General features: G+C 72.3%; 32 protein-coding genes and 2 pseudogenes (1 of these 34 cut by a window edge). 31 read left to right on the forward strand and 3 right to left on the reverse strand.

The genetic code is table 11. The annotated features are described in order from the left end of the window. The 19 genes from ABCR83_RS10750 to ABCR83_RS10840 all read left to right on the forward strand — a co-directional run. On the forward strand, positions 1–250 hold the final stretch of the coding sequence (locus tag ABCR83_RS10750) for a (2,3-dihydroxybenzoyl)adenylate synthase (protein WP_462694664.1). 1,391 nt of this gene lie to the left of the window's left edge; only the last 250 of its 1,641 coding nucleotides appear in the window; its start codon lies beyond the left edge, outside the window; the stop codon is at positions 248–250. Beyond that, on the forward strand, positions 231–1,736 hold the full coding sequence (locus ABCR83_RS10755) for a tryptophan 7-halogenase (protein ID WP_462694665.1): 1,506 nt from the start codon (positions 231–233) through the stop codon (positions 1,734–1,736). Before ABCR83_RS10750 ends, ABCR83_RS10755 begins: the two co-directional genes overlap by 20 nt. A 3-nt stretch (positions 1,737–1,739) precedes the next feature. After that, a complete protein-coding gene (locus tag ABCR83_RS10760) occupies positions 1,740–2,015 on the forward strand; it encodes a phosphopantetheine-binding protein (RefSeq protein ID WP_462694666.1) in 276 nt (91 codons plus the stop codon). A 24-nt stretch (positions 2,016–2,039) separates the two neighbouring features. After that, entirely contained in the window at positions 2,040–3,260 is a 1,221-nt protein-coding gene (locus ABCR83_RS10765) for an isochorismate synthase (RefSeq protein ID WP_462694667.1), read from the forward strand. A 23-nt stretch (positions 3,261–3,283) separates the two neighbouring features. Continuing rightward, positions 3,284–3,979 carry an isochorismatase family protein gene (locus ABCR83_RS10770; protein WP_462694668.1) on the forward strand — a complete coding sequence of 232 codons (696 nt, stop codon included), beginning with the start codon at positions 3,284–3,286 and terminating at the stop codon, positions 3,977–3,979. Next, a complete protein-coding gene (locus ABCR83_RS10775) occupies positions 3,957–5,084 on the forward strand; it encodes a methyltransferase (RefSeq protein ID WP_462694669.1) in 1,128 nt (375 codons plus the stop codon). Before ABCR83_RS10770 ends, ABCR83_RS10775 begins: the two co-directional genes overlap by 23 nt. Positions 5,085–5,097: 13 nt before the next feature. Continuing rightward, on the forward strand, positions 5,098–6,588 hold the full coding sequence (locus tag ABCR83_RS10780) for an MFS transporter (RefSeq protein WP_462694670.1): 1,491 nt from the start codon (positions 5,098–5,100) through the stop codon (positions 6,586–6,588). A 48-nt stretch (positions 6,589–6,636) separates the two neighbouring features. Next, positions 6,637–8,421, forward strand: coding sequence for an ABC transporter ATP-binding protein (locus tag ABCR83_RS10785; protein ID WP_462694671.1), 1,785 nt, complete (start codon positions 6,637–6,639; stop codon positions 8,419–8,421). Between the two features lie 3 nt (positions 8,422–8,424). Then, positions 8,425–10,152: an ABC transporter ATP-binding protein gene (locus ABCR83_RS10790; protein ID WP_462694672.1), complete on the forward strand. Its 1,728-nt coding sequence runs from the start codon at positions 8,425–8,427 to the stop codon at positions 10,150–10,152. 232 nt (positions 10,153–10,384) lie between these two features. Further along, positions 10,385–14,929 carry a non-ribosomal peptide synthetase gene (locus tag ABCR83_RS10795; RefSeq protein ID WP_462694673.1) on the forward strand — a complete coding sequence of 1,515 codons (4,545 nt, stop codon included), beginning with the start codon at positions 10,385–10,387 and terminating at the stop codon, positions 14,927–14,929. Then, a complete protein-coding gene (locus tag ABCR83_RS10800; protein ID WP_462694674.1) occupies positions 14,926–20,580 on the forward strand; it encodes a non-ribosomal peptide synthetase in 5,655 nt (1,884 codons plus the stop codon). The genes ABCR83_RS10795 and ABCR83_RS10800 overlap by 4 nt, the downstream gene beginning before the upstream one ends. Beyond that, complete coding sequence (locus ABCR83_RS10805; protein ID WP_462694675.1) at positions 20,577–21,731, forward strand: Gfo/Idh/MocA family oxidoreductase; 1,155 nt, start codon at positions 20,577–20,579, stop codon at positions 21,729–21,731. The genes ABCR83_RS10800 and ABCR83_RS10805 overlap by 4 nt, the downstream gene beginning before the upstream one ends. Next, the gene (locus tag ABCR83_RS10810; protein ID WP_462694676.1) at positions 21,728–22,525 is read left to right on the forward strand and encodes a thioesterase II family protein; all 798 of its coding nucleotides are present in this window, start codon (positions 21,728–21,730) and stop codon (positions 22,523–22,525) included. The genes ABCR83_RS10805 and ABCR83_RS10810 overlap by 4 nt, the downstream gene beginning before the upstream one ends. Positions 22,526–22,557: 32 nt before the next feature. After that, entirely contained in the window at positions 22,558–25,335 is a 2,778-nt protein-coding gene (locus ABCR83_RS10815) for an AAA family ATPase (protein ID WP_462694677.1), read from the forward strand. Between the two features lie 240 nt (positions 25,336–25,575). Beyond that, positions 25,576–26,661: a 3,5-dihydroxyphenylacetyl-CoA synthase DpgA gene (dpgA, locus tag ABCR83_RS10820; RefSeq protein WP_462694678.1), complete on the forward strand. Its 1,086-nt coding sequence runs from the start codon at positions 25,576–25,578 to the stop codon at positions 26,659–26,661. Positions 26,662–26,702: 41 nt separating this feature from the next. After that, positions 26,703–27,413: an enoyl-CoA-hydratase DpgB gene (dpgB, locus tag ABCR83_RS10825; protein ID WP_462694679.1), complete on the forward strand. Its 711-nt coding sequence runs from the start codon at positions 26,703–26,705 to the stop codon at positions 27,411–27,413. Positions 27,414–27,440: 27 nt separating this feature from the next. Next, complete coding sequence (gene dpgC, locus ABCR83_RS10830; RefSeq protein ID WP_462694680.1) at positions 27,441–28,805, forward strand: (3,5-dihydroxyphenyl)acetyl-CoA 1,2-dioxygenase DpgC; 1,365 nt, start codon at positions 27,441–27,443, stop codon at positions 28,803–28,805. Further along, positions 28,802–30,481, forward strand: coding sequence for a thiamine pyrophosphate-binding protein (locus ABCR83_RS10835; protein ID WP_462694681.1), 1,680 nt, complete (start codon positions 28,802–28,804; stop codon positions 30,479–30,481). The genes dpgC and ABCR83_RS10835 overlap by 4 nt, the downstream gene beginning before the upstream one ends. A gap of 61 nt (positions 30,482–30,542) precedes the next feature. Then, positions 30,543–31,217 carry a TetR/AcrR family transcriptional regulator gene (locus ABCR83_RS10840; RefSeq protein ID WP_462694682.1) on the forward strand — a complete coding sequence of 225 codons (675 nt, stop codon included), beginning with the start codon at positions 30,543–30,545 and terminating at the stop codon, positions 31,215–31,217. On the opposite strand, the gene ABCR83_RS10845 is transcribed toward ABCR83_RS10840, so the two are convergent. Next, positions 31,183–33,051 carry an AfsR/SARP family transcriptional regulator gene (locus ABCR83_RS10845; protein WP_462694683.1) on the reverse strand — a complete coding sequence of 623 codons (1,869 nt, stop codon included), beginning with the start codon at positions 33,049–33,051 and terminating at the stop codon, positions 31,183–31,185. The two genes, ABCR83_RS10840 and ABCR83_RS10845, sit on opposite strands and share 35 nt — an antisense overlap. A 658-nt stretch (positions 33,052–33,709) precedes the next feature. Between ABCR83_RS10845 and ABCR83_RS10850 the strand changes: the two genes are divergently transcribed. Both ABCR83_RS10850 and ABCR83_RS10855 read left to right on the forward strand, forming a co-directional pair. Then, positions 33,710–35,395 carry a (2,3-dihydroxybenzoyl)adenylate synthase gene (locus ABCR83_RS10850; RefSeq protein ID WP_462694684.1) on the forward strand — a complete coding sequence of 562 codons (1,686 nt, stop codon included), beginning with the start codon at positions 33,710–33,712 and terminating at the stop codon, positions 35,393–35,395. A gap of 161 nt (positions 35,396–35,556) precedes the next feature. Next, positions 35,557–36,861: a cation:proton antiporter gene (locus tag ABCR83_RS10855; RefSeq protein ID WP_462694685.1), complete on the forward strand. Its 1,305-nt coding sequence runs from the start codon at positions 35,557–35,559 to the stop codon at positions 36,859–36,861. Here ABCR83_RS10855 and ABCR83_RS10860 read toward each other — a convergent pair. Next, a complete protein-coding gene (locus tag ABCR83_RS10860) occupies positions 36,806–37,735 on the reverse strand; it encodes a LysR family transcriptional regulator (RefSeq protein ID WP_462694686.1) in 930 nt (309 codons plus the stop codon). The genes ABCR83_RS10855 and ABCR83_RS10860 overlap by 56 nt on opposite strands. Positions 37,736–37,958: 223 nt before the next feature. On the opposite strand from ABCR83_RS10860, the gene ABCR83_RS10865 reads away from it, so the two are divergent. The 10 genes and pseudogenes from ABCR83_RS10865 (at position 37,959) to ABCR83_RS10910 (ending at position 48,550) form a co-directional block, all read left to right on the forward strand. Continuing rightward, entirely contained in the window at positions 37,959–39,251 is a 1,293-nt protein-coding gene (locus ABCR83_RS10865; protein WP_462694687.1) for a cytochrome ubiquinol oxidase subunit I, read from the forward strand. 44 nt (positions 39,252–39,295) lie between these two features. Next, a complete protein-coding gene (locus tag ABCR83_RS10870) occupies positions 39,296–40,357 on the forward strand; it encodes a cytochrome d ubiquinol oxidase subunit II (protein WP_462694688.1) in 1,062 nt (353 codons plus the stop codon). Positions 40,358–40,395: 38 nt separating this feature from the next. Next, positions 40,396–42,078, forward strand: coding sequence for a thiol reductant ABC exporter subunit CydD (cydD, locus tag ABCR83_RS10875; RefSeq protein WP_462694689.1), 1,683 nt, complete (start codon positions 40,396–40,398; stop codon positions 42,076–42,078). Continuing rightward, the gene (gene cydC / locus ABCR83_RS10880) at positions 42,075–43,829 is read left to right on the forward strand and encodes a thiol reductant ABC exporter subunit CydC (protein WP_462694690.1); all 1,755 of its coding nucleotides are present in this window, start codon (positions 42,075–42,077) and stop codon (positions 43,827–43,829) included. Before cydD ends, cydC begins: the two co-directional genes overlap by 4 nt. Beyond that, positions 43,830–44,157: pseudogene (locus ABCR83_RS10885) on the forward strand (SWIM zinc finger family protein); the annotation flags it as partial. A 188-nt stretch (positions 44,158–44,345) separates the two neighbouring features. Beyond that, complete coding sequence (locus tag ABCR83_RS10890) at positions 44,346–44,582, forward strand: CopG family transcriptional regulator (RefSeq protein ID WP_462694699.1); 237 nt, start codon at positions 44,346–44,348, stop codon at positions 44,580–44,582. Continuing rightward, the gene (locus tag ABCR83_RS10895; RefSeq protein ID WP_462694691.1) at positions 44,579–44,809 is read left to right on the forward strand and encodes a PIN domain-containing protein; all 231 of its coding nucleotides are present in this window, start codon (positions 44,579–44,581) and stop codon (positions 44,807–44,809) included. Before ABCR83_RS10890 ends, ABCR83_RS10895 begins: the two co-directional genes overlap by 4 nt. Positions 44,810–44,908: 99 nt before the next feature. Next, positions 44,909–45,784, forward strand: a complete 876-nt coding sequence (locus tag ABCR83_RS10900) for a hypothetical protein (RefSeq protein WP_462694692.1) — start codon at positions 44,909–44,911, stop codon at positions 45,782–45,784. After that, the gene (locus ABCR83_RS10905; protein WP_462694693.1) at positions 45,670–46,086 is read left to right on the forward strand and encodes a tyrosine-type recombinase/integrase; all 417 of its coding nucleotides are present in this window, start codon (positions 45,670–45,672) and stop codon (positions 46,084–46,086) included. The genes ABCR83_RS10900 and ABCR83_RS10905 overlap by 115 nt, the downstream gene beginning before the upstream one ends. 46 nt (positions 46,087–46,132) lie before the next feature. Next, positions 46,133–48,550 (forward strand): tyrosine-type recombinase/integrase, encoded by a 2,418-nt coding sequence (locus tag ABCR83_RS10910; protein ID WP_462694694.1) that lies wholly within the window; start codon positions 46,133–46,135, stop codon positions 48,548–48,550. A 240-nt stretch (positions 48,551–48,790) separates the two neighbouring features. Here the strand turns inward: ABCR83_RS10910 and ABCR83_RS10915 are convergent. Then, positions 48,791–49,239: pseudogene (locus ABCR83_RS10915) on the reverse strand (recombinase family protein); the annotation flags it as partial.

Consider the following 49,239-nt stretch of genomic DNA (forward strand, 5'->3'; position numbering starts at 1 on the left):
TGTCGTCGCGCAGCCCGACGCCTATCTCGGGGAGCGGATCCGCGCCTTCGTGGTGCCGGACGGAGAGCCGCCGGGCACCCGTGACCTGCTCGCGTTCTTCCGGACGCGCGGGCTGGCCGCCTACAAGACCCCCGACCGGATCGAGTTCGTCTCCGAGCTGCCGCGCACGAGCACCGGGGAGATCGACAAGAACGAGCTGCGCGCCGATGCGATGGCACAGGAGGGCAAACGTGACACCGTCAAGCTCTGAACAGTACGACGTCGTCGTCGTGGGCGGTGGCCCCGGCGGCAGCACGGCGGCGACGCTCGTGGCGAAGGCAGGGCACCGGGCGCTGCTGCTGGAGAAGGAGGTGTTCCCCAGGTTCCAGATCGGTGAGTCGCTGCTGCCCGCGACCATCCACGGGGTGTGCCGCCTGCTGGGTGTCCTTCCGGAGATCGAGAAGGCGGGGTTCATGCCCAAGCGGGGCGGCACGTTCCGCTGGGGCGCCAGCCCGGAGCCGTGGAACTTCCTGTTCGCCTACTCGCCCCTGCTGCGCGGCGAGACCTCGGAGGCGTACCAGGTGGAGCGGATGAAGTTCGACGAGATCCTGCTGCGCAACGCCGCCCGGCAGGGTGCCGAGGTGCGGGAGGGCGTGACCGTCTCCGAAGTCGTCGAGGAGGGCGGCCGGGTCGTCGGCGTCCGCTGCACCGGATCCGACGGGCGGCCTCGCGAGGTCAGGGCGCGCCATGTGGTGGACGCCTCCGGCAGCCACGGGAGCCTTTACCGCACGGTGGGTGAGCGGCACTACTCGCGGTTCTTCCGGAACCTGGCGCTCTTCGGCTACTTCGAGGGCGGCCGGCGGCTCCCCGGGCCCGACCGCGGCAACATCCTGTGCTGCGACTTCGACGAGGGATGGTTCTGGTACATCCCGCTGTCGGACACGCTCACCAGTGTCGGCGCCGTGGTGCGCCGGGAGTTCGCCAAGACCATCCAGGCGGACCCGGAGGCGGCATACCGGCGGTTCATCGACCGATGTCCGATGATCCGTGACCATCTCACGGACGCGGCGCGGGTCACCGAGGGGACCTACGGCCAACTGCGGGTGCGCAAGGACTACTCGTACACCATGGACTCCTTCTGGACCCCGGGCCTGGCGCTGGTGGGGGACGCGGCCTGCTTTGTGGACCCGGTCTTCTCCACCGGAGTGCACCTGGCCACCTACTCCGGGCTGCTGGCGGCCCGGTCGGTCAACAGCGTGCTGGCGGGCATGGACGAGGAGCGCGCCTTCACCGAGTTCGACAACCGCTACCGGCGCGAATACCGCGTCTTCTACGAATTCCTGGTCGCCTTCTACGACATGCAGGCTCACGAGGACTCCTACTACTGGCAGGCGAAGCGGATCGCCGACATCGACGGCACCGAGCTGGAGGCCTTCGCGTCTCTGGTCGGCGGCACCACGGCCGAGGCCGATCTGCTGCTCAACGGCGCCTCCCGGCAGCTCAGCGAGGCAGTGGCCCGCACCGGCCCCGCCCGGACCGAGAGCGGTGAACGGATGGGGGAACTGTTCGGCACCCCGGTCGTCACCGAGGTCATGCGCGAGATGAACCAGATGCAGGCGGGCATGCTCGGCAACCCGCAGAAGCAGCCGCCGCTCACCCCCGGTGGCCTGGTGCCCTCGCCCGACCACCTGCACTGGATCGATTCCCCCGCCGCCTCCGCGCGCAGGATCGCCTTCGTCGGCCGAGGGGAGGGCTGAACCATGACCGCCGAACCCGGCGGGCTGCCCGCCGACCGTCTGCGCGCGGACATCGCACAGCTGCTGGACGTGGCGCCGCAGGAGATCGCGGACGACGACGACCTCACCGACCACGGCCTGGACTCGGTGCGGATGATGAGCCTCGCCAACGAGTGGAACCTCGGCGAACGCGGGCTCTCCTTCGCGCAGTTGGTGGCCGAGCCGACGATCGCGGCCTGGGCGGCCGCGCTGGCGGTGCACCCGGGCGGTGGCTCCGCGGGAACCACCGCGAAACGCTAGGTCCGAAGAGCGAAGGGGATTGCCGTGGGTCTGCTGAACCTCGGCGCGCAGCAGCCGGTCACCACCGACATGCTGATCGATGCCTACACACCGGGAGCGGCGTTCTTCGCCTCTCAGCGGGGCACGGTGTTCGCGGAGTCGGTGACACCGGTGCGCGCCGGCGGCGGCCTGTCACCGACGGCCGGCGCCCGGTCGGCCCTGCTCGCCGCGGGAGCCGCCGGGTACGAGCGGCCGGTCGTCATCGGGGTGCTGCCGTACCAGGGTGCGGCCGGGCCGCGGTTGTCCCTCGCCCCCTCCCCGCTGCGCGTCGTCTACACCCACGAGCAGCCGCGTTCGGGGCGGCCGCCGGTGGGGGCACCCCTGCGGGTCACCCCCTGGCCGGGACGCGCCGCATACGCCCGCGCGGTCGCCTGCGCCGTCGGCAGGATCGGCGCGGGGGAACTGGAGAAGGTGGTTCTGGCGCGGACCCTGTGCCTCGACTACGCCGACCCCGTCCCGGTCGGTCCGCTGCTGCGCAGACTGGCGCACGGCAACACCCACGGCTACACCTTCGCCGTCGGGAGCCCGGCCCGCGACGCCGACGGCGCCGTGCCTGCCGGGCCCGTCACGCTCATCGGCGCCAGCCCCGAACTGCTGGTCGCCAAGTCCGGGGAGACGGTGACCTCATGGCCGCTGGCCGGTTCCGCGCCCCGCAGCCGGGACCCCGAGGAGGACCGGGTGCGCGCGGTCTCCCTGCTGGCCTCCGACAAGGACCTGCGGGAGCACGCCTTCGTCGTCCGGGCCGTGGCCGACGGGCTGCGCCCGTACTGCAAGGTGCTCACCGTGCCCGACCGGCCGGTGCTCACTGCGACCCCGGCCCTGTGGCACCTCGGCTCGCACATCGTCGGCGAACTGCGGGACAGCCGCGTCTCCTCGCTGGAACTCGCCACGGCACTGCATCCCACGCCGGCCGTGTGCGGCACCCCGACGGGGCGGGCCAGGGACGCCATAGCCGAACTGGAGCAGTTCGACCGCGGTGCCTACGCCGGCGCCGTGGGCTGGTGCGACGCGAACGGCGACGGCGAGTGGGCCGTTGCCATCCGGTGCGCCGAGGTCGGCGCACGCTCGGTCCGGCTGTTCGCCGGCGCGGGCATCGTGGCGGGTTCCTCGCCCCGCGCCGAAGTACGGGAAACAGCAGCCAAGTTCCGCACCATGCTGGCCGCACTGGGGGACGAGACGGCTGCCTCGGCCCGGCCGTGGGTGTGAGACAGCAGAGAGGAAAGCACCGCATGGCCATCGCCGCCATCGCCCCCTATCCCATGCCCGGCGAGCGGGACATCCCGGCGAGCCGGGTCGACTGGAGACTCGATGCCTCCCGTTCGGCACTGCTGGTGCACGACATGCAGCGGTACTTCCTCCGCGCCTACCGCGCGGGCGCGGCGCCGCTGACCGACCTGCTCGCCAACGGGGCCGCCCTCCTCACCGCGTGCCGGTCCGCCGGTGTACCGGTCATCCACACGGCGCAGCCCGGCGCCCAGGCGCCCGGCGACCGCGGACTGCTGACGGACTTCTGGGGCAAGGGCCTCGGCCACGTCCCGGATGACACCGCCATCCCCGCGGAAGTCGCCCCCGACGCCGGGGGTTTCGTGCTGCGCAAGTGGCGCTACAGCGCCTTCCACCGCTCCGATCTGGAGCAGCGGCTGCGCGCCGCGGGCCGTGACCAGCTCGTCATCTGCGGCGTCTACGCGCACATCGGTTGCGCGGCGACCGCCGTCGACGCCTTCAGCCGTGACTTCGAGGTGTTCCTCGCCGCCGACGCCGTCGCCGACTTCAGCGCCCGCGAGCACAGCGGCGCCCTGGAGTGGGCGGCGGGCTGCTGCGCGGTCGTCGACAGCACGCGCCGGCTCATCGGCCGGCTCACCACCATCCCCGCGCCACCGAACCCACCAGAAGGTGAGGGTCATGACCACCGCATCCACTCCTGAGGCGGCCGAGTCCGCTCCGTCGAGGCCCGTGATCGGCGCGCCCTCCCAGGACGTTCTGCGGCTGATGCGGATGGCCGACCTGGTGACGCCGATGGCGATCCGGGTCGCGGCGACGCTGCGCCTGGTCGACCTGGTCCAGGAGGGCGTCACGGAGGTGAGCGCGCTCGCCGCCAGGACGCAGACGAACCCGGACGCGCTGAGCAGGCTGGTGCGGCATCTGGCAGCCGTCGGGCTGCTGGAGACCACGCCCGGGGGCGGGCTCCGGCCGACGGAGCTGGGGCTGCTCCTCACCGACGAACACCCGGCGCGGCAACGGGCGTTCCACGATCTGGGGCTGGCCGTGGGCAGGGCCGACCTGGGCATACCGTTCCTGCTCGAAGCGGTGCGCACCGGCCGGAGCGTCCACGAACTGGCGCACGGCAGCGGCTTCTGGGACGACCTGCTGGTCAGCGAGGAACTCTCCGACTCCGTGTTCAACCTGCTGTTCGCCGGCCGGGAGCCGTTCTGGAACGCGGCGGCCGACGCATACGACTGGTCGTCCATGCGGCATCTGCTCGACCTCGGCTGTGGCAACGGCGGGCAGCTCGCCGCGCTGCTGCGGGTGGCTCCGGACGCCCGGGCCACCCTGCTCGACCTGGCGAGGCCGCTGGCGGGCGCCCGGCGGACGATGCAGGCAGCGGGTCTCGCCGACCGCTGCACCTTTGTCGAGGGCAGCTTCTTCGACGAGCTTCCGGTGCGGGCCGACGGCATTGTGCTGGGCATGGTGCTGCACGCCTGGCCCGACGGCGACGCGGTGGCGATCCTGCGCCGCTGCCGGGCCGCGCTGGAACCGGGCGGGCGGATCGTGCTGGTCGAGAAGGCGGTCGACGCCGCGGCGACCGAACCGCGCTTCACCAGCATGGACCTGCGGATGCTCGTCTATGTCGGCGGCCGGGAGCGGACGGCCGATGAGTGGGGGGCACTGGCGGCCCGCGCCGGACTCCGGGTGGAGTCGGTGTCCCCGCCCTTCGGATTCGACACCTCGGTGCTCTCGCTCGTGCCCGCGGACGACGCTTCGGACAACGGTTCAGGGCCCTTTGGGCTCGACAAGTCCGGCTCGGCGTGACTACATTTCTTATATGTACAAAAACTCGTTACGGGAGAACCGCTCCGCAGCCAAGGGCGGCGTGCTCGCGACGGTCGCCGTCGCGCAGCTCATGGTCTCGCTCGACGTTTCCGTGGTGAACGTCGCGCTGCCGACCATGCGGACCTCGCTCGGCTTCGACGAGTCGGGGCTGTCCTGGGTCGTCAACGCCTACGCCCTCACCTTCGGCGGGCTGCTGCTGTTCGGCGGCCGGGCGGCCGACAGGTTCGGGCGGCGGGTCGTCCTGGTGTCGGGTCTCGTCCTCTTCGGGCTCATGTCCCTGGCCGGCGGCCTGGCCCAGGCGCCCGGCCAGCTGATCGCGGCGAGGGCGGCGCAGGGCGTGGGCGCCGCGCTCGTGGCCCCCGCCGCGCTGGCCGTGCTCACCACCACTTTTCCGGCGGGCAAGGAGCGCGCCAAGGCGTTCGCCGTCTACAGCGCCGTCACGGCCGGCGGCGCCGCCGTCGGCGTCGTCGCCGGCGGCCTGCTCACCGAGTACATCAACTGGCGTTGGGTCATGCTCGTCAACGTGCCCCTGGTCGCCGTCGGGCTCACCCTCGCGGCGCGCTACGTGACCAGGGCAAACGCCGCGGACACCGCGCACCGGCTCGATGTCGTGGGCGCGTTCCTGGCGACCGCCGGCACGGTGCTGCTGGTCCTCGGGCTGGTGCGGACGACCGACGTGGCATGGGGCTCCGCGCAGACGGTGGGCGTGCTCGCCCTCGCCGTCGTTCTGCTGACCGCGTTCGTCGTCTACGAGGCCAGGTACGCGAAGGCGCCGTTGCTGCGGCTGGGAGTGCTGGTCAACAGGGCGGTCGGCGGGGCCAATCTGTTCATGCTGATCGTCTCGATCACCATGTTCACCGGCTTCTTCTTCGTCTCCCTGTACCTCCAGCAGGTGCTGGGGCTCAACGCGATGCAGGCCGGGCTCGGCTTCCTGCCGTTCTGTGTCGGCCTGATCGGCGGCTCGTTCGCCGCGATTCCCCTGCTGCGGCGGTTCGACGCCCGTGCACTGCTGATCGCGGGCGCCCTCGTCGCCACCCTCGGCCTGCTCTGGTTCACCCGGATCCGGGCCGACGGCACCTTCTGGGCCGATGTCTTCGGGCCCTCGCTGCTGTGCAGCCTCGGCCTCGGTCCCCTCCTCGTCCCGATCGCCAACACGGCGACCGCCGGGGCCCCGCCCCAGGAGGCGGGCATGGTGTCGGGCCTGCTGAACAGCGCGCGGCAGGTCGGCGGCAGCATCGGCCTGGCCACGATGAGCACCATCGCCGTGAACGTCACCACCCACGCCTCCGGTTCGGACTCGATGGCGCAACGGCTCACCACCGGCTACTCCGTCGTGTTCGGCGTCAACGCGGGGCTGCTGCTCGTGGCCGTACTGGTGGCGCTGTTCATCATCCCCCGTGGTGTGGCGGCTCCCGCCCCGGCTCCCGGGGACGAGGGCGGACGCGGGGAGCAGCCGGCGCCCATGACGGCCCGGGAGGGCTGACCGCGCACCGCCGCGGGACATCCGGAACGGACAAGGGAGGTACGGCTGATGTCCGCAGGGAGCACGGAGCGGGCCGAAACCGACCGCACCGCGTGGGCGATGCTCGGTGAACTGCTCCGTCCCGCACGCGGCAGGCTGTGGCTCGCCGTGGGCTGTCAGGTGGTCGCGGCCCTCGCCGGGGTCGTGCCGTTCGTGGCCGTGGTGTCGCTCGGCAGGCATCTGCTGGCCGAGGACAGCCCCGACCACGGGTGGGTGTGGACGCTCGTCCTGATCGCGGCGGGCGCGCTGCTCGTCCGCGCGCTCTTCGGCCTGGCCGCCGGAGCGCTGGCCCACGCGGTCGACGCCGACCTTCAGCTCCGGGTGCGCCGCAGGCTGGTCGGCCGGCTGCGCCGGGTGCCGCCCGCGTGGATGTCGGGCAGGGGCTCGGGGGCGGTCAACCGCGCCCTCCAGGAGGACGTGGAGGCACTGCACCACGTGGTCGCCCACACTCCGAGTGAGCTGGCCTCGGCGGTGGTCGTCCCGGTTGCCTGCATGGTCTATCTCGGGCTGGTCGACTGGCGGTTGATGCTGCTCACGCTCGTCTGCCCGATGGCCGGGGTACTGATCTACCGTCAGCTCATGAGCCCCGGCCGACGGCGGGACCGGCAGGACATGGAGCGGGCGATGGTCCGGATCGCCGGGGCTTCCGTCGAGTTCGTCCAGGGCATCTCCGTGGTCAAGCTGTTCGGCGCCGGCGGCCGTGCGCACCGGCGGTTCGCCCGCGCGGCCGACGACTTCTCGGACTACTTCACCGGCTGGGTGCGCACGGTGGTCAATCTGGGGGCCGCGGCGGACATCGTGCTGTCCCCGCCGGTCGTGCTGCTCGTCATCCTGGCCGGTGGGACCGGCTTCGTCGCCGGCGGCGACCTGCCTCCGGCGGACCTGCTCGCCTTCCTGCTGCTGGGCCTCGCGCTCACCGCCCCCGTCAGCGCTCTCGGCCACGGCCTGGACAATGTGATCGCCGCGCGGGAAGCCGCCGGCCGCATCGGCGAACTGCTCACCGTACGCGCCCTGCCCGCACCCGCGCACCCCCGCGCGCCCGAAGGGCACCGCGTCGTCTTCGACGGCGTCGGCTTCACCTACGACGGCGGGGTCGAGGCGCTCCGGGACATCGGTCTGACGCTGGAGCCCGGAACCCGCACGGCGCTCGTCGGCCCCTCGGGCTCGGGCAAGTCGACGGTCGCGCGCCTGTTGGCCAGGTTCGACGACCCGACCCGGGGCCGGGTGACGGTCGGCGGGGCCGACCTGCGGGACATCCCCGACGACGAGCTGTGCAGGTCGGTCTCGTTCGTCTTCCAGGACGTGATCCTCCTGCACGCCTCCCTGCACGACAACATCGCGGTGGCCCTCCCCGGCGCTTCCCGGGAGCAGGTGGAGCGCGCCGCCGGGCTCGCCGGCATCCATGAGCGGATCGCCACCCTGCCGCACGGCTACGACGCCGTCGTCGGCGAGGAGGCGCAGCTGTCCGGGGGCGAGGCGCAACGCCTGTCCGTCGCACGGGCCTTCCTCCGCGACGCCCCGGTCCTGGTCCTCGACGAGGCCACGGCCTTCGCCGACCCGGAGTCGGAGGCGGCGCTGCAGCGGGCGCTGAGGGAGCTGACGGCCGGGCGGACCCTGCTCGTCATCGCGCACCGGCCGGCCTCCGTGGCCGCCGCCGACCGGATCGTGGTGCTCGACCGGGGCCGGATCGCCGACTCGGGCACCCACCGGGAACTGCTCGCCCGGTCCCCGTACTACGCCCGCATGTGGCAGACCGGCGGTGCGCCGAACGCCGTGCTGGACGTGAGGAGTTGAACCGTGCTGCGTGAACTGCTCGCCGTGCTGGGAACGGCGGCCGGACGGCCGCTCCGCCGGGCGCTGGCCTGGATGGCCGTCGACGCCGTGCTCCAGGGGGTCGCCTTCCTCCTCCTGGTGCCCGTGCTGCGGGAGGCGCTCGGGCCCGAACCGGCCGACGCCTGGCCGTGGATCGGCGCCTTCGCCGCCGTCGTCGCCGTCTTCGCCGGGTGCCACCGGGTGAGCCAGGTGGCCGGGTACCGCACCGGCGCCCAGCTGTCGCGTTCCCTCCACCACCGGCTCGGCGACCACCTCTCGCGGTTGCCGGTCGGCTGGTTCAGCCCCGACCGGGTCGGCGAGGTCGGCGAGTTGACCAGCCGGGGTGTGCTCGGCGTGATGAACGTTCCCGCGCACCTGGCCAAGCCGCTGGTCGACGCGGCCGTGCTGCCCGCCACGGTGGCCGTGGGACTGTTCTTCGTCGACTGGCGGCTCGCCCTCGTCGCGCTCGGCGCGGGCGCCGCGCTGGTGTGGGTGCAGCGGGCCGGCGCCGTGGTCGTACGCCGCCGCGACGAGGGGCGGGCGCGGGGCAACGCGCTGGCCGTGGAGCGCGTCGTCGAGTTTGTCCGTGCGCAGCCGGTGCTGCGGGCCTCGGGCAGCGAGCGCGAGACCGTCAAGCGCGTCGACGAGGCGCTCACCGCACAACAACAGGCCCTGCGGCACCTGGCGTTCGGCGCGCTGCCCGGCGCTTTCGGGCTGGCGCTGACCGTGCAGGCGGCCTTCACCGCGCTGCTCGTCCTCGGCGTGTGGCTCACCCTGGACGGCGGACTGGACGCACCCGCGCTGCTGGCCGTGCTGGCGCTGGTGGCACGCTCCGTCGAGCCGCTGCTCGCGGTGACCGACAAGGACGGCAGCATCCAGGTCGCGCGCGGGGCCCTGCGCCGGATGAGCGCGGTCCTCGCGGCACAACCGCTGCCGGAGCCGGACCGGCCCGAGGAGCCCGACGGCCGCGCGGTCACGCTGGAGGCCGTGGAGTTCGGGCGCGACGGCCAGGGCGTGCTGCACGATGTGACCCTCGAGGCCCCCGAGGGCTCGGTGACCGCGCTGGTCGGCCCGTCGGGCGCGGGCAAGTCCACGGTGCTGCGGCTGATCATGCGGTTCCACGACGTCGACGGGGGTTCGGTACGGGTCGGCGGAACCGATGTGCGGCGGATCGGCACCGAGCGGCTCGTCTCCATGATCTCCGCGGTGTTCCAGGACACCTATCTCTTCCAGGGAACGATCGAGGAGAACGTCAGGATCGGCCGCCCCGGCGCCGATGACCGGGCGCTCCGCCGGGCCGCGAGCGCCGCGCGGCTGGACGAGATGCTCGGCCGGCTGCCCGACGGCTGGGAAACCCAGGTGGGCGAGGGCGGTTTCGCGCTGTCCGGCGGGGAGCGCCAGCGCGTCTCGATCGCCAGGGCGTTGCTGAAGGACGCGCCGATCGTGCTGCTGGACGAGGCGACTTCCGCTCTGGACGCGGAGAACGAGGCCGCCGTCCGCGCCGGAATGGAGGCGCTGATGGCGGGCCGCACGGTGATCGTGGTCGCCCACCGTATGGAGACGGTGGCCGCTGCCGACCGGATCGTCTTCATGGAGGGCGGCCGGGCGGTCGAGTGCGGCACCCACACCGGACTGCTCGCGCGCGGTGGTCGGTACGCCGACTTCCGGTCCGCTGCGTCCGCCCACGAGAACGGAGGTCTCATCACCCGGTGAGGCCCCGCAGGCGCCACACCCCCGGGCGCCTGACCGCCCCGCCGCATCCCGGCTGTGTCCGGACGAGGCAGGGCACCGCCCCCCCTGGGCCACAACGCGGCTCAAGGGGGGTTCCGCCCCGGCTGGAGAGAACATCCAGGACTCGTTCAGATCGCCCCCTACAGACTGAGGCGGTCGAGGCGGTGCGGGTGCTGCGGCCCCGTCCCGGAGGGCGAGCGTGGAGGGTTGCGCAGTGGCCGTACAGGACGTGATGCCCGAAGCAGAGTTCCTCCTCCGTACCGAACTGGCCGGACTCCTGGGCGCATCGGCGCCCGACGACGCCGACAACCTGTTCGAGCAGGGGATGGACTCCATCCGGCTGATGCAACTCGCCGACCGGCTCCAGCAGGGGGGCTGGCAGGTCGGCTTCCGGGAACTGGCGCGGGAGCCCCGGATCGGCGCGTGGCTGGAACTGCTGCGCACCTGCCCGGTGACGCGGACGCGCGCGGAGCAGCCGGGCACCCCGGCGATCACGGTCGATCCACGGGAACCCTTCCCGCTGACGCCCATTCAGCAGTCGTACTGGATCGGGCGCGGCGAGGACCAGCCGCTCGGCGGCGTCGGCTGCCACGCCTACCTCGAACTCGACGGCCCGCAGGCCGACCCCGGGCGGCTGGAAGCGGCCGCACGCGCGCTCATCCGGCGGCATGGCATGCTGCGCGCCCGGTTCCTGCCGCATGGCGCCCAGCGGATCGCCGACGACTCGCCCTGGCCCGGTCCGGCCGTGCACGACCTGCGGGAGAGGGGCCGGGCAGCCGCCGAACGGGCCGCCGAGGAGCTGCGCGAGCGGCTGTCGCACCGCCGTCTCGACGTGGACCGGGGCGAGGTCTTCGACCTCCGGCTCACCCTGCTCCCGGAGGGCCGGGGCCGCCTCCACATCAACGTGGACCTGCTGGTCTGCGACGTGCTGAGCATGCGGCTGCTGCTCGCCGACCTGGCCGAGCTGTACGAGAGTCCCGAGCACGCCGACGCGCTCGACTACTCCTTTCCGCAGTACCTGGCCGATCGTGCGCCCCGCGTCGAGCAGGACGCCCGGGCCGCGCGGGACTACTGGCTCGCCCGCCTCCCCGGGCTGCCGGGAGGTCCCGCGCTCCCGCTCGACCGCAGCCCCTCCCAGGTCACCCGGCCCCGCTTCGTACGCCGGAGCCGGGTGCTGCCCGCCCCGCTGTGGAAATGTCTCACCCGGCGGGCGGCACAGCACGGTCTGACCCCCGCCTCCGTTCTGGCGGCCGCCTTCTCCGAGGTGCTGGCGCGGTGGAGCGGCCAGGACCGGTTCCTGCTCAATGTGCCGCTGTTCGACCGCCGTGCCGCCCACCCCGACACATCCCGGCTGATCGCCGACTTCACCAGCCTCGTGCTGCTGGACGTCGACCTGAGCGCCGGCGGCAGCTTCGCCGAGCGCGCGGCGCGACTCCAGGGCAGGCTGCACGAGGACCTGGACCACACCGCGTTCTCCGGCGTCGAGCTGCTGCGCGAGATGGCCCGGGCCGACGCCGCGGCGGGGGGCGAACCGCGCACCGCACCCGTGGTGTTCGCCGGCAACCTCGACGGCCCGCTCGTCCCGGAGAACTGCCGCGCGCGCTTCGGTGACGTCGGCTGGATGGTCTCGCAGACGCCGCAGGTCTGGCTCGACTACCAGGTTCATCTGACCGCCGACGGCATCCTGGTGGCCTGGGACGCCGTGGAGAGCCTCTTCCCCGCGGGCGTGCTGGACGCCATGTTCGCCGCCAACGGCGAGCTGCTGGAGCGGCTGACCGTGGAAAGCTGGACGGACGCCGCCCCCGAGCTGCCGCTGCCCGGGCCCCAACAGGCCGTACGGGAACGGGTGAACGCCACCCGGTGGCCGCACGCGCCCCGCACCCTGCACTCCCCGTTCCATGAGCGGGCCGCCGCCGACCCCGCGGCGCCGGCCCTGTGCTGGGGCACGGACGGCGTCCTCAGCTACGGCGAACTCGCCGAGCGGGCGCGGCGGGTGGCCGGGGCGCTGCGGGCCCGGGGAATCCGGCGCGGCCAGGCCGTCGCCGTCGCGCTGCCCAAGGGACCCGCCCAGATCACCGCTGTGCTCGGGGTGCTCGGCGCGGGCGCCTGCTATGTGCCGGTCGGCGTCGACCAGCCGCCGGTGCGGCGGACCCGCATGCTGACGGCGGCCGGTGCGGTGCTGCTGCTGGGAGACGGGAACGCCGAGGACACCGGCGGCTGCCCCGTGCTGGAGTTCGAGGACGCGGTAGCGGTGCGGCCGGGGGAGCCGCCGGAGCCGGAGCCAGGGGACCCGGGGGACCCGGAGGACACTGCCTATGTCATCTTCACGTCCGGTTCGACGGGCGTGCCCAAAGGGGTCGAGATCAGCCACGCCTCGGCCGCCAACACCGTGGACGACATCAACGAGCGCATCGGTGTGGGCCCGGCCGACCGGGTGCTCGCGCTGTCGGCGCTGGACTTCGACCTGTCGGTGTGGGACATCTTCGGCCCGCTCGCCGCGGGCGCCGCCCTGGTGCTGGTGGACGAGGGCGACCGCAGGGACCCCCGCGCCTGGCTGGAGCTGCTGCGCGAGCACCGGGTGACGCTGTGGAACTCCGTCCCCGTGCTGATGGACATGCTGCTCATCGCGGCGGGGGACGAGCCGCTGCCCGGGGCGTTGCGGTGGGCGCTGCTGTCGGGCGACTGGATCGGCCTCGACCTGCCCGGGCGACTGGCCCGCGCCACCTCGGGAAAGTGCTCCCTGCTCGCCCTCGGGGGTGCGACGGAGGGATCGATCTGGTCCAACGCCTTCGACGCCGGGGCGGACTTGATCGGCCCCCGCTGGCGCTCGGTCCCGTACGGCCTGCCGCTGCGCAACCAGCGCTACCGCGTCGTGGACGGTCCGGGGCGTGACTGTCCCGACTGGGTGCCGGGCGAACTATGGATCGGCGGCGCCGGGGTGGCCCGCGGCTACCGGGGCGACCCGGAACAGACGGCGCGGCGCTTTGTGACCCACCGCGGCGAGCGCTGGTACCGCACGGGGGACCTCGGCCGCTACCGGCCCGGCGGTCTGCTGGAATTCCTCGGCCGGCTGGACAACCAGGTCAAGATCAACGGGCACCGGGTGGAACTCGGCGAGATCGAGACCGCGTTGCGCGGCCACCCCGGCGTCGAGTCCGCCGTCGTCGTCCGCACCCCCGCGGGACGCCTCGCCGCACTGCTCACCGAGCTCCGCTCGGCCGCTGCCCGCCCCATGCGGCCGGAGCCGGCGCCGGGCCGCGCCGGCGAAGCGGGCCGGGACGAAGCGGGCCGGGACTCCGCGCGGCAGCTGGTCACGGCCGCACTCGCCCGGCTCTTCGACCGCCACCTCCTGCCCGCCTCCGGCGATGCGGGGACGGGCGCCGGCGTGCGCCCCGAGCACCTTCCGGTGCGGCCCGAGTACCGTCCGGTGGTCGAGAGCTGGATCCGCCTGCTGTGCGAGGAGGGCGTCCTCGTCCGCTCCGGTCCGCTCCTCGCCCCCGGCGCCCGCAGACATCCGGTGTCCTCCGAGGACCACTGGGCGCGACAGCGCGCCCGGGCCGGCGAAACCGGCTTCGGCGGCCTGCCCGAGGCGCTGGAACAGGCGCTCCCGCGGCTCGCCTCCGTGCTGCGCGGAGACACCGACCCCGCCGTGTTCCTCGACGATCCGGTGCTCGCCCCGGAGGCGGCCGCCCAGCACCTGCGGGGAACCCTCGCCTGCCAGGCGGAGGCCGCCCGGCGGCTGGCCGGACTCGTCGCGCCGGCGGGCCGCGCGCTGCGGCTGGCCGGGCTCGGCGTACGCGGCGGCCTGGCCCTGGCCGCGATCCTGCGCGACGTCCCCCCGGGCGCGGTCGACTGCGTGCTGCTGGACGAGTCGGCCGCCCTGCTGGAGTCCGCCCGCGACCGGCTGGCCGGGGCCGGTCACCGGGCCACGGCCGTCGTGCCGGACCGGGGCGCGGTCCGCGGCGAGCTGGCGCACGTCTTCGACGTGGTCGTCGCCGCCAACTCCCTGCACCGGTACGCCGATCCGGCCGACGGCGTGATGGCGGCCCGCGCCCTGCTCGCGCCCGGCGGCACCCTGCTGCTGACCGAGACGACCGTCGCCTCGCCCCTCGCGCTCGTGGTGCCCGCGCTGCTCGACCACCGGGCGGGCCGGGACACCCGGCATGCGGGGGCGGCGGGCACCCTGCCCGGCGCGGCGGACTGGACGGCGGCCCTGTCGGTGGCCGGCCTGTCCTGCCCCGTGGGGCCGCACCGGGAAGCGGACGGCGCCCTGCTGCTCCAGGCCCGGCTCCCCGAGGGCGCCGGCCGGATCGTCCCGGCCGAACTGCGCCGCTGGCTCACCGGGCGGCTCCCCGAGCACATGGTCCCCGGATTGTTCGCCGTGACGCCGGTGCTGCCGCTGAGCGCCAACGGCAAGGTCGACCGCGGTGCCGTCGTCGCGCTGTTCGGCGACGACGGCACCGCGGACCGTGCCCCGGAGCCCGTGCGGCCGGGGCTGGAACAGCTGGTGGCCGACGTCTGGGCCCTGGTCCTGGGGCGCCGGCCCGACGGCCGCGACGAGGGGTTCTTCACCGCGGGAGGCGACAGCCTGCTGGCGACCCGCGTCGTGGCGTCGCTGCGCGAGCGCACCGGCGTCGAACTGCCGATGCGGGAGTTCTTCCGCGAGCCCAGCGCCCGTGGTCTGGCGGCCGCCCTCGCGGAGTGCCTCGGCATCGGGCCGACCGAATCCGCCCACGAGATCGACGAAGGAGCGGTGTGAACGTCACCACCCTGCTGAAGCAGTTCGGCGAGAAGGACATCAGGCTGTGGGAGGAGTCCGGAACGGTCCGGTACCGTGCTCCCCGCGGCGCGATGACCCCCGGCCTGCTGGCAGCACTCAAGGCGCACAAGGAAGAGGTGCTGGAGCAGCTGCGCGCCGCCGGCCGGGCGGGTGGCGCGGACCTCTGGCGCGACGAGCCCGAGGCCCGCTACGAACCCTTCCCGCTGACCGACGTCCAGTCGGCCTATCTGCTGGGCCGCGGTGACCTGTTCGACCACGGCGGCGTGCCCTGCCACATCTACCTGGAGTTCCCGCTCCCCGCGGACACCGACGCCGAGCGGCTCGCGCGGGCCTGGGACGGACTGCTGGCGCGGCACGACATGCTGCGAGCCGTCTTCTCCGACGACGGCTTCCAGCGCGTCCTGCCGCAGGCTCCGCCCTCCTGCGCACTGCGCCATCGGGACCTGCGCGGTACGCCCGCGCGGGAGTCGGCGCACGCGGTCGAGCGGGTACGCGAGGAACTGTCCCACCACATGCACCCCCTCGGCGAGCGGCCGCTGTACGAGCTGCGGCTCACCCGCACCGAAGAACGCGCCGTGCTCCATCTGTCGGTGGACTTCACCGCGTTCGACTACGCCTCCATCCAGCTGCTGCTGGCCGAGCTCGACCGGCGTTACCGGGACCCCCGGGCCGAACTGCCCCGGCTGCGGGCCGGCTACCGCGACTACCTGGCCGCGTACGGCCGGCTGCGCACCGGCGAGGCGTACGACCGGGACCGCGCCTACTGGCTCGACCGCCTGGCAGACATCCCGGCGGCGCCCGGCCTCCCCGTGCGCGAGAGCGCGGAGCACCCGACCCGGCACGGCGCCACCGCCACCGGCGGCGTCCGCTTCACGCGGCACGGCGGCGTCCTGGAGGCCGCGCTCTGGGAGCGGCTGAAGGAGCACGCGACCCGGCACGGCATCACCGCCTCGGGCGCGGTGCTCGCCGCCTACGCCGAAGTCATCGGCCGCTGGGCCGGCAACGACCGGTTCAGCCTCAACCTCACCCTGCTGGGCCGCAAACCCCTGCATCCCCAGGTCGATCTGCTCGTCGGCGACTTCACCTCCGTCAGCCTGCTGGCCGTCGACGCGCGAGGCGCCACCTTCGCCGCCCGGGCGCGCGCCGTGGGCGGGCAGCTCTTCGACGACCTCGGCCACGACCTGTTCACCGGCGTGGAACTGCTGCGTGAACTGGCGCGGGCCAAGGGGCGCGAGGCGGCACTGATGCCGGTCGTCTTCACCAGCGGAATCGGCGTCGCCCGGCGGGCCATGGCGACGACAGGCGGACAGGCCCCGCGCCCCTCGTACGGAATCAGCCAGACCCCGCAGGTGTGGATCGACTGCCAGGCGGGCGACCAGTTCGGCGATCTGGAGGTCAACTGGGACGTGCGGGACGGGGTCTTCCCCGACGGGCTCATGGAGACGATGTTTGCCTCCTTCACCGGGCTGTTGCGCCGTCTCGCCACCGACGCGGAGTGCTGGGACAGCCGGGACCCGGCCGGGCTCCCCGCGGCGCAGCGGGCCCGGCGCGCCGCGATGAACGCCACCGACGCCGAACTCCCCGACACGCTGCTGCACGAGCCTCTGGTGGAGAGGGCACTGGCGGAGCCCGGCCGGGTCGCCCTGATCGACGCCGACGGCGAGGTGACATACGGGGAATGGCTCGGCCGGGCGAGCGCGGTCGCCGAGGCGCTGCGCACCGCCGGGTGCCGGCCCGGCGACCTGGTCACCGTCCTGATGCCGAAGGGCCGGGACCAACTCGTCGGCGTGCTCGGCGCCTTGCTGGCCGGCGGCGTCTATGTGCCCGTCGAGGCCGGTCAGCCGCGCCGCCGCCGCAACGCGATCATCACCGGTTCCGGCTCACGTTTTGTGCTGGTCTCCCACCGGCACGGCCACGGCCCGGACGACACGCTGCCCGACGGCGTCACTCCCCTCCCCGTCGACGGCCTCGCCCTGGCCGGGCCGCCGCCCGCACGGCCCGAGCGGCTCGTCGGTCCGGACACGGCGGCGTATGTCATCCACACCTCGGGCTCGACGGGCGTGCCCAAGGGCGTGGTGATCAGCCACCGCGCCGCGGCCAACACCGTGCACGACATCAACACCCGCCACACCGTTGGCGAGGACGACAGGGCGTTCGGCCTGGCAGCACTCGGCTTCGATCTGTCCGTCTACGACATCTTCGGCCCGCCGGCCGCGGGCGCCGCGCTGGTACTGCCCGACCCGGGGCGGCGGGGAGACCCGTCGCACTGGGCTCAGCTCGTCGTACGGCACGGCGTCACCGTCTGGAACTCGGTTCCCGCGCAGTTCCAGATGATCGCCGACTACCTCGACCATGAACCGGCACTCGCCGGGGCCACCCGGCTGCGCATCGCCCTGCTGTCGGGCGACTGGATACCCCTGGGGCTGCCCGCGCACGCCGGACGGCTGTTGCCGGACACGGCCCTGGAGAGCATGGGCGGCGCGACCGAGGCGGCCATCTGGTCCATCGCCCACCCGATCCGGGAGGTCCGCCCGGAGTGGCGGAGCATCCCCTACGGGCGACCGCTCGCCAACCAGCGCTGCCACGTGCTCGACCCCCTGCTGCGCGACTGCCCCGAGCTGGTCACCGGGGAGCTGTACATCTCCGGCGCCGGGCTCGCCGACGGCTACCTCGGCGACCGGGAGCGCACCGCCGCGGCCTTTCCCACCCACCCCGTCACCGGCGAACGCCTGTACCGCACGGGCGACCTGGGCCGCTGTACACCGGACGGCGAGATCGAGTTCCTCGGCCGGCGGGACCAGCAGGTCAAGGTGCGCGGCCACCGCATCGAGCTGGGCGAGGTGGAGGCCGTGCTGTCCCTGCACCCCGCCGTCTCCGCCACCGCGGCCGTGGTGGACGGCGAGACCATGATGGACCGGCGGATCGTGGCGTTCGCCGAACCGGCCACCCTGGACGAGGACGCACGCCGGGCCGCCGACAAGAGCGCCGCCGCCGTCGAGGCGGCGGCACAGGAGGCCGCCGACGGTCCCGCGCTCCCCGCCCTGCCGGACCGGGCCCGCCTGGCGGAGTACGTCCGCACCCTCGACGACCTGATGCTGCTCGGCTATGTACGGGCCCTGGCGGAGAGCGGGCTGTTCGCGACCGACGACGCGGCGCACGGCTTCGAGGAGATCGCCGCCCGCACCGCCACGGCGCCCGAACACCTCGGACTGCTGCGCCGCGCGCTGCGCGCCCTGCAGCGGCACGGCCGACTGCGCCAGGACCCCGCCACGGGGGAGTGGAGCGGACTGCGCGGCACGGACCCGGAGGCCCCGGCGGACGCCTGGCGGGCGTTCGAACGGGCGAGGCCCGCGGAGTTGTGCTCGGACCGGCTCGCCGGGTACTTCCGGCAGAGCGCGGAGGCCGTGCCGCGGCTGCTGCGGGGCGAGGTGAACGCCACCCACCTGTTCTTCCCCGCGGGTGACGACGGCATCGCCCGTGACTGGTACGCCGACAACATCGCCTCCCGGCGGCTGAACGCCATCCTCGCCGGGGCCGTGCGAGGCATCGCGGAGGCGCACCCGGACGCCCGGCCACTGCGCGTGCTCGAAGTCGGCGGCGGCATCGGGGCCGCCACCGCGGCCGTCCTCCAGGCGCTCGGCGACACCCCCAAGGAGTACCTGTTCACCGACGTCTCCCGGCTCTTCCTCGACGACGCGCGCAAGCGCTTCGGCGGCGACCCGACCGTCCGCCTCGGCCTCTTCGACATGAACGCCGACCCCCGCGAACAGGGCCTGAAGCCCAATGCGTTCGACCTCGTGGTCAGCGCCGGAGCGCTGAACAACGCGCGCGACACGCCCCGCGTGCTGGAGCGGCTCGGCGAGCTGGTGGCTCCCGGCGGCTGGCTCGCCTTTGTCGAACTCAGCCGCGAACACGCCGAGGTCACCGCCTCGCAGGGCTTCATGATGGAGGAACCGGCCGACCTGCGGAGCGAGCAGGACCGGGTCTTCGTGGACCGCGAACAGTGGCTCGGCCTGCTCTCCGCGGCGGGCGCCGGACCGGTCCTGTGCCTGCCGCGTCCCGACGAGCCCCTCTCGGTGCTCGGCCAGCACGTCTTCGCCGCCCGTTTCAAGGCGGGCCGCGCCACGGTCACCCCCGCCGAGCTGACCGAGTGGGCGCGCGCCCGGCTGCCGGAGTACATGGTGCCGGGCGACGTCCAGGTGGTCGACGGGCTGCCGCTCACCCCGAACGGCAAGGTGGACCGCAAACAGCTCGCCGCACTCGCCGGGCGCGCCGTGGGCGGCCCCGGCCCGAAGCCCGCCGCGGACGGCTCCGGCGCCCCGAAGGGCGAGCTGGAGCGGCGGCTGGCCCGCTACTGGTCGGACGCGCTCGGCGGCGTCGACATCGGCCGCGACCAGGACTTCTTCGAATCGGGTGGCGACTCGCTGATCGCCGCCAGGCTGGTCGGCACCCTCCGGGCCGACCTGCCCGAGGCCGGGCACGTCAGCTTCGACGTGCTGCTGCGCGGGCTGCTGCGCGCGCCCCGGCTCTCCGCCGTCGCGGACCTGCTGCGCCGCGCGGAGGAGGCGAGCCGGCCGGGCGGCCCGGACGAAGGGCACGATGCCACGGCGGTCGTCACCCCGGGCGGGCGCGGCCGGGCGGCGTCCGTCGCCGGCGCGGCCCTGGTGCCCCTCGGCGGGTCCGGCGCCGGGCCGCTGCGCATCCTCGTCCATGAGGGCCTCGGCACCCTGGCCCCGCTGCGGCAGCTGGCGCGCGAGCTGTCCGCGTACGGCCCGGTGGCCGGGCTCGCCGTGCCGGACACCGAAGCCCATCTGACGCTGTCGGCCGACACCTTCGTCGAGCGGCTGGCGGCCGATTACGCGCGGGAGGTCATCGAGGCCGGGCACCGGCGGGCCGACATCGTCGGCTACTGCTCGGGCGGGCTCATCGCCACCGAACTCGCCCGCACCCTGGACGGCACGGGCGTCGACGTCGGCCGGCTGACGGTGATTTCCAGCTACCGCATCCCGTACCGCATCGACGAGGAGCTGATGACCCAGTACGCGTTCGTACGTGCCATGGGCGGCGACCCCGGAGCGCTGGGCTGGCCCGCCGACGAGCGGGCGGTGAGCGCCGTGCTGAGCGCCGCGCTGGCCAGGACACCCGGGCGCATCCCGCGGGGCGCGCTCCGCCGGGACGACGGCGATCCCGCCCTGGCCGGACCCGCCGCCGGATTCGCGCGGCTCGCGGCGCAGGACGAGGCACGGCGGCTCGGGGAACTCTGGCGGGCCCTGGCCGGTCTCGACGCCGGCCTCGGCTCACCGGAGTACACGGCCCGCCTGTACGAGGTGTTCCGGCTGACCGTGGACGCCGTCACCCGCTACGATCCGCCGCCCTATGCCGGGGACATCACCTTTCTGCGGCCGCGCCGTCCGACGCACTTCATTCCGGGGCTGCACGACGACATGACGGCGTTCTGGGCGCGGCTGTGCCTGGGCGAGTTGACCGTCGTGGACGTGGGGGGCGACCACTTCGGCTGTGTCCGTCCGCCACACGTACGGGAGTTGGCGCGCAACATCGTCGAGGGTGCCGAGGGTGCCGAGGGTGCCGAGGGTGCCGAGGGTGCCGAGGGCGCAGGGGAGGGCCGGTGACGGCGGCCGTGCGGTCGGACGACACCGGCCGGCCGAGCCTGCCGACCGTGGTGTGCGGCTCCCGGTGGGGCCAGTTCTACGCGGCGGCTCTCGCCTCCGGCGACCCCCGCTTCACGCTCGCCGGCATCCTGGGGCAGGGCAGCCCCCGGTCCCAGGCGCTCGCCGCCCGCCATGGAGTACCGCTCTACACGGCCGTCGACGAGGTGCCGGAGACCGTACGGGTCGCGTGCGTGGTGGTGCCGTCGGCGGTCGCCGGAGGCACCGGAGCAGAGCTGGCCCGGGCGTTCCTGGGGCGAGGCGTCCATGTGCTCCAGGAACATCCCGTCCATGAGCGGGAGTTGGCGGACTGCCTGCGCCTGGCCCGCGTCCGGCGGACGCAGTACCGGCTCAACACCTTCTACCCGCAGGTGGCGCCCGTCGCCCGGTTCATCGGGGTGGCACGGGAACTGGCCGCCCGGCACCGGCCCGTGTTCGTCGACGCGGTCTGCGCCGTGCAGGTCTCCTTCGACCTGCTCGACATCCTGGCCCTCGCGCTCGGCGGCATCCGGCCGTGGAGCATCGCGCAGGTGTCGCCGCCCGGCGCCGCGACGGGTCCCTACCGCTCCCTCACGGGCACCGTCGCGGGGACACCGCTCACGCTCCGCGTGCAGAACCAACTGGTGCCCGGGGACGACGCCCATGCGCACTTCCTGCACCGGATCACCGTGGGCACCGAGGCGGGCTGCCTCACCCTCGCGAACACCCATGGGCCGCTGCTGTGGGACCCGCCCCTGCGCCCCGCCACGGACCAGGAGGGGCTGTTCGTCCTGGACGCCGGGCGCGATCCGCACCTGGGCAACGCCGTGACCCAGCCCCTCGGCCCCGCCACGGCGCCGAGCTGGGCCAGGGTGACCGGCGAGCTGTGGCCCGCCGCGGTGCGCCGCGCCCTCGCCGGGCTGCACGACGGGGTGCTCGCCGGATCCGACCCGCTGCGCGGCGCCCAGCGCCACCTGCTGGTCGCCCGTGCGTGGAGTGAGCTGACCGGCGTCCTCGGCTACCCGGAGCCGGTCGGGACGCCCGGGACGCCAGGGACACCGCCGCTGTCGGCGGCCGAACTGCTGTCCGCGGCGCCCGGCGTCGTGGAGTCCGCCGGGGGAGAGGAGCCCGAGTGACGCGCCTGACGGGGACGACGGGGACGACGGGGACATGGCTGCGGTGCTACGCACCGCGCCCGGGGGCCTCGGTCCGGGTGTTCTGCTTTCCGCACGCGGGCGGTTCGGCCAGCACCTATCGCGGCTGGGCCGGCCGGACGCCGGGCGACTTGGAGCTCGTCAGCGTGCAGTACCCGGGCCATGAGGACCTGTACGAAGCCGAGCCCGCCGCATCGATACAGGAGCTGGCGGACGGTGCCGCCGACGAACTGTGGCGCCGGCTCGACCTGCCGTTCCTGCTGTTCGGACACAGCATGGGCGCCGTCGTCGCCTACGAGGTGGCGCGGCGGCTGGAGGCCGGCGGCGCACAGGACCCCGGCCGGCTGATCGTCTCCGGCCGGCCGGCCCCGCACCGCTCGCGCCCCGGTGCGGTGCACCTCGGCACGGACGACGAACTGGCCGCCGCCGTCGTGCGGTTGGGCGGCACCAGCGACGAGGTGTTCGCCCACCCCGGGCTGCGCGAGTTCGTCCTGCCGATCGTGCGCCACGATTACCGGCTGATCGAGACCTACCACCCATCGGCCGGACCGCCGCTGCGCTCCCCGACGACCGTGCTCTATGCGACGGACGACACGGAGGTGACCGGCGAGGAGGCCGAGGCGTGGCGGGAGGCGACGACGGGGCCGTGCGAGGTGCTGAGGTTCCCCGGCGGCCACTTCTACTTCTCCCCTTCCGGCGAGCCCGTGGCCGGGACCGTCGTGGACCGGGCGCGGGCGGCGCGCTCCGCGGTCCGGCGCTGGCCGTCCACCCCCTGACCCCCACAGAACGAGCGAGAAGGTGCGGATACATGGCACTGGTCGAGCGTGACCGACAACTGACCTACCTCACCGACCTACTGACGAGATGCTGGTCGCGCGGAATCGGCAGCGTCGCCGTCGTCGACAGCCCCGTGGGCGTCGGCAAGACGGCGCTGCTGCACGCGCTCTCCGAGCGCGCCGCCAGCACGTCCACGCGGTTCATCTGCGCCGCGGGGTCGCCGGGCGAGAGCCGGCTGCCGTTCGGGCTGATCAGCCAACTGCTGCACGGCCTCGGCCCGGTGGATCCGCACGGACTGCGCGCCACCGCCGTCATCGAGGCAATGGGGCGGGTCCCCGGCGAGGTGGAACCGCGCGTCCTCGAAGGCGTCTCGCGCGCGTTCCACCAGATGGCGGCCGGCCAGCCGCTGCTGATCGGCATCGACGACGTGCACCACGCGGACGCCGAGTCGCTGCAGTGCCTGCTCTTCCTGGCCCGCCGGGTCCGGCAGGCGCCGATCATGCTGGTCTTCACCGACCAGGACCGGTCGGCGTCGGCACATTCGCCGCTGCGCACCGAGCTGCTCCGCCAGCCCTACTGCCGCTCGGTCAGGCTCGATCCGCTCTCCGGCGACGGTGTCGCCGCCCTCCTCGCCCACGGTCTGGACGCCCATGTGGCCCACAGCCTCGCCACCGCCGCCCTCGCGGCGACCGGCGGCAACCCGCTGCTGCTCCGGGCGCTCGCCGAAGACTGGCAGGCGTCCGCGCGGGCCGGCGGCCTCCCGGCGACGACCGGCCTCGTGGTGGGGGACTGCTTCGCCGAACGGTTCGTCAACTCCCTCTGCCGCTGCGAGCCGAACGCGCGCACCCTGGCCCGCACCCTGGCCGTCCTCGGCGACACGGCCGAGTCGGCCCGGACGATCGCCGACCTGTCCGGGATCGACGCCGTCGAAGTCAGAACGCTCGTCGGTCTGCTCGGCGACGCCGGTCTCCTCCGCGGGAGGCGCTTTCGCCACCCGGCCGCGCAGGCGGCCGTACTGCGCGACCTGCCCGCCGCCGAGCGGGCCGAGCTGCACCGGGCGGCGGCCCGCATCATCCACGCCGAGGGCGGCCCGCCGACCCACGTCGCCCACCACCTGCTGGCCGCCGGGCGGACCGACGAGCCCTGGGCGTCGGCCGTGCTCCGCGAGTCCGCGGACAACGCCGCCACCAGCGGGCAGGTCGACTTCGCGCTCGACTGCCTCAAGCTGGCCCACCACATGGCCGACGACGAACAACAGCGCGCCGTCGGCCGGGCGACGCTCGCCGAGGCCGAATGGAAGCTGGATCCGGCGCGGATCGTACGCCACCTCGGCCAGCTCACCGAAGCGCTGCACGAGGGCCGGCTCGCCGGCAACCACGCGCTGGCCACCCTGGCCTACCTGCTGTGGCACGGAAAAGGGGACCAGGTGGCCCTCGCCCTCGACCGGCTCTCCGACTCCGCGTTCCGCCCGGCGGTCGTCTCCCCGGCGGAGCTGCGCGAGGTGCGGGCCTGTCTCGAACTGTGCTACCCGGCCCTGCGGCGAGATGCCGACCGGGACCTCCGGACAGCGGGCAGCGGTTCCTCCTCGCTCGTCGGCGCCCTGCTGCAAGCGGCGCGCGAACGCTTCAACGGCGAGGACACGAGCGAGTACCCGTGGCAGAGCTTCCGGCTGGGAGACCCCCCGCTCGCCCCGCTCTCCGTAATGCTGCTGGCCATGGTCAGGCCCGAGCGCCTCGCCACCCTCGCCCCGTGGTGCCTGCCGCTGCTCGACGACGCCGCGGCGCACGGCGGCAAGATCTGGCAAGCCCTGCTGGCGGCCGTACGGGCCGACGCGGCGCTGCTCCAAGGCGATCTGGCCACCGCCGCCGAGCTGGCCGCCGCCGCACTGGAGGAGATCACCCGGCCCGGCTGGGGAGTGGTGGTCGGCGCGCCGATAGCCTGCCTGCTCACCGCCTCCGTGGCGCGGGGGCGCTACCAGGAGGCCGCCGCGTGTCTGGCGGCCCCGATGCCGGGCGCACTGCTGGAGACGCCATTCGGACTGCGTTATCTGCGGGCTCGGGGCCAGTACCAGCTGGCCGTGGGCCGGCCGTACGCGGCGCTCAGCGATTTCCAGACCTGCGGCCAGCTCCTGCGGGGCTGGGAGGCGGACGGGCCCGAGGCGATGCCCTGGCGGATCGACACCGCCCAGGCGCTGCGCCGGCTCAACCGCCATGCCGAGGCACGGACCCTCCTCGGTGAGCAGCTGACCCGGCTGGGCGAGCATGGCGATGCCCGAACCGTGGGCCGGGCGCTGCGCCACCTGGCCGCCACCGAGCCCGATGAGCGGACCCGCCGGCTCACGACGGCGGTCGAGTGTCTGCAGGAGGCGGGCGACGGGCTGGAGCTCGCCCACGCCCTCGCCGACCTGGGAGCCGCGTACGCCGAGGAAGGCGATTCGCGGCGGGCCCGCACGACGCTGCGCCGGGCGTGGCGGGTGGCGCGGGAATGCCACGCGGAAGAGCTGTGCAAGAGGCTGCTGCCCGGTCTCGCGGGTGCGCCGGCGCTGCGTCCCGGCAGCGGTTCGCCGCCCGGGGGCGGCAGCTCCGCCGAACTCAGCGCCGCGGAATACCGCGTCGGTGTCCTCGCCGCGCAGGGCCTGGCCAACCGGCAGATCGCCGACCGGCTCTCCATCACGGTCAGCACGGTCGAGCAGCACTTGACGCAGGTCTACCGCAAGCTCAAGGTCCGCAGCCGCACCGACCTCCCGGTGTATCTCCAGACCGACAGCAGCACATTGACGGACGCACACTGCGCGCAGCCGTCCTTCTGACCGCGCCGCGAAAAGCACCACCGGCAATAGGGAGAACGGGAACGGGGAAAGCAGGAACGGGGAAAGCGGAGAGAAAGGAGGCAGGGCGGCCGGAGCAGCTAGGGGTGGCGGGCCCCTACCACCCTTAAAGGGGGCGGTGACTTCCTTCACAAGGGAGAGAGATATCCGCGGGGCAAACAGTGAACTAGCCTGAAGGAGATCCCGAAATCTCGCAGTCACATGTGCTGACGGGTGGTCAGAATGATATTGACTCGGCAAACGCACTCCTGGGCGTCCACGAAGACCGGCCCCGCCGTCCTCGGCGTCGGCACCGCGACGCCGGAGTCCTCCTACACCCAGCAGGACCTGCTCGACCTGTATGGCATCGAAGACGGCCGCATACGCTCGGTCTTCCTCAACAGCGCCATCGACACACGATTTCTGAGCATCCCGCCGATGGGCGAGGATGGCCGGCCGGGCAGGGAGGAGCAGGGCGATCTCCTCGCCAAGCACAAGGAACGCGGAACGGAGATGGGAGCGCGTGCGCTCCAGTCCTGCCTGAAACGCATCGACGCGGCGGTCGATGACATCGACCACCTGGTGTGCGTTACCTCAACCGGGCTGCTGACACCCGGATTTAGCGCCCATCTGATCCGGGAACTCGGCATTCCCGTCGACTGCGGCCGGCTCGACATCGTCGGCATGGGGTGCAACGCCGGCCTCAACGCGCTGAACGCCACCACCGGTTGGGCGTCCGCGAATCCCGGGAAAATCGCGATGATGGTGTGCATAGAGGTCTGCTCCGCCGCCTATGTCTTCGACGGCACCATGCGCACCTCGGTGGTCAACAGCCTGTTCGGCGACGGCGCCGCCGCCATCGCCGTCTGCCGCGACGGGGAGCGCCCGGGACCGCAGGTCCTCAAGTACGCCAGCCGCATCGTCCCCGACGCGATCGACGCGATGCGCTACGACTGGGACGACAGCCAGGGCCGGTTCAGCTTCTACCTGGACCGCGACGTGCCCTATGTGGTGGGCGCGCACGCCGGGCTCGTCATCGACGATCTGCTGCGCGGCACGGGCCTGCGGCGCAGCGAGATCGCGCACTGGCTGATCCACTCCGGCGGCAAGAAGGTCATCGACTCGGTCTCCGTCAACCTCGGCCTCACCCGGTACGACGTCCGGCACACGACAGGCGTGCTGCGCTCCCATGGCAACCTCTCCAGCGGCTCCTTCCTGTTCTCGTACGAACAACTGGTCAAGGAGGGCGTCACCCGGCCCGGGGAGTACGGCGTCCTGATGACCATGGGCCCCGGCTCGACGCTGGAGACGGCCCTCGTCCGGTACTGAACCCGCCCCTTCCCACCACGGCTTCGAGTAGGACACCTCAGATGGCTTCTCTGACTGCCTCGTATCCCTCCCTCGGCATCGACAGCGCGCGGCCGCTCACGGACGAACTGGTCGCCGAGGTCACCGAGTTCTGCGACCGCGTCGAGGACCGTGCCGAGAGCATGGCCGACGGCGACGGGACTCCCGTCGCCGTGATCCGGCTCCGCGGCGCCGGGCCGGCCGGCGGCTGGCCCGGCGACGTCGGCGTCCATCAGGTGAGCCGCTGGGAGAAGACGCTCCGGCGGCTGGAGCGGACCCGCGCCGCGAAGCTCGCCACCGTCGAGGGCGTCTGCGGCGGCGCGGGCCTGGAACTGCTGCTCGTCACCGACTATCGCGTCGCCGCGCCCGGAGCCCGCTTCGAGATCTCCGCGGCCGGCGGCGGAGTCTGGGCGGGCATGGCGGTGCACCGGCTCGTCAACCAGCTCGGTGGCGCCCGCGCCCGGCAGCTCGTCCTGTTCGGCGCCGGTCTCCGGGCCGAAACGGCCCGGCAGATCGGCCTGGCCGACGAGGTGGCGGACGACCCGGCCGGCACCGCCTCCCGGTGTGCCGAGCGCGCCCGCCGGCTCGCCCCGGCCGGGCTCGCCGTACGGCGGCAGCTTGTCCTCGACGCCGGCGTCACCAGCTACGACGAGGCACTGGGCGCCCATCTGGCCGCCTGTGACCAGGCGTTGCGCCGGGCCAGGGCGGCGACACCGGAGCACGCTCCCCGCTAGCCCGCGAGAGCCCAAGGAGCAACGGCCATGACAAGCAGCGCCATTGACCTCGCGAAGCGGTGGTCCACCCCCGCGCCGGACTTCAGCGGATCCCTGCTGGCGGACGCCGACGCCCTGATGACCTACACGGCGCAGGCCGAGAAGACGCTCGGGGCGCTGCCCGGCAAGCCGCAGCGCGACCCGGGCCGGCAGCGGCTCGCCGTCGAGGTGATGAACGACCGGCGGCGGGTGCAGAGCGCCTTCCTGCGGCTGCACGCCGAGCGCGTCTATCACGAACTGACCGGCGGGATGCGCGAGCAACGGAACCTGTCGGAGCTGGTGTTCGCGGCGGCCGACGCCTTCCCGGGGCTCGTCCCGACCCGGGAGCGGATGGCCGCGGAGCGCCGGCTCTGCCAGGCCGACAAGGAAGGATGGGAGATCGACCAGGGAGTGTTCTTCCACCAGGTGCTGCGCTCACCCCGGGCCGGCGGTCACCTCCTCCAGGCCATGCTCCGGCCGACCCGGCGCGCCAGGTCGCTCCTCGCCGAGTTCACCCGCACGGACAGCGTCCGGCTCGACACCGTCACCCTGGAGCGCACCGGCACCACGGCGTATCTGACGATGACCAACGGGCGCTTCCTCAACGCCGAGGACGACCAGCTCATCGACGACATGGAGGCGGCCGTCGACCTCGCGCTGCTCGACGACCGGGTCAGGGTCGGTGTGCTGCGCGGCGGCGAGATGACCCACCAGCGCTATCTGGGCCGCCGCGTCTTCAGCGCCGGCATCAACCTGGTCGACCTGCACGAGGGCCGCATCAGCTACGTCGACTTCCTGCTGCGCCGTGAACTCGGGTACGTCCACAAGCTGATACGCGGTATCCGGGTGGCCGACGCCTGGCCCCGGGAGCTGGTGGAGAAGCCATGGGTGGCGGCCGTCGACACGTTCGCCATCGGCGGCGGCATGCAATTGCTGTTCGCCGCCGACCACGTCATCGCCGCCGCCGACGCCTACTTCAGCCTCCCGGCCGCACAGGAGGGCATTGTGCCCGGAATGGCCAACCTCCGGCTGACCAGCCGCGCGGGCGGACGCCTCGCCCGCCAGGTCATCCTCTCCGGCCGCAAGCTGTGGGCGCACGAGCCGGCGGCCGCGGCCGTCTGCGACGAGGTGGTCGACCCCAAACTCCTGGACGCCGCCGTCGACGCGGCGGCGGCCAGGCTCACCAGCCCGGCCGTGGTCGCCAACCGGCACATGATCAACATCGCCGAGGAACCCCTCGATCACTTCCGTGCGTACGCGGCGGAGTTCGCCCTGGAACAGGCGCTGCGCCTCTACAGCGCCGACGTGATCGACAAGGTGGGCCGCTTCGGCGCCCGCACCGCGCGGGGCGGCGAGGAGGCGTCGGATTCATGAGGCCGGTCGACGCGATGCTCGCCGTCCTGCGTGACGAGGGCGTCACCACGGTCTTCGGCAACCCGGGGACCACCGAACTGCCCTTGGTCGAGGCGCTGGCCGGGGCCCCGGACTTCAGCTATGTCCTCGGGACGCAGGAGGGCTCCGTGGTCGCGATGGCCGACGGCTATGCGCGGGCCACCGGACGGACCGCCTTCGTCAGCCTGCATGCCGCGGCCGGGCTCGCCAACGGACTGGTCGGCCTGCTCAACGCCGGCCGCTCGCGCACCCCGCTGGTGGTCACCGCGGGACAGCAGGACCGCCGCCATCTCGCGCAGGACCCGATGCTCTCCGGCGACCTGGTGGGCCTCGCCCGGGCCGCCGTCAAGCAGACCTTCGACGTCCAGCACGCGCACGACCTCCCCGTCATGTTGCGGCGTGCCTTCGCGCTCGCCGAACAGCCGCCCGCCGGACCCGTGTTCCTCTCCCTCCCGATGGACCTGCTGGAGGAGGACACCCGGCTCGACCCGCCGTTCCCCAGAACGCGGATCGCGGGGCCGGGACCCGCCCCCGGCCGGCACGAAGCCGCCGAACTCCTCGCGCAGGCGCGCAACCCGGCGATCGTCGCGGGGGACGGCGTGGGGCGCGAGGGTGCCGTGGCCGAACTGGTCGCCGTCGCAGAGGCCCTGGGCGCCGTCACCTACCACCAACCCCTGTACGACGGGGTCGACTTCCCCACCACGCACCCCCTGTACGGAGGCATGCTGGAGCCGCGCCACTCGGCGATCCGCAGCAGCCTGACGGGCCACGACGTGGTGTTCATCGTGGGCACCCATGCCTTCATGGCCCACCACTACGAGCCCGGCTCACCGCTCCCCGACGGCACCGCCGTCGTTCAGCTCGACAGCGACCCGGCCGAGCCGGGCCGTAACTTTCCCGTCGCGCACGGCCTGGTGGGCGGCGTTCGGGCGACCCTCGCCGAACTGGCCACCGGGCTCGCGGGCCGGGTCCCCGGGGCGGCGGAGCGAATGCGGCGCACGGGCAGGGCAGCGGCCGCCGCCCGGGCCAGGGTGCGGGAGCGGGCGGTAGCCGCCTACGGCGACGCGCCGTTGGACCCCCTCGCCGCCGTGCACGCCGTGGCCGCGGGGCTGCCGGACGACGCCGTCGTGGTCGAGGAGGCGATCACCTGCGGGGTCCTGCTGCGCCAGGTGTTGCGGCTGGAGCGGCCCGGCTCCTATGTCCACACGGTCGGCGGTGGACTCGGCGCCGGTATCGGCGCGGCCGTCGGCACCCGGCTCGGCTCACCGGACCGCCCCGTGGTGGCGGTGCTGGGCGACGGATGTGCGCTGTTCGGGCTGCAGGGCCTGTGGAGCGCGGCGCACTACGGAGTGCCCGTCACCTTCGTCGTGATGAACAACGGGGAGTACCGCACGCTCAAGGACACCGTGGACCGGCGCGCCCGCACCCGGGCCGCCGTCCCCGCGCGCTATGTCGGCCTCGATCTCGTGCCGCCCGAACTGGACTTCACCCGTGCTGCGGCGTTCTTCGGGATCGAGGCGTTCCGGGTCGGGTCGGCGGAGAAGCTGGCCGCCTGCGTGGCGGCGGCGGCGAAGAGCCCGGGCCCGGTACTGATCGACGTTCCGCTCGCCCCGCGCACCGACTTACCAGAATTCCCGCCCGGTGGACAAGACTGTTAGCCTGACGATCAGCGTCGTCGCACGGCGTTTGCTCGTCCCGTATTCCATGGTGAGGCACCTCATGACCCAGCCGACGGAGCGGCGGCGCCGGAGTGGTCGGCCCCCCAAGATCACCCGTCGGCAGATCCTCGACGCGGCCCGCGAGATCATTGCCAAGGACGGCGTACAGGGTCTCACGATGCGCCGACTGGCCCAGACCGTCGGCACCACCGCGATGGCGATCTACTACCACGTGAAGAACAGGGAGGAGCTGATCCTCCTGCTGTTCGAGGAGTTCGCGAACTCGGTGGAGCGCCGCCCGCTGCCGGAGGAGCCGCGCGAACGGCTGCTGGCCTCGGCGCAGTTGATGCATGACGTGCTGGCCTCCTGCGCGTGGACCGTGGAGGTCCTCGCAGCGGGCGACCTCATCGGAGCCTCCGGCATGTGGATCGTGGAGGGCATTATCGACTCCGCCGTCCGCTGCGGTCTCGACCCCCACCAGGCCGTCCATGCCTACCGTGCCATCTGGTACTACACGGCGGGCGAGATCCTCATCCGGTCCGCCTCGGAGCGCCGCCGCACCGAGTCCGACCGGCCCCTCTACCGCGACCAGGTCTTCGCGAGCCTCGACGAGGAGGCGTCGCCCTGGCTCGCCGCGCTCTCCGGCCGCTGGGAGGAGCTGACTGCCCAGGACACCTTCCGGTACGGTCTCGAAGCCCTGGTCACTGGGCTGCTGTCCACCGGGTCCGGGGACTGATCGTGGCCGCCTGTTCTCGCGCGTAGCTGCGCAGGAGGCTGCTGAGGCGATAGCAGCCCAGGCCCGGCTGTTCCAGAAGGTGCGCGTGCGCCAGCGTCTTGAGCACCCGGGACGCCTTGTCCTGGCACAGCCCGCAGAGCCGCTGGGTCTCCTGCACCGTGATGTCCGACGCCGCACAGTGCCCCAGAAGCCGGAACACCCGCGCCGCTTCGGCGGGGAGCGTTCGGTAGGACGAGGAGAACACGGCGCGCAGCGAGGCCGTCGGGTCGCCCTCGACCGCGAGCGCGTCGAGCCGGGTGCGATCGTCACGCAGTCCTTCGAGGAGTTCCGAAATCCCCACCCCCTGGTTCTCGGTGAGGGGGTAGGCCGCTATGCGCAGTGCGAGCGGCAGATGGTCGCAGAGCCGGGCCAGTTCCCGTGCGCCCTCGAGGTCGCCCGCGACCCTGTCCTGACCGATCATCGAGGCGAGCATGCGCAGCGAATCCTCCATGCTGAACGGGGACAGCTGGATGCTGTAGGCGCCGTCGTACACGCTCAGCCCGGCAAGCCGGTTGCGGCTGGTGACCAGCACGAGGCAGGAATTCGTGCCCGGCAGCAGGTGCCGCAGACTCTCCACGTCCATGGTGTTGTCGAAGATGATGAGCATCCGCTTCCCGGACGACAGGCTCCGGTATATCGCCGCCCGGTCGTCGAGTTCGGCGGGAACGGAATCCGGCTCCACCCCGAGACTGCGCAGCATGAAGCCGAGTGCCTCGAACGGCGTGACCGGTTCCAGGGCCGTGCTGTAGGCGTGGAGATCGACGTAGAGCTGCCCGTCGGGGTACTCGTGCGCGACGCTGTGGGCGAACTGGACGGTGAGCGCTGTCTTTCCCGAACCGGCCGGCCCGTGAATGACGGCCAGCGAGGCGTATTCGTCCTCGCTGTGGTCTTCCGGTGGCCGGATGAGGAATTTCCGCATGGTGACGAGTTCGTCCGTCCGCGCGATGAAGCCGCGTGGCGCGCGCGGAAGTTGTGCGGGCACCGGCTGTCCCCGCTTGACGATGGCCGCCTTGCCGGCGACGGCCTTCGGCCGGGGTGTGAGGTTGAGGGCGCGGTCGTTCGCCAGGATGCTGTCGTTGAGCCGGCTCAGCTCCTGGCCGGGTTCTATGCCCAGCTCCCCGACCAGCAGAGTACGGGTCTCGCGGAATACCTTCAGCGCGTCGGCCTGCCGGCCGCAGCGGTAGAGGGCGAGCATGAGCAGCGCCCGCAGCTTCTCGCGCAGCGGGTATGCGGAGGCCAGGGCTGCCAGGTTGGACACGAGCGCGCCCTGGTGGCCCAGGGCGAGCATGGCCTCGGCCCGCAGCTCGCTGATGTGCAGCTTGATCTCGTTCAGCCGGGAGCGTTCCAGGTCGGCGAAGGGGCCCGGAGCGCCGGAGTAGGCGTCTCCGCGCCAGAGCGCGAGCGCCGAATCGTAAAGCCGGACGGCTTCTTCCAGGTCCCCGGCCGAATGACGCTCCCGCGCCTGCTCGCTGGTGCGGTGGAAGATTTCGGTGTCGAGTTCACCCGCGTTCAGTTGCAGCGTGTATCCGCCGCTCACCGACAGCAGAACGGAGCCGGTCTCCCTGTTGCGGAGTCCTGGTTCGAGCGCGCGTCGGAGTCCGGAGACATAGGTGTGCACACTGTTGGAGGCGCTGGGCGGGAGTTCGTCCCCCCAGACCGCGTCTATGAGCTCGTGATGCAGGACGATCCGGTTCATCCGGGTGGCCAGCACGCCGAATACAGCTCGCTGTTTCGGTGGACCGAGAGCGACCTCGACTTTGTTGCGCCAGGCCCGGATCGGGCCCAACAATTCCACGTGAATGGACTGCTGCGATTTCGGCGTCGATTGTTCACCGGATGTGTTGGAACCGGAGACGATACAGGATAATTTGAGAGAGAGCAGGTCGGTTTTCATAATCCTGAACCCCCGTTGTGAATCTTCGATAAGTTCATCGAGAAACTTCTCGTGGAATATTATACGTGTACATTGGGTGTCGTCAAGCGTCTTTCATGGTGGGATGGTGTCGGTGATTCATTGCGGACGGGTGTCGCGAAGATTGACCTCCGCCGCGCCGAGGCGTGTGCCGAATCCCGTCAATCACAGCCCTTCCGGCCCAGGTCAGCAGCGGTCTGGGCGCGGGGGCATGAGGGGTGTCGACCGCTCCTGCATCGTTCGTGCCGCCCGGCTCGGTGGCGGTACGGGGAGATGATAGGGGGTAATAGGGGGTAATGGACCAGGGGGTTTGGGGGTCCAAGATTCCCGATTGAACAAAACCGGAAGGTTTCCTACGGGTTCCCGGCAGGCAGGGGTCACTTCGGGAGGGTGTGTGCAGAATTCGGCCATCCGCTGCCGGGAGCCCTCAAGCGATCTACGGGTTATTTATTCATAGCGGAGTGGGCGGCAGGTGAGTTCCGGGGCGCGGTCTCCGGTTGCTTTCACGTCGTCCGACTTTCGTTAGCGCGGAGGAGAATCCATGTTGACGCCCGAAGAAGCGAGGCACCGGGAGACAAGGCTTGCCCAATTACGGGAGAACTGTCCCGCATGGCCCGAGAGCTTCGCCGCCCGCTACCGGGCCAAGGGGTACTGGCGGGGTGAGACGTTCGGCCGGATGCTCGCGGAGCGGGCGGCCGAGCATGGCGACCGTATCGCGGTGGTCGGCGCCGGCACGGAGCTGAGTTACCGGGAACTGGGCTCCAGGGCCCGCAGGATGGCGAACGGGCTCCACCGACACGGCATACGCCAGGGCGACCGCGTCGTGCTCCATCTCCCCAACATCCCGTCGTTCTTCGAGATTCTCTTCGGTCTGTTCGGACTCGGTGCGCTGCCGGTCTTCGCCCTGCCGGCGCACCGCCGCGCGGAGATCACCCACCTGCTGCGGGAGACCGAAGCCCGTGCCTATGTCACGGTGGACCGGAACGGAGGCTTCGACCACCGCGAGTTGGCCGCCGCCCTGGTGAACCAGGTGCCCGGCCTTGGTCAGGTGTTCGTCGACGGCGACCCGGGCCCGTTCCTCGCACTGGACACCTTGCGCGCCGCTCCCGAGGCGGACCTGCCCGACGCCGCACGGCCGCAGGACATCGCCTTCCTCCAGCTCTCCGGAGGAAGCACCGGGCTGCCGAAACTCATACCGCGCACCCACGACGACTACCTCTACAGCGTGCGTGCCAGCGCCGGGATCTGCCAACTGGACCGGAACAGCGTCTACCTCGCGGCACTGCCCGTCTCCCACAACTTCCCGCTCAGCTCGCCGGGGGTACTGGGCACCCTCTACGCCGGCGGCAAGGTGGTGCTGGCGCCGGATCCCGGTCCGGACACCGCCTTCGCCCTGATCGAGTCCGAGCGCGTCACCATCACCAGCGTGGTCCCCTCGCTGGCCAGGACCTGGGCGCAGGCCCCGGCACGCACCCGTCGCGACCTCTCCAGCCTGCGCACCTTCCAGGTCGGCGGCGCCGCCCTCGGCGTGGAGGCCGCCCAACAGGTGCAGCACGCGTTCGGCGGCACGTTGCAGCAGGTCTTCGGGATGGCGGAGGGACTGGTCAACTACACCAGGGCCGGGGACGGGGAAGAGCTGGTCCTGCGCACCCAGGGCAGGCCGATCTCCCCCGACGACGAACTGCGCATCGTCGACGACGAGGACCGACCGGTACCCGTCGGCACGGCCGGGCACCTCCTGACCCGTGGCCCCTACACCATCCGCGGCTACTACCGGGCGGCCCGGCACAATGCGACGGCCTTCACCGCCGACGGGTTCTACCGCACCGGTGACATCGTGCGGATGACGGAAGAGGGGTACCTCGTGGTCGTGGGCCGGGCCAAGGACCAGATCAACCGCGGTGGGGAGAAGATCGCCGCCGAGGAGGTCGAGGACCATCTGCTCGCCCACCCGCAGGTGCGCGACGTGGTCCTGGTGGGGGTCCCGGACGACTTTCTCGGCGAACGCTCCTGCGCCGTGATCATCCCGGTCGGGGACCCGCCGTCCGCTCGTCAGCTCGCCGCCTTTCTCCGGGAGCGAGGGCTGGCGAAATTCAAGATCCCCGACCGGGTGCGGTTCGTGGCCGAATTCCCGCACACTGCCGTGGGCAAGATCGGCAAGCGGAGCCTGCGCCGCCAACTCGCCGAGCAGTTGCGCAAGGGAACGGCTCTCCCCCATGAGAGCTGACCCGCCCGCCGGGCCGCGGGGTTCTGCAGGTCACGGACAGACAGCGTGCAGAGGGCCTGTAGTCGCCTGAAGCAGACTGAGTGACCGCCGCTGCTGTGACGGCGGCGGCCGATGGGTGCCCCGGCGCACCGGCCCGCGTCGAGGGAGCGAAACGGTCAGGTATGGGTAGCCACCAGGTAGCACTGTTCCTGTTCGACATCGGGTTCATCCTCGTGATCGCCCAGGGCCTCGGCCACCTGGCGACAAAGGTCCACCAGCCGCCCGTGGTCGGCGAGATCGTGGCCGGAGTGCTGCTCGGGCCGACGCTGTTCGGCGGCGCGCTGTCCGGCCGGCTCTTCACGGACGACATCCGGCCACTGCTGAGCGGCATCGCCGATGTGGGCGTGGCGCTGTTCATGTTCGGCGTGGGCCTGGAGATCGAGCGCCGCGCGCTCTCCGGCCGGGGACGGGTGCCCGCCGCGGCCGGCATCGGTTCGACGGCCATACCGTTTGTGTTGGGAACCGGGCTCGGGTACTTCCTGATGTTCCGTCATGAAGCGAAGAACACCGCCGCGTTCATCGTCTTCATCGGCCTGTCCGTGTCCGTGACGGCTTTCCCCGTGCTGGCCCGCATCCTCACCGACGGACGGCTTTCCTCGACCCCTCTCGGCAGCATCGCGTTGGCCACGGCCGCCGTGGTGGACGTCGTCGCCTGGACAGCGCTGGCGGGCGTGCAGGCCGCCGTCGGCGGGGGCGGCGGGCACTGGCACGTGGCGCTGATGGCCCCGTTCGTCCTCGTCATGCTGCTGGCCGTGCGGCCCGCGCTGCGCCGCTGGATGCTGAGGTCCCACGGCTCCGACGGCCGTGCCTCCCGGCGGGTGCCGATCGTGGTCCTCGTCGGCGCACTGCTGTGCGGGGCCGCGACGGAAGCGATGGACATGCACTACATCTTCGGCGCCTTCCTCTTCGGCCTGATCATGCCGAGGGAGGGCACGGAACGGCTGCGCGGCGACATCTCGGACCACATCGACCGGGTGACCTCGCTGCTGCTGCCCGTCTACTTCGTCGTGGCGGGCCTCAAGGTCGACCTCGGCGGCTTCGGCTGGGCCGAGTCGGCCGAGCTGGGCGGCATCCTGCTGGTCGCGGTGGCCGGCAAGTTCGGCGGCACGTTCCTGGGAGCCCGGACGGCCGGCCTGCCGCCCCGCCCGGCCGTGGCGCTCGCCGCGCTGATGAACACCCGCGGTCTCACCGAGCTGGTGATCCTCGGCGTCGGCCTCCAGGCCGGACTGCTCGACCGGAATCTGTACTCCCTCATGGTCGTCATGGCCCTGGTGACCACCGGGATGACGGGACCGCTACTGGCGCGGATCTACCGGAAACCGGTAGTGGTCCCCCGGAGCACCGTCGCCCGGGACCGCTCGGCAGCACCCCCTAGGACGGACCGCGGCCGCGCCCATGACGCGGGTCGGGCAGGTGGTGTGCCATAAAGGGTCTGCTGGTGATGAACTCCCGGAATTTCAGGGCCGCTTCGGACAGATAGGTGTCGCGGTTCCGCACCAGCGTGAGCACCCGGTGGCAGTCGGGCGCGGCCACCTGCACCCAGGCGACCGGGACGTGCGAATCCGTACCGACCTGGCGGGAGATCTCCGGGATGAGGCCGATGCCCAGGCCCGCGCTGATCAGGTCCTGGCTGGCGCCCGGTTCGTCGCCCTCGCAGGACAGCAGCGGGGTGAGCCGCTCGGACGCGAACAGCCGGTCGAGGAGGGCGCGCTGCCAGTGGCCCGGGCGGGTGGTGACGAAGGGCTCGTCGGCGAGTTCGGGGATCGTCACGCTCTCCCGCCCGTCGAACCGGTGCCCGCGCGGCACCGCGAGCAGCACCTCCTCGCGGGAGAGTTCGGTCGATTCGAGGTTCGCGCCGGTCAGCGGCTGCGAGGCCACACAGAAGTCGACCTCGCCGGCGCGCAGCCGGCGTTCCATCTCCGCCGCGTTCGACTGGAAGAGCCGCACATCGGCACGGGGATGGGCGGCCCGGAAGCTGCCCAGCAGGCGGGTGATCGTCAAGAGGGTCTCGGAGGCGACGCTGACCCGGCCGAGCCCCATGTCACAGGCCTCGCGAACGGCCCGGCGGCCGTCGTCGAGTTCACTCAGGGCGCGGTCGACGTGGCGCAGGAACATCGCGCCGTACTGGTTGAGCCGGATGCGGCGGCCCTGCCGGTCGAACAGCGGGGATCCGAGTTCGGCCTCCAGGCGCGCGATGGTGCGGCTGAGCGAGGGCTGGGCTATGCGCAGCTCCTCCGCGGCGCGGCTGATGTGCTCGTAACACGCGACGACCTGGAAGTAGCGCAACTGCAGAAGATCCACGATGTACCTTCACTCATGCCTTGTGAGGCATCTCCATATGGCAAAACCGGTCTTGGAATGCATAAGCGATTTTCCCTACGGTTTCCAGCGGAGTCACCGCACCGGTGATGGCGACGGCGCCCGGCACCTGCGCAGGCGAGCGGGGACCCCGCACCCGTCCGATGTCCGTCCCGAGCCCGCCCTCCGGCCAACCGGCCACCCTCACCCCCCGGAAGGTCGCACCATGAGCGCTGCGGATCTGGCCCGACTCCAGTTCGCGGCCACCACCGGCATCCACTGGCTGTTCGTGATCCTCACCATGGGGCTCGTCCCCATCGTAGCGATCATGCACACCCGGGCCGCCTACACCCGTGACCCGGCCAAGAGGGCCGTCCGGGAGCGTATGACCCGCTTCTGGGGTCAGCTCTATGTCATCAACTACGCGGTCGGCATTGTCACCGGCCTCGTCATGGAGTTCCAGTTCGGGCTCAGTTGGAGCGGTTTGAGCAAGTTCGCGGGCAATGTCTTCGGTGCCCCGCTGGCGCTCGAGACCCTTGTCGCCTTCTTCGCCGAGTCCACCTTCCTCGGCATGTGGATCTTCGGCTGGGGCCGGCTGCGCCGCGGTGTGCACACCACACTCATCTGGCTGGTCGCCCTGACCGCCTACGCCTCCGGGTACTGGATCCTGATCGCCAACGGCTTTATGCAGCACCCGGTCGGCTATGAAGTGCGCGACGGAGCCGCCTACCTGACCGACTTCGGGGCACTGCTCACCAACTCCAGCGCGCTGATCGCGTTCGCCCATGTCACGCTCGCCGCGCTGATGACGGGCGGCGTCTTCGTCGTCGGGATCAGCGCCTACCACTTCGTCCGGGGCACCAAGGAGACGGACCTGTTCCGCGGCTCCCTGCGCCTGGGGCTCCTGGTGGCCGTGCCCACCAGCTGGTTCGTCGCCACCGTCGGCGACCTGCAGCTCCCCGTGCTCCGCCGGACCCAGCCCATGAAGGCGGCCATCCTGGAGAACGGCAGCGTCGACGGACTGCAGGAGCGGTTCGTCAAGCAGTACGGGCCCGGCGACTACTCGCTCCCGGAAGGCTGGCTGCACGCCTCGATGAACATCATGACGGGCATCGGCTACACCGTCTCCTCCATCACCGTCATCGCCGCCATCCTGCTGTGGAAGGACCGGGTGGTGCGCTGGCGCCCCTTCGCCCGCCTGCTGATCGCGATGATCCCGTTCCCCTTCATCGCGTCCGCGGGCGGCTGGGTCGTCCGTGAGGTCGGGCGCCAGCCCTGGATCGTCTACGGGCAGTTGACGGTCGAGGACGCGCTCTCCCACGTCAGCAGAACCTCGCTGGCCGTGTCCTGTGCCACGTTCATCGCCGTCTTCGTCGCACTGGCGGTGACGAACTGGACCCTGATCACCCGCTTCGCCCGCCGTGGCCCGGGCGCCACCCAGCTCGGCGCCACCGAGCCACCGGCCGACGACCTGTCCGGGGGCGGCGTCGGCGAGAAAGAGCCGGTCCCGGCCTTCTGAGCCGCCGGAGACATCCCCACTGCTGCGAGGGAAAGTTGAGCGAGATGAGTCTGGAGACCCTCTGGTCGGCCCTGCTCGGCCTGCTTCTCGCCGGGTACTTCGTGCTCGGCGGCTACGACTACGGCGTGCAGATGCTGCACCCCTTCCTCGGCGGGCGAGGCGGCGAAGGCGGCCGGGGCGGGCAGGGCGGCCGAGCCGGTCAGGAGGCCGAGCGCACCGGCCGGAACGCCGCCCTCGACGCCATGGCGCCGTTCTTCCTGGGCAACGAGGTCTGGCTGGTCGCCTTTGCCGGCGTCCTGTTCGGGGCCTTCCCGCACCTGGAAGGCAGCCTGCTGTCCGGCCTGTACCCGCTGATCGTGGCGATCCTCGTCGGCCTGGTCCTCGGCAACGCCGCGGTCCAGCTGCGCCGCCGCGCCCACGGCGCCCGCGGCCGCCGGTGGTGGGACGCCCTGATCGTGTTCGGCGGCGCGCTGCCCGCCCTGTGCTGGGGACTCGTCGTGGGCCTGCTGCTCCACGGCGTGCCCCGCCGGGCCGACGGGACCTTCCACATCGGGTTCGGCGAGGTGCTCTCGCCGTTCGCGCTGGCCTGCGGGGTGACCACCGTGCTGCTCTTCGCGGCGCACGGGGCGGCCTTCGTCGCGCTGCGCTCGGCCCCCGAACTCGCCGCCAGGGCACGGAAGCTGGGCGCGACCCTGCTGTCCGGCGCGGGTGCCGCGACCGCCCTCGCACTGCTGCTGACGCTCTTCGGCGCGGGCGCCTCGATGACGAACCGGGTGACCGCGGCGGTCATCGCCGCCCTGTTCGCGGCGGCCCTCGCCGCTGCCCGGTGGTGCCTCTCCCACGGGCACCACGTCCGGGCCTTCGTGGCCACCTGTTGCGCGACGCTGCTGCCGGTGCTGCTGGTGGGGGCCGGTCACTACCCGTACCTCCTGGTCAGCTCGGCCGGGCACGGGCTGACCATCGACCAGACCGTCGCGGACAGCGCCACATTGAAGATCCTGAGCGGGTTCGGGGCGGTGCTGATCCCGGTGATCCTCGCGTATCAGACCTGGAGCTGGTGGGCCTTCCGGGGACGGACCGGCCGCCGTCACCCCAGCTACTTCTGAGCCGCGGAAGCGACAAGAGCGACAAGGGGGACACCGGGATGAAACCGGTCGAACGCCGCCTGATACGGGAACTCCCGGTGCTGCGGCACCATATGACGTACTCCACGGCGCTGGCACTGCTGGGCGCCGGGCTCGTCGCCGCCCAGGCCGGACTGCTGGCGGCGGTCCTCGCGGACGGCTTCGCCGGACACCGACCCCGGACCACGCCACTGGCCGCACTGGGCGCCGTCATGGCCCTGCGCGCGCTGCTGACCTGGGCCCGCGGGGTGCTCGCCCAGCGCGCCGCGGCCGAGGCCAAGCGCACGCTGCGGAACCGGATCACCGGCCGGCTGCGGCACACCGGCCCCCTGCGACTGGCGGCCCGCCGCCACGGCGAGACGGCCACGCTGCTCACCCGCGGCCTCGACGCCCTGGACCCGTATGTCGTCGGCTACCTGCCCACCATGACGGCCGCCGCGGTGGTACCCCTCGCCATCGTCGCCTGGCTGCTGTGGACCGACTGGCCCTCGGCGCTGGTCATCGCCGTGACGCTGCCGCTGATCCCCGTGTTCGGCGCGCTGGTCGGCAGGCACACCGCCCAACGCACCGCCCGGCAATGGCGGTTGCTGGCACGGCTGGGCGGCCACTTCCTGGACGTGGTGGCCGGACTGCCGACGCTGCGCGCGTTCGGCCGCGAGCGGCACCAGGCCCGGGTGGTGGGCGAGATGGCGGACGCCCACCGGCGGGCCACCATGCGGACGCTGCGGGTGGCGTTCCTCTCCTCCTTCGTCCTGGAGACGGTCGCCACCCTCTCCGTGGCGCTGGTGGCCGTCCCGGTCGGACTGCGGCTGCTCGGCGGCGAGATGGACCTGCGCACGGCCCTGACCGTCCTGTTCCTCGCCCCCGAGGCCTATCTGCCGCTGCGCGCCGCGGGCGCGGCCTTCCACGACAGCGCCGAGGGCATCGCGGTGGCCGAGCGGGCCTTCGCCGCCCTCGACGACGCGGACGCCCCCAGCACCGGCAAGGCCCCGGCCCCCGACGCCCGTACGGCACACCTGCACCTTGACGACGTCACGGTCCACTACCCGGACCGCCCCGCGCCCGCCCTGCGGAACGTCTCCCTCGCCATCCGCCCCGGCGAGCACGTGGCCCTGGTCGGCCCGAGCGGAGCGGGCAAGTCCACGCTGCTGTCGCTGCTCCTCGGCTTCGCGACCCCCGGGTCGGGCCGGGTCACGGTCGGCGGCACCGACCTCGCGGACCTCGACCCCGACGAGTGGCGCGCCCAGGTGGCGTGGGTACCACAACGCCCGCACCTGTTCGCGGAGTCCGTCGCGGACAACATCCGCCTCGGGCGCCCCGGCGCGAGCGATGCCGAGGTGCGGGAGGCGGCCCGCGCCGCCTCGGCCGACCTCTTCATCGAGGACCTGCCAAAGGCCTACGACACCGTGCTCGGCGAGCACGGCGCCGGGCTCTCCGCCGGTCAGCGCCAACGGATCGCCCTGGCCCGCGCGTTCCTCAAGGACGCCCCCGTGCTGCTCCTCGACGAGCCGACCGCCCACCTCGACCCCGAGAGCGAGGCCGCCGTCACGCGTGCCACGGTCGACCTGATGCGCGGCCGGACCGCGATCGTGGTCGCCCACCGCACCAGCCTGCTGCCCCACGCCGACCGGATCGTCACGGTACGAGCGGGCGGTCCCGCCCTCCCCGAACCGGCGCCCGTGGCACGGCTGGTGGCCTCATGACCGGGCAGAGAGGGCCCCGCCCCACCCTCCGCCTGCTGCGCCACCTCCTCCCGTACTGGCGCAGACTGCTGCCCGCCGCACTCGCCTCGGCCGGCAGCGACCTCGCCGCCGCCGCGCTGATGGCCACCGCCGCCTGGCTGATCACCCGCGCCGCGCAGCAGCCTCCACTCGCCTCGGTGAGCGTCGCGATCGTCGCCGTACGCGCCCTGGCCCTGGGCCGCGGAGCACTGCGCTATACCGACCGGCTCCTCGGCCACGACGGCGTATTGCGGGCCGTCGCGGGCTTCCGCACCCGGGTGTACGAGGCACTGGTGCCGCTCGCCCCGGCGGGCACCCCCGCCTTCCGCAGCGGCGACCTGCTGACCCGCCTCGTCGACGATGTCGACGCCGCCCAGGACCTGCTGCTGCGGGTCCTGATCCCGGCCGCGGCCGCCTGCGCGGTCACCGCGACCGCCATCGGAACGGCCACGGTGCTGCTGCCGCAGGCGGGCGTCCTGCTCGGGCTGCTGCTGGCCGTGGCAGGGCTCCTGGTGCCCGCCCTGGTGCTCGCCCGGTCCCGCCGCGCGGGCCGCGCGGAGAAGGCTGCGCGCGCCGAACTCGCCGCACTCACCGTGGACTTGACCCGGGGTGCGGCGGACCTCGCCGCATACGGCGCCCGGGGCCGTGCCCACCGGCGGGCCCGCCACGCCGCCGCCCGGATCGCCGCACTGGAGCGCCACCAGGCCCTGACCACCTCGCTCGCCTCGGCCGTGGTGCTGCTGCTCCAGGGCGCGGCGACGGTCGGCGTCACCTGGCTCGCGCTGCGCGCGCACGCGGCCGGCGCGCTGCCCGCCGTGCACCTCACCGTCCTCGCGGTCCTCGCACTGGTCTCCTTCGAGGCCCTGGCCCCACTGCCCGCCGCCGCCCGCCGCCTCGCCGAAGTCCGGGCCTCCGCACGCCGGTTGGCCGACCTCTTCGACACTCCGCCCCCCGTCACCGACCCGCCCGCCCCGGCCCCGCTGCCCACCGACGAGCCGCTCGGCGTGCACATCACCGACCTGCGGGTGCGCCACCGGCCCGACGGCCCCCCGGCCCTGGACGGGGTGAGCCTGCACCTGCCGCCCGGCCGCCGCACCGTACTCCTCGGCGCCAGCGGCTCCGGCAAGTCGACGCTCATCGCCGCCCTGATGCGGTTCGTCCCGTACGAAGCCGGAAGAATCCGCGTCGGCGGGCGCGAACTGCGTGAACTGTGTGAGTGCACAGCGGCCGACGCCCGCCGCGTGATCACCGGCATGACCCAGGACGCGCATGTCTTCCACACCACGATCCGCGCCAACCTGCTCCTGGCCGGCCCCGACGCCACGGACGCCGACCTGCGCGAAGCGGCCCGCCGGGCCCGGCTCCTGGACTGGATCGAGTCGCTGCCCGACCGCTGGGACACCCTGCTCGGCGGGGACGGCGCCACAATGTCGGGCGGCCAGCGCCAACGCCTGCTGCTGGCCCGCGCGCTGCTCGCCGACCCGCCCGTCCTCGTCCTGGACGAACCCACCGAGGGACTCGACCCGGACACCGCCGCCGCCGTGCTCGCCGACATCCTCGACGCCACCCGCGGCCGCACCACGCTCCTGGTCACCCACGAGCGGTCGGGCCTCGCCGCCGCCGACCACGTCGTGACCCTGGACCGCGGCCGGATCCGCCCCGTCACCCAGGACGGCCTTTCCCGTCTGTCGCCGCTGGGGACGCGCTCTGACGCCCCGATCTCTTACGCATAGTTGACAGGATGTGGACACCGGCCCAGGGCGTTCACCGAGACGGACCTCAGGGCACGGGCGGGTTCGCGCTCCTTCACACGGGGCCAGGCATATCTCGACGCGGTGACCGTCACCGAGTTCGGTGACGGATGGATCACGGCCACCGTCCAGGGGGCTGACCGTGCTCGCCCGCGCGGAGGATCTGCCCGAGCTGTGTGCCCGGGCCCGCACCCGCGCCCAGGGCCTGGACGCCTGGTTGACCGCCCTCACCAAGGACGAACTGCTGGCGCTCGTAAGGGAACAGCTCGCCGAGGACCATCAGCTGCGCCGCCGCCCGCCGCTCCCTGCTCACCTACCGGCAACTGCGCAGCGCGGCGCAGGCCGCCGCCTGCTGGCCGGCCGAGCGGGAGGGCGCCCTGGCTGATGCGGCTCCTGGACCAGCACGGTCTGTGAGCCGTGCGCCAAGTCGCTTGCTCCAGGCCCCTTGATGTACTGGTGGAGGTACCTAACCTTATGGCACTGAAGAAAACGACCGTGATGGTCGAGGAGGAAGACCTGAAGATCATCAAGGAGGCTGCCGCGCGCGAGGGTCGGCCGGAGTCCGAGTACTTCCGGGAGGCGTTCCATATCGCTGCGCTACGGGCTCGGCGCCGGCCCGGTGACTGGGACATTCCGGCGTTCGGCTTCGGTGGCCCGGTGAGCGATGACGATGTGCGGGCCGCGGTGGCGGAAGCTGCGCATCGTAAGTACGGCAGTTCCGGTAATGCCGCGTGATCGTCATTGGGGGCACGTCCGGACTGGTGGCTGCGTTCAACACCGACGAGCCGGAGCATGACGCCGCGCGCAGGGCGTTCGGCGAGGCATCCGCGACAGTGACCTCACCGCTGGTGTTCGGCGAGATCGAGCGCATCATCACCCGCAACATCGACCGCAAGACCGCGCATGCGGTACAGGACTGGCTGCTTGAGCAGGAGCGCACCATGCGCGTTCTGGTCAGTTGACTGCACCAACTGAGGCCACGGCTCGACTTGGTGGTGGTGTGTCAGGAACATCTGGGCATGTCGTTGTCGCATGAGTTCTCCCGTGTACATCGAGATCTGATGGACGGTCGTGTTCGGCTGTCGCGGATCGGGGCGGTTGCTGCTGGTACGTCGGTGTCGTTGCCGTGGCTGGTGGTGGATGGTGCGGGGCGCGAGGTCGAGCCGGTCAGCAGCTATCTGCGGGACCGTCTGCTGGGGGACGTGAGTCCGCTGACCTGCCGGAGTTACGCGTACGACCTGCTGCGCTGGTTCCGGGTGCTGTGGACCGTGGACGTCGGCTGGGAACAGGCCACCGAGGCGGAGGCGGCCGCGATGGTCGGCTGGCTGCGGTCGGCCCGCAATCCGCAGCGGCAGCGACGTCGTGGGGGCGGGTTCCCGGCCGGGTCGGTGAATCCCACGACTGGCAAGCGGGTCCTGGCGGCGGGGTATGCCCCGGCCACGATCGCCCACAGCTTGTCGGCGGTGCACGGCTTCTACGCCTTCCACCTGCACTTCGGGCGCGGGCCGGTCCTCAATCCGGTGCCGGAGAATCGGGCCCGCCGTGCCACGCTTGCCCACCGGTCGCCGTTGGAGATTCCCGGGCGGCACCGGCGGGGCCGTCTGCGTCCGAAGGTCCCGGTCCGTCAGCCGCGGGCGATTCCCGATGCCCAGTGGGAGGAGTTGTTCGCGCGGATGCGGTGCACCCGGGACCGGGCACTGTTGGCCTGCTACGTGTCCTCCGGGGCTCGGGCCACCGAGCTGTTGGGCGTCGGGCTCGCCGATGTCGACTGGCAGAAGGGCCGGTTGTGGGTCGTTTCCAAGGGGACCCGGGACGTCAGCCAGTGCCGGTTTCTCCGGAGGCGCTGGCCTACTTGGCGGCCTACCTTGACGATGCTGGCCTGCCTGACGACGGCGGGCCGGTCTGGCGTACTCGCCGTGGTGAGACGCGTCCATTGACCTACTGGGCGGCCCGGCGGATTCTCCAGCGGGCGGCCGAGCAGCTGGGCATGAACTGGACTCTCCATGATGCGAGGCACACGGCGGCGACCCGTTTTGCCCGGGATCCGGCGATGACTTTGGTGGAGGTGCAGACGATCCTTCGGCACGCGCATGTCACCACCACCGCGCTCTACACCGTGGTCGGCCTGGAGGACTTGGTCGACAAGTTGGCCGAGCACTACGGCCGCCCGGTCCAGCCAGCCGTGTGGTCGCAGCAGTACGACCCGCAGGACGTGGCGGTGGTGTTCGGTGCCCGGTAGTCAGGCCGGCAACAGCGCTCGGGTGAAGGGCCCGACCACTGGGCGGGTGCGCCGTCATTCGGTGGAGATCTACGAGCGGGACTTCAGCTTCAAGCCGACCGCGGTGGAGCCCGCGCCTCCGCCGCCGCCTGTCCATCCACCCAGGCCGCTGGGCGAGTTGTCGACTGCCGCCATCGAGTACGTCGCCGAACTGGCCGGGACGATACTCGGGACCGGCTCCGGTGTCGCGAAGTGGACGACGGAGATGCAACGGCTGCTGGAGCACCTGCAGGAGTTCCCCGGCGCCACGTGGCAGGAGCGGTGGGAGGCGGCTGGTCTCAACGAGCGGGGCCGGCAGGCCCAGCAGCTCTACCAGGGCCGCAGCAGGGCGATCAAGAGCACCATGAACACCTCCGCGGGCCATGCCTTTGCGATGCGCCTGATCCAGCCGTCGCTGCTGGCCTTTCGTTCCTATCGCTTCTCCCACTACCTGCGCTGGTTCCGCACCATCGCCAAGGACCCCGTGCTGGAGGAGTTCTGCGAGCGGACCCTGTCCCTGAACGTGAGCCGCCAGTCGATCCGGCGGGCCCAGTTCGACGTGATCGTCCCGTTGACCGTCTTCGGCATCGACATCGCCGACCTGACGCCGGAAGCCCTGCTCTTCTACGCGACGGAGTCCAGGAAGTACGGCGTCACGGCTGGCGAGGCGGGAGGGGACGGCTGCTTCGCCGCCACCCAGGCCTGGCCGATCCTTTCCGACATGGGGCTCTTCCCGGTCTCGGCCCCGCGCACGCTGCGGGCCGCCGTGGTCAAGGGCCAGCGTCCTGTCGCCGAGCTCGTCGACAAGCACAAGATCCGCAACCAGGGTGTTCGCGACCTGCTGATCCACTACATCAGCCGGCGCTCGGTCGAGGTCGACTACTCCACCCTCCAGTCCCTGGTCCTCAACCTTGCCGGGCTGTTCTGGAAGGTGATCGAGGACTTCAACCCGGACCAGGACGACCTGCGGTTGTCTCCTGAGGCGATCACCCACTGGAAGGAGAGCCTGCTCGTCCGGCCGGACGGTAAGCCGCGGCTGCACGTCGAGGGTCCCTTCCTGGCGGTCCGCGCCTTCTATCTGGACCTGCACACTTGGGCGGTAGCAGAGCCCGAACGCTGGGCCCAGTGGGTGGCGCCCTGCCCGATCCGCGATGAAGATCTGCGCTGGTTTCATGTCCGCCGGCGCCGTGTTCAGGAGCGGATGGCCAACCGCACGCGGGAACGCCAGCCGCTGCTGCCGATCCTGTCCGAGCACGTCACTGATCAGTGGCAGCGGCAACGCACGCTGCTGGAGAGCGCCCGTGCGGTCGGGCTCGGCGAGCACTTCACCGTCGACGGGATCGAGTGGCTGCGCGTCTCCGCGAAGGTCGATGCAGAGCGCCGGGATCCGACGACCGCACCGATCCGGGCGGTGAACCGGGTGACTGGGAAGTTGGTACAGCTCACGCACACCGAGAACCAGGCGTTCTGGCAGTGGGCGATCGTGGAGACGCTCCGGCTGGCTGGCCTGCGCGCCGAGGAGCTGACCGAGCTGACTCACCTGAGCGTGCGCAACTACCAGCGCCCGAGCGGTGAAGTGGTCGCCCTGCTCGTGATCACGCCGTCCAAGAGCGACCGGGAACGGGTGATCCCGATGTCCGCGGAGCTGTTCCACGTCATCGCCCAGATCATCCGCCGCCACATCAGCGCCCACGGCACTGTTCCGATCTGCGTCCGCTACGACCTGCACGAAAAGGTCTGGAGCGAGCCGCTGCCCTACCTGTTCCAGAACCTGCACGCCGGGGGACTGCGGGCGATGTCCACCACGACGATGTGGCGGATGATCCGCCGTGCCGCCGAGGGACTGATCGACACCGATCCGCGCTTCGCCGAGGTGAAGTTCGCTCCCCACGACTTCCGCCGCCTCTTCGCGACCGAGCTGGTCAACAGCGGCCTGCCCATCCACATCGGCGCCGCCCTGCTCGGCCATCTGAACATCCAGACCACTCGCGGCTACGTCGCGGTCTTCGACGACGACGTCGTACGCCACTACCAGCAGTTCCTCGACCGCCGACGCACTCAGCGACCCGAGAGCGAGTACCGCGAGCCGACCAAGACGGAATGGTCGGAGTTCAACGAACACTTCGACAAGCGCCGCGTCGAACTCGGCTCCTGCGGACGCCCCTACGGAACCCCCTGCCAGCACGAACACGCCTGCATCCGCTGCCCGATGCTGAGCATCAACCCCAAGATGCTGCCCCGCCTGGACGAACTGGAGGAGGACCTCCTTGCCCGCCGCGAACGCGCCGTCGCCGAGGGCTGGCGAGGAGAGATCGACGGCCTCGACCTCACCCTCATCTTCCTGAGACGCAAGCGAGAACAGGCCAGGCGGTTCGAGCGAACAGGCCCGGTTCCTCTCGGACTTCCCACGGTCCCTCACCAGAACCCCCAGCTCGCAGGAGGGTGATCAGGAGAGCGGAGGCGAGAAGAGCGGTCTGATGCAGGGCTTGATCGGTCAAGTACATGCCCGTTCATCCCCGCGGCCTTCAGCTCCGCGAAGCCCTTCGATCCGATGTGCTCCAGCAGCCAACGCACCGGCCACCGGCGATCGAAGAACGCGTGCGTCACCGCCGAGACCACGAGCCCCGCCGCCAGGCCGGTCCACGGGCCTGGGGAACATCGGTACAGCGGTTGGCGCTGAGAACGATCATGGTTCCTGAGCGGCGGTCTCCGAGTTCGGGTGAGGCTGGGTCTGGAGTCGCTGGCGGAGGTCGGCTTCCTCCGGCGTGAGCGGATCGCCCGGGCGTCGGATACGGACCCGGCGGGGACGCGGGATGTCGTCGACATCCTGGAGGTCGGCGAAGTCGGCGTGCGCCGCCTCGACGGCCTCGCGGTACGCCTCCTTCTTCTCGTGCTCGGCGAGTGCGCGGTAGATGCTTGCGACGCTGAGGGCCTGGCCCTTGCGTTTGCTGGTGGGGATGATCAAGTCGGGCTGGATCTGCTCGACCGACTCGTCCTTCGCCCGGCGCCGGAGCACGGTGTGCAGCATGTCCTCGGTGATGACGGGCGGTCGGCCGCCGTGCTTGCCCTTGCGGGCCGCCGCGTCGAGTCCTTCGAGGGTCGACTCCCGGATGTTCTCCCGCTCGGTCTCCGCCA

It is taken from the genome of Streptomyces xingningensis, assembly GCF_054957865.1.

Excerpts from the sequence above, each read along its gene's own strand:
- ABCR83_RS10760 (WP_462694666.1), top strand. The coding sequence starts at position 1,740 with ATGACCGCCGAACCCGGCGGGCTGCCCGCCGACCGTCTGCGCGCGGAC.
- ABCR83_RS10770 (WP_462694668.1), top strand. The coding sequence starts at position 3,284 with ATGGCCATCGCCGCCATCGCCCCCTATCCCATGCCCGGCGAGCGGGAC.
- ABCR83_RS10775 (WP_462694669.1), top strand. The coding sequence starts at position 3,957 with ATGACCACCGCATCCACTCCTGAGGCGGCCGAGTCCGCTCCGTCGAGG.
- ABCR83_RS10780 (WP_462694670.1), top strand. The coding sequence starts at position 5,098 with ATGTACAAAAACTCGTTACGGGAGAACCGCTCCGCAGCCAAGGGCGGC.
- ABCR83_RS10785 (WP_462694671.1), top strand. The coding sequence starts at position 6,637 with ATGTCCGCAGGGAGCACGGAGCGGGCCGAAACCGACCGCACCGCGTGG.
- ABCR83_RS10815 (WP_462694677.1), top strand. The coding sequence starts at position 22,558 with ATGGCACTGGTCGAGCGTGACCGACAACTGACCTACCTCACCGACCTA.
- dpgA (WP_462694678.1), top strand. The coding sequence starts at position 25,576 with ATGATATTGACTCGGCAAACGCACTCCTGGGCGTCCACGAAGACCGGC.
- dpgB (WP_462694679.1), top strand. The coding sequence starts at position 26,703 with ATGGCTTCTCTGACTGCCTCGTATCCCTCCCTCGGCATCGACAGCGCG.
- dpgC (WP_462694680.1), top strand. The coding sequence starts at position 27,441 with ATGACAAGCAGCGCCATTGACCTCGCGAAGCGGTGGTCCACCCCCGCG.
- ABCR83_RS10835 (WP_462694681.1), top strand. The coding sequence starts at position 28,802 with ATGAGGCCGGTCGACGCGATGCTCGCCGTCCTGCGTGACGAGGGCGTC.
- ABCR83_RS10840 (WP_462694682.1), top strand. The coding sequence starts at position 30,543 with ATGACCCAGCCGACGGAGCGGCGGCGCCGGAGTGGTCGGCCCCCCAAG.
- ABCR83_RS10850 (WP_462694684.1), top strand. The coding sequence starts at position 33,710 with ATGTTGACGCCCGAAGAAGCGAGGCACCGGGAGACAAGGCTTGCCCAA.
- ABCR83_RS10855 (WP_462694685.1), top strand. The coding sequence starts at position 35,557 with ATGGGTAGCCACCAGGTAGCACTGTTCCTGTTCGACATCGGGTTCATC.
- ABCR83_RS10865 (WP_462694687.1), top strand. The coding sequence starts at position 37,959 with ATGAGCGCTGCGGATCTGGCCCGACTCCAGTTCGCGGCCACCACCGGC.
- ABCR83_RS10870 (WP_462694688.1), top strand. The coding sequence starts at position 39,296 with ATGAGTCTGGAGACCCTCTGGTCGGCCCTGCTCGGCCTGCTTCTCGCC.
- cydD (WP_462694689.1), top strand. The coding sequence starts at position 40,396 with ATGAAACCGGTCGAACGCCGCCTGATACGGGAACTCCCGGTGCTGCGG.
- cydC (WP_462694690.1), top strand. The coding sequence starts at position 42,075 with ATGACCGGGCAGAGAGGGCCCCGCCCCACCCTCCGCCTGCTGCGCCAC.
- ABCR83_RS10890 (WP_462694699.1), top strand. The coding sequence starts at position 44,346 with ATGGTCGAGGAGGAAGACCTGAAGATCATCAAGGAGGCTGCCGCGCGC.
- ABCR83_RS10900 (WP_462694692.1), top strand. The coding sequence starts at position 44,909 with ATGGACGGTCGTGTTCGGCTGTCGCGGATCGGGGCGGTTGCTGCTGGT.